The 43,835-nt window shown below is 45.9% G+C and carries 30 protein-coding genes and 1 tRNA gene; 12 read left to right on the forward strand and 19 right to left on the reverse strand.

Features of this window, described 5'->3' with window-relative positions:
• Nucleotides 1-262 precede the first annotated feature (262 nt).
• Entirely contained in the window at nt 263-565 is a 303-nt protein-coding gene (gene rpsN / locus QUA50_RS15840) for a 30S ribosomal protein S14 (RefSeq protein ID WP_333055623.1), read from the forward strand.
• A gap of 118 nt (nt 566-683) precedes the next feature.
• Here rpsN and QUA50_RS15845 read toward each other — a convergent pair whose 3' ends face one another.
• Nucleotides 684-1,013, reverse strand: coding sequence for a hypothetical protein (locus QUA50_RS15845; protein ID WP_333261475.1), 330 nt, complete (start codon nt 1,011-1,013; stop codon nt 684-686).
• Between the two features lie 46 nt (nt 1,014-1,059).
• Here QUA50_RS15845 and aat point away from each other — a divergent pair, with 46 nt between their 5' ends.
• The 4 genes from aat (at nt 1,060) to QUA50_RS15865 (ending at nt 6,500) form a co-directional block, all read left to right on the forward strand.
• Nucleotides 1,060-1,656, forward strand: a complete 597-nt coding sequence (gene aat, locus QUA50_RS15850) for a leucyl/phenylalanyl-tRNA--protein transferase (protein WP_445243166.1) — start codon at nt 1,060-1,062, stop codon at nt 1,654-1,656.
• 220 nt (nt 1,657-1,876) lie between these two features.
• The gene (locus tag QUA50_RS15855; protein ID WP_333261477.1) at nt 1,877-2,557 is read left to right on the forward strand and encodes a Uma2 family endonuclease; all 681 of its coding nucleotides are present in this window, start codon (nt 1,877-1,879) and stop codon (nt 2,555-2,557) included.
• 364 nt (nt 2,558-2,921) lie between these two features.
• Nucleotides 2,922-5,528, forward strand: a complete 2,607-nt coding sequence (gene leuS / locus QUA50_RS15860; protein WP_333261480.1) for a leucine--tRNA ligase — start codon at nt 2,922-2,924, stop codon at nt 5,526-5,528.
• A 108-nt stretch (nt 5,529-5,636) separates the two neighbouring features.
• Nucleotides 5,637-6,500: an alpha/beta hydrolase gene (locus tag QUA50_RS15865; protein WP_333401533.1), complete on the forward strand. Its 864-nt coding sequence runs from the start codon at nt 5,637-5,639 to the stop codon at nt 6,498-6,500.
• 106 nt (nt 6,501-6,606) lie between these two features.
• Here QUA50_RS15865 and QUA50_RS15870 read toward each other — a convergent pair whose 3' ends face one another.
• Complete coding sequence (locus QUA50_RS15870; RefSeq protein WP_333261486.1) at nt 6,607-7,416, reverse strand: SAM-dependent chlorinase/fluorinase; 810 nt, start codon at nt 7,414-7,416, stop codon at nt 6,607-6,609.
• An 18-nt stretch (nt 7,417-7,434) separates the two neighbouring features.
• Here QUA50_RS15870 and QUA50_RS15875 point away from each other — a divergent pair, with 18 nt between their 5' ends.
• Nucleotides 7,435-8,283, forward strand: a complete 849-nt coding sequence (locus tag QUA50_RS15875) for a DUF3598 family protein (RefSeq protein WP_333261488.1) — start codon at nt 7,435-7,437, stop codon at nt 8,281-8,283.
• A gap of 201 nt (nt 8,284-8,484) precedes the next feature.
• Here the strand turns inward: QUA50_RS15875 and QUA50_RS15880 are convergent, their stop codons facing one another.
• The 3 genes from QUA50_RS15880 to QUA50_RS15890 form a co-directional block, all read right to left on the reverse strand.
• On the reverse strand, nt 8,485-9,162 hold the full coding sequence (locus QUA50_RS15880) for a GIY-YIG nuclease family protein (protein ID WP_333261491.1): 678 nt from the start codon (nt 9,160-9,162) through the stop codon (nt 8,485-8,487).
• A 153-nt stretch (nt 9,163-9,315) separates the two neighbouring features.
• The gene (locus QUA50_RS15885) at nt 9,316-10,179 is read right to left on the reverse strand and encodes an aldo/keto reductase (RefSeq protein WP_333261493.1); all 864 of its coding nucleotides are present in this window, start codon (nt 10,177-10,179) and stop codon (nt 9,316-9,318) included.
• A gap of 225 nt (nt 10,180-10,404) precedes the next feature.
• The gene (locus tag QUA50_RS15890) at nt 10,405-11,199 is read right to left on the reverse strand and encodes an ABC transporter permease (protein ID WP_333261496.1); all 795 of its coding nucleotides are present in this window, start codon (nt 11,197-11,199) and stop codon (nt 10,405-10,407) included.
• Between the two features lie 447 nt (nt 11,200-11,646).
• Between QUA50_RS15890 and QUA50_RS15895 the strand changes: the two genes are divergently transcribed.
• Nucleotides 11,647-12,720: a radical SAM protein gene (locus QUA50_RS15895; RefSeq protein ID WP_333261497.1), complete on the forward strand. Its 1,074-nt coding sequence runs from the start codon at nt 11,647-11,649 to the stop codon at nt 12,718-12,720.
• Nucleotides 12,721-13,393: 673 nt separating this feature from the next.
• Here the strand turns inward: QUA50_RS15895 and QUA50_RS15900 are convergent.
• The 4 genes from QUA50_RS15900 to QUA50_RS15915 all read right to left on the reverse strand — a co-directional run bounded on the left by QUA50_RS15900 (nt 13,394) and on the right by QUA50_RS15915 (nt 22,381).
• Nucleotides 13,394-14,983, reverse strand: a complete 1,590-nt coding sequence (locus QUA50_RS15900) for a glycoside hydrolase family 57 protein (RefSeq protein ID WP_333150938.1) — start codon at nt 14,981-14,983, stop codon at nt 13,394-13,396.
• A gap of 103 nt (nt 14,984-15,086) precedes the next feature.
• Nucleotides 15,087-18,263 carry an EAL domain-containing protein gene (locus tag QUA50_RS15905; protein WP_333298579.1) on the reverse strand — a complete coding sequence of 1,059 codons (3,177 nt, stop codon included), beginning with the start codon at nt 18,261-18,263 and terminating at the stop codon, nt 15,087-15,089.
• Nucleotides 18,264-18,692: 429 nt separating this feature from the next.
• The gene (locus QUA50_RS15910; protein ID WP_333261504.1) at nt 18,693-21,947 is read right to left on the reverse strand and encodes a PAS domain S-box protein; all 3,255 of its coding nucleotides are present in this window, start codon (nt 21,945-21,947) and stop codon (nt 18,693-18,695) included.
• Between the two features lie 164 nt (nt 21,948-22,111).
• The gene (locus tag QUA50_RS15915; protein ID WP_333261507.1) at nt 22,112-22,381 is read right to left on the reverse strand and encodes a hypothetical protein; all 270 of its coding nucleotides are present in this window, start codon (nt 22,379-22,381) and stop codon (nt 22,112-22,114) included.
• A gap of 108 nt (nt 22,382-22,489) precedes the next feature.
• Between QUA50_RS15915 and gatB the strand changes: the two genes are divergently transcribed.
• The 5 genes from gatB to QUA50_RS15940 all read left to right on the forward strand — a co-directional run bounded on the left by gatB (nt 22,490) and on the right by QUA50_RS15940 (nt 28,586).
• The gene (gene gatB / locus QUA50_RS15920; protein WP_333261509.1) at nt 22,490-23,992 is read left to right on the forward strand and encodes an Asp-tRNA(Asn)/Glu-tRNA(Gln) amidotransferase subunit GatB; all 1,503 of its coding nucleotides are present in this window, start codon (nt 22,490-22,492) and stop codon (nt 23,990-23,992) included.
• A 544-nt stretch (nt 23,993-24,536) separates the two neighbouring features.
• Nucleotides 24,537-25,703, forward strand: coding sequence for a pentapeptide repeat-containing protein (locus QUA50_RS15925; protein WP_333261512.1), 1,167 nt, complete (start codon nt 24,537-24,539; stop codon nt 25,701-25,703).
• A gap of 43 nt (nt 25,704-25,746) precedes the next feature.
• Nucleotides 25,747-26,334: a Uma2 family endonuclease gene (locus QUA50_RS15930; RefSeq protein ID WP_333261515.1), complete on the forward strand. Its 588-nt coding sequence runs from the start codon at nt 25,747-25,749 to the stop codon at nt 26,332-26,334.
• Between the two features lie 273 nt (nt 26,335-26,607).
• On the forward strand, nt 26,608-27,246 hold the full coding sequence (locus QUA50_RS15935; protein WP_333261517.1) for a Uma2 family endonuclease: 639 nt from the start codon (nt 26,608-26,610) through the stop codon (nt 27,244-27,246).
• A gap of 107 nt (nt 27,247-27,353) precedes the next feature.
• Nucleotides 27,354-28,586 carry a pentapeptide repeat-containing protein gene (locus QUA50_RS15940; protein WP_333261519.1) on the forward strand — a complete coding sequence of 411 codons (1,233 nt, stop codon included), beginning with the start codon at nt 27,354-27,356 and terminating at the stop codon, nt 28,584-28,586.
• Between the two features lie 160 nt (nt 28,587-28,746).
• Here QUA50_RS15940 and QUA50_RS15945 read toward each other — a convergent pair whose 3' ends face one another.
• From QUA50_RS15945 to QUA50_RS15990, 10 genes are all read right to left on the reverse strand, one after another.
• On the reverse strand, nt 28,747-29,127 hold the full coding sequence (locus QUA50_RS15945; RefSeq protein ID WP_333261596.1) for a response regulator: 381 nt from the start codon (nt 29,125-29,127) through the stop codon (nt 28,747-28,749).
• A gap of 101 nt (nt 29,128-29,228) precedes the next feature.
• Nucleotides 29,229-29,687, reverse strand: a complete 459-nt coding sequence (locus QUA50_RS15950; RefSeq protein WP_333261521.1) for a hypothetical protein — start codon at nt 29,685-29,687, stop codon at nt 29,229-29,231.
• Nucleotides 29,688-29,803: 116 nt separating this feature from the next.
• Nucleotides 29,804-30,184: a response regulator gene (locus tag QUA50_RS15955; protein WP_333261524.1), complete on the reverse strand. Its 381-nt coding sequence runs from the start codon at nt 30,182-30,184 to the stop codon at nt 29,804-29,806.
• A 57-nt stretch (nt 30,185-30,241) separates the two neighbouring features.
• The gene (locus tag QUA50_RS15960) at nt 30,242-33,676 is read right to left on the reverse strand and encodes a PAS domain S-box protein (protein WP_333261527.1); all 3,435 of its coding nucleotides are present in this window, start codon (nt 33,674-33,676) and stop codon (nt 30,242-30,244) included.
• Between the two features lie 146 nt (nt 33,677-33,822).
• On the reverse strand, nt 33,823-35,751 hold the full coding sequence (locus tag QUA50_RS15965) for a response regulator (RefSeq protein ID WP_333261529.1): 1,929 nt from the start codon (nt 35,749-35,751) through the stop codon (nt 33,823-33,825).
• Between the two features lie 492 nt (nt 35,752-36,243).
• The gene (dpdE, locus tag QUA50_RS15970) at nt 36,244-39,585 is read right to left on the reverse strand and encodes a protein DpdE (RefSeq protein WP_333261532.1); all 3,342 of its coding nucleotides are present in this window, start codon (nt 39,583-39,585) and stop codon (nt 36,244-36,246) included.
• Nucleotides 39,586-39,941: 356 nt separating this feature from the next.
• Nucleotides 39,942-40,598 (reverse strand): glutathione S-transferase, encoded by a 657-nt coding sequence (locus tag QUA50_RS15975; protein WP_333261535.1) that lies wholly within the window; start codon nt 40,596-40,598, stop codon nt 39,942-39,944.
• A 128-nt stretch (nt 40,599-40,726) separates the two neighbouring features.
• The gene (gene trhO / locus QUA50_RS15980; protein WP_333261538.1) at nt 40,727-41,674 is read right to left on the reverse strand and encodes an oxygen-dependent tRNA uridine(34) hydroxylase TrhO; all 948 of its coding nucleotides are present in this window, start codon (nt 41,672-41,674) and stop codon (nt 40,727-40,729) included.
• Between the two features lie 519 nt (nt 41,675-42,193).
• Nucleotides 42,194-42,265 (reverse strand) — tRNA-Gly (locus tag QUA50_RS15985).
• A 387-nt stretch (nt 42,266-42,652) separates the two neighbouring features.
• Nucleotides 42,653-43,835 (reverse strand): calcium-binding protein (locus QUA50_RS15990; protein ID WP_333261541.1); only part of this gene is annotated, 1,183 nt, incomplete at its 5' end.

A 43,835-nucleotide genomic window follows, 5' to 3' on the forward strand; every position in this document is an offset into this window, starting at 1 on the left:
ATTGTGGAACAGGCATCTTGCCTGTTGTTAAAAATGTTGAGTGATTGTGGAACAGGCATCTTGCCTGTTGCTAAAAAAGTGAATTGATTGTGGAACAGGCATCTTGCCTGTTGTTAAAAATGTTGAGTGATTGTGGAACAGGCATCTTGCCTGTTGCTAAAAATCTTGTTGACAAAAGAAATAATTAAAATAAAAGCGATCCGAAATCACCAAAATATAGTAGAATAGTAGATTGTGATTAATCTAAGGATATCAACAGATTATGGCTAAGAAGAGCATGGTCGAGCGCGAGAAAAAGCGCCAGAGACTCGTAGACAAGTACGCCGACAAGCGGGAAGACCTGAAAGACCAGTTTGACCAAGCTACCAATCAGATGGACAAAATGGCGATTCACCGCCAACTGCAACAGCTACCCCGCAGCAGTTCGCGGACTCGCTTGCGGAACCGCTGCTGGGCAACAGGACGGCCCAGAGGTTACTATCGTGACTTCGGACTGTCTCGCAACATGATGCGAGAAATGGCTCACGAAGGTCTTTTGCCAGGTGTTGTGAAGTCTAGCTGGTAGTACAAAGGAAGAAGGAAGAAGGAAGAAGGAAGAAAAAAACTCACAATTAATCGGCAGGATTAGGTTTGGGGTTGATTTTTGTTTCAGACTTACGAGTTAAATTTTCCTCCTTCTTGCTTCACTGGCCGCAGCATTTATCGATGCCGAGACTTTCGAGTAACAAGTCGCTGACGGCGTTGGCGATCGCAAATTCGCCGTAGAAGCTTTTAGAAAAATCATAAGCCTGCATTTCGGTGACGATCGCAATTACGAGGCTGCCCAAGTCGTTTTCCCCTTCCATGCGCTGGCGGACATAGATTTGGGCAGCTCTTTTAGCTATTTGCTGGTTGGCTGCTTCTGGGATAAACTCGGAATCTAGCCATGCCAGCAGCGTTTCTTGGAGCCATTGGCCTTCTTGTTCGGGGTTTTTGGCGGGCGGTAAGGTAATAGGTTCGATGGTTTCAGACATGATTATTCCTAATTGCTAATGTTGACTTTGAAAAGTCAATTGACAAATGAGAACTGATAAATATATGCAATATGATATACCGACAATTATACAAGGATACGCGCAAGGCTATTTCTTGATGGCAAATGACGGCGAGGAAAGTTTGGGGTGGTATTCCAGCCGTCAGCGGGCGCTGATTCCCCTGGATGAAAGATTTACCTATCCGAAATCCCTGCGCCGCCAAATCAATCAAAATCGGTTTTCGGTGGCTGTGAACCGCGATTTTGGGGCGGTGGTTGAGGGTTGTGCCGATCGCGAAACGACTTGGATTTCTAAGCAGCTCAAGCAGATTTACTGGGGTTTGTATGAGGCCGGTTGGGCTTACAGCTTCGAGACTTGGTGCGGCGACGAATTGGCGGGCGGTATTCTCGGATTGTCGATCGGCGGTGCGTTTATTGGGGAGTCGATGTTTTACCGAATTCCCGAAGGTTCTAAGGTGGCGATGGTGAAGTTGGTGGAGAGGTTGCGCGATCGATCTTATCTGCTATTCGACGCTCAAATGAACAATCCGCACTTGGAAAGATTCGGCGCTTATACTGTTAAGGAAAAACTGTACAACACTCTTTTGCAAGAAGCTTTGAAGCGCCGCTGTTCCCTATTTTAACAAAGACTCAAGTCCTGACTACAAACGGATTATTGAGATTGTTTAAATTAGCTATAGCCTTTCGAGCGAAAGATGAGGTTCTCATGGGCATAGGGCATAGGGCATAGGGCATAGGGCATACCTCACTTTTTTGAGAATCGCTATAATTTTTCAACAACGAAACTGCGACAGTTCAAGAAATAGTATAATTAAGCTTAGATACTTCTCGGAGACAACCACTATGCAAGTCACAACCGCAGAAATCATTTATCCTTCCAGCGACGGTCAACCAATGGCAGAAAGCACCATTCAATACGAATTAATTGTCAAAATTAAAGAAGGTTGCGAATCGCTGTTTAAGAATGACCCAAACGTTTTTGTAGCCGCCGATTTACTCTGGTATCCCGTTGAGGGCCGACCCGATATTTCTCAAGCACCTGATACGATGGTGGTATTTGGCAGACCAAAGGGCGATCGGCCTTCTTACATACAATATCGAGAGGACAATATTGCTCCTCAAGTCGTCTTTGAGATTCGCTCCCATAACGACCGCCAAACCAAAATGAATAAGAAACTTTCATTTTACCAGCGTCATGGAGTTGAGGAATATTACCTTTACGATCCAGAAACAGATGAGTTGCAAGGTTGGCAAAGAATTGAGGGAGATTTAGAAGTTATTGAGCCGATGGAGGGATGGATCAGTCCGAGATTGGGAGTGCGATTTGAGTTGGGAGAAGATGGCTTAGAAATTTATCGACCTGATGGAGAAAAGTTTCTTTCCTATGCAGAAGTAGAAGAACAGGCGTTATTGGATCGCCAGCGTCTACAACAAGAAGCTCAAAGAGCCGAACAAGCAGAGCAAAAGTCTGAACGTTTAGCCGCAAAACTGCGCGAATTGAACATCGATCCTGATAGCATTTAACCTCGAATAAATGCTAAGAAACCCGGTTCCTCAAATAAATCTGGTTTCTGAGGATTGGGGTTATTTATTCTTTTAGGACTTACGCATCAAGACCAAAGAAACCGGGTTTTTTGCGATTTTGCCGACTGTAACGCGTCTTTTGATAAAAACCCGGTTTCTGACCACCCGTGCGTAAGTCTTATTCTTTTAAGGGCGATCGGGGATATTTGGTCGATCGCCCCCAGCTCAAATTGCATATACTACAATATATAATACAGATATTCGAGCCAAAATCCTTGGAGCTCAGAAAAATCCGAATCGAGGCCCCTTGAATGTGCCAAAATGTTCAAGCAAACATTAGTAAATGCTACACGGAGAAATTGTTGTGGATTCCAGATATAACCCCCAATCCATAGAAGAAAAATGGCAGCAGGCATGGGCTGAGCAAAACTTAGACCAGATGCCAGAAGATACGCAAAAGCCTAAATTTTATGCCTTATCCATGTTCCCCTATCCGTCGGGAAACCTGCACATGGGCCACGTCCGCAACTACACAATCATCGATGTAATTGCCAGACTCAAGCGAATGCAAGGTTATCGGGTATTGAATCCGATGGGATGGGATGCTTTTGGTTTGCCCGCAGAAAATGCAGCCATCGAGCGAGGAATTCCCCCCGCACAATGGACTTATCAAAACATCGCCCAAATGAAAGGCTTATTTCGCCGGCTGGGTATTTCTTTCGACTGGACAAAAGAAGTTACAACTTGTTCTCCCGATTATTATCGGTGGACTCAATGGATTTTCTTGCAATTTTTAGAAGCAGGATTAGCATATCAAAAAGAAGCAGCAGTTAATTGGGACCCCATAGACCAAACAGTCTTAGCAAACGAACAAGTAGACAACGAAGGTCGTTCCTGGCGTTCCGGTGCCAAAGTCGAGCGCAAATTATTGCGGCAGTGGTTCCTCAAAATTACCGATTATGCCGAACAGTTATTAAACGACTTAGACAAATTGCCAGATTGGCCTGAAAGAGTCAAATTAATGCAAGCCAACTGGATCGGCAAATCAGTCGGTGCTTACTTAGAATTTCCGATTGTCGGCATGGATGAAAAAATCGCCGTTTTTACCACACGTCCCGATACAGTTTACGGCGTCAGTTACCTTGTTTTAGCGCCGGAACATCCACTAACTCAGCGCGTGACAACCGCAGACAGAAAAGCCGCCGTAGAAACCTTCATCAAAGAAGTGGCCGCCCAAAGCGAGATCGATCGCACAGCCGAAGACAAACCAAAGCGCGGCATCCCCACAGGCGGCAAAGCAATCAATCCTTTCAACGGCGAAGAAATTCCCATTTGGATCGCCGATTATGTGCTGTACGAATACGGCACCGGCGCAGTCATGGGAGTACCCGCCCACGACACGCGAGATTTCAAATTTGCCAATCAATATCAACTGCCAATTAAAGTAGTAATTGTGGATGATGATGAGCTGCCCTTGACCGAAGCTTACACAGAACCCGGAATTATGATTAATTCTGAAAGCTTCAACGGCATGGATTCAATTAAAGGCAAAGCAGCGATTATTCACCATGCCGAAAATGCAGGTTATGGCCAAGCTAGAGTCCAATATCGCTTGAGAGATTGGTTGATTTCCAGACAGCGTTATTGGGGCGCTCCCATTCCCGTAATTCACTGTCCCAACTGCGGAACTGTCCCCGTCCCACAATCGGATTTGCCCGTATTGTTGCCGGAAAATGTAGAATTTACTGGCAAAGGTTCGCCCTTGGCAAAGATGGAAGAATGGGTAAACGTTCCTTGTCCGAGTTGCGGGACTCCGGCGAAGCGGGAAACAGATACGATGGATACTTTTATCGATTCATCGTGGTATTTCTTGCGCTATCCCGATGCTCAAAATCAAGAGCAAGTCTTCGATACGGCGAAAACAAATGATTGGATGCCGGTAGACCAATATGTCGGCGGCATCGAACACGCCATCTTGCACTTACTGTATTCCCGGTTCTTTACCAAGGTTTTGCGCGATCGGGGTTTGATCGATTGCGACGAACCATTTAAACGCCTGTTAACTCAAGGCATGGTGCAAGCAATGGCCTACAAAAATCCCGTTACTGGCAAATACTTTCCCCCATCAGATATAGACTCCGCAAATCCCAAAGATCCTCAAACTGGCGAAACTTTGCAAGTCTTCTACGAGAAGATGTCCAAATCAAAATACAATGGCGTTGACCCCTTGGAAGTTATGGGCAAATATGGGGTAGATACGGCGCGGATGTTTATTTTATTCAAAGCGCCACCAGAGAAGGATTTGGAGTGGGAGGACGCTGATGTGGAAGGGCAATTTCGCTTTTTAAATCGCGTTTGGCGCTTGGTGACAGAGTTTTGTGGGGCAGGAATCTTGCCTGCTACCGAAGTACCGGGGACGGGCGGGACGCCCATCCCACAATTAAATAGTCCCGACAATTTGGAAAGCCAGAATTTGAGTAAAATTGAGAAGGATTTGCGGCGGGCAATTCACACTGCAATTAAGGAAGTGAGCGAAGATTTGGAGGGCGATTATCAGTTCAATACTGCTGTTTCGGAAATGATGAAACTCAGCAATGCTTTGAATGATGCTAAATGTAAAGATTCGCCAATTTATGCAGAAGGAATTAATACTTTGATTCGCTTGTTAGCGCCTTTTGCGCCGCATATTGCTGATGAATTGTGGCACAATACCGGTAACAGTGAATCGGTGCATACGCAAACTTGGCCGAGTGTGGATCGGTCTGCATTAGTTACCGATGAAATTACGCTGGTAATTCAAGTTATGGGCAAGACTCGCGGCACAATTCAAGTGCCTTCTGGTGCTGATAAAGCTGCTTTGGAAAAGTTTGCTCGCGAGTCGGAATTGGCTAAGCGTCACCTGGAAGGTAAGGAGATTAAAAAGGTAATTGTGGTGCCTGGAAAGTTGGTGAATTTCGTGGTAGCTGGATAAAGATGAGAAACCCGGTTTCTTTATTTAATAAACCGGGTTTCTGAGACTTGCAGTTAAGAAGTATCCATGCCAAAAATGAGCAAGCTAAACAAGACAAAAAAAACTTTTTTGATAGGACTATTGTGTTTAGGAAAACTTGGGGCGCTCGCCTACATTGCTTGCTGTATACTGTTGTTTTTTCTGCAAACTCGTTTGATATTTCAGCCAACACCTGCAATCGCCAAAACACCGGATGCTTTTAACATCGCTTACCAAGAAGTTTGGTTGCCAGTTAAAACTCGATCGCCCAAAATTGAAAAACTGCACGGTTGGTGGCTGCCCGCCGCAAATCGAGAATCATTAGGAACTTTATTGTACCTGCACGGCAGGGGTTTGAACATCGGTGCTAATATCACTCAATCTTACCGCTTTCGGCAATTGGGTTTTTCGGTATTGCTGATTGATTACCGGGGTTACGGCCGCAGTCAAGGCAGCTTTCCCAGCGAAGCTCGGATATATGAAGATGCTGAAGTTGCTTATAATTATTTAGTTAAGCAGCGGCAATTGTTGCCTAGCCAAATTTTATTTTACGGTCATTCAATGGGAGGTGCTGTTGCTATTGAGTTAGCAATAAGGCATCCAGAATCTGCTGGTTTGATTGTCCACAATTCGTTTACTTCTATGGTGGACATGGTGGAAAATAATACTTTTATGCGATTTTTTCCGGTGCGGTTGTTGCTGACGCAAAGGTTTGATTCTATTGCTAAGGTTAAATCACTGCGAATGCCGGTTTTGTTTGTTCACGGGATTGCCGATTCTTTTGTTCCTGCTACTATGAGCAAAAAGTTATATGCTAGTTCTCCTGAAGATAAAAAAATTTTGCTAGTTCCTAATGCTAGGCACAATAATGGAGATGCTTTTTTTAATAATCCCGAATATCGCCAAACTATTGTGGATTTTGCAGAAAAAGTAATCGATCGAAAAAAGCTATGACTTACGCACTCCGCAAAAGAAACCGGGTTTTTTAGGGAATCTGCTGATTTTAACCAAGTATTTTCGTAAAAAACCCGGTTTCTGAGCACCCATGCGTAAGTCCTATTTAATTGTTAGTTTCAAAAAGCAATTGCACGATCGCTCCGCATTCCAATTTTAATACTGATTGAGCGCTGCCGCCATTAACGGCAATTTCTACCCAACCGTCAGAACCACTTATGGCAATTAAATCTCCAGGCTTGCTGTCGCTGTAGGTTTTACCGCTGGGGATGCGAATTGCATCAGAACTATTGCTAATTGTCAATGACCAATTGTTACCTATAATGCAATTATTGGGGATATTAGTAATTAGGTTGCCGAAGCGATCGACATATTGAACACAGCCTTCTATACCTGTGGCTGTAACGGCACAATTTGGTATCTCTAACTGTAGTAAACTTGCAGGGTCGATGCACTCCCCCAACTCTTCCAATGCCACCCCGTTGGCTAAGTGAGCGCCCGCTGCAGCGAAAATATCGCGACCGTGAAAAGTGCTGCTGGGTTGAGGTGTGCGCCAGTATAGGGAATTCGTGAGCTCGACAGATGCGATCGCACTTTCCCGACTCAACACCCCGCTAAACAACCCGTTATCGGGCCCAACAAGGAAGCAATTAGCACATTTAATCGCAACAGGGCGTCTCTTGCTTCCCACCCCCGGATCGACGACAGCAATATGTACGGTTTCCGGGGGAAAATAAGCAAAAGCAGTCATCAAACAAAACCTCGCGGCCGCAATATTTTGAGATGGTATTTGGTGCGTAATGTCAATAACTTTTAACTGCGGGTTAATTTGGGCGATCGCACCTTTCATCACTCCCACATAAACATCGCTTAATCCAAAATCTGTAAGTAGAGTTATAATTCTATTTTTAGACATATATGCAAAGGTAAAAATATGGTATCACAATGGGAAAACTTTCTGCAAAACTTGGGAGAATGGCACGGTTCATTCACTCAGCTATCGCCGCGGGGAGAGGTACTTCGAGATACTCCTAGCATTATTTCTCTCGAAGGTCTAAATGACAACAAAACTGTAAGATTGAAACTCCGTCGCTTTTCCCCAAATCCCAGCGGTGTCGGCGAACCGGAAGTGAGCGAACTTGTTCGAGAATATCAGGGTTTGGGACGGGATATCTTGTTTTTTGAGAATGGAGCTTTTTGTCAGGGAACTATTCAACTAGCGCCTTATTCTGAGTGCGGTGCGGAGTTTGGTTTTATCTACAATTATCGCCGGTTGCGCTTCGTTCAGCTCTACAGTATCGACGGCAATTTATCAAATCTTACCTTAATTCGGGAAAAACAGCTCGATAAAAATGTCGCCGAACGTCCGCCTTTAACTGTTGAGGATTTGCTGGGAGAGTGGCAGGGCGAGGCCGTGACAATGTATCCAGATTCGCGTTCTCCTGACTTTTATTCTACCAATTTACAATTGCATTTGGAAAGTAGCGATCGCGTAATTCAAAAAATTACTTTTGGCAGTAATGGTACTGTTATTAGTTCTAGCGCCCGCATTGACGGTTCAGTTCTGCACTTTAACGAAGGTGCTTCCCCCGTGCAAGTTTTGCTGCTTCCTGACGGCGGTTCTTGCACTTTACCTGTCAAAATTGAATCCAGAAAACCTATATTTTTCGAGGCAGGTTGGTTGGTAGAACCTGACTTGCGGTTTCGGATGATTCGCAGTTACAATGAGCGGGGTGAATGGGTAAGTTTGACTTTAATTAAAGAACGAAAAATTCGTCATTAATTTTGTAGGGGCGGGTTCACCAAAAATTTTTAATTCCATCCCAAATATTAATAAACCCGCCCCCAGCCAACCAATAAATTCTGATTGCGGAACAGGTTTGTCGGTATCTGAGATGGGTGGGTGCGGGATTGTTAATTCTGCTATTTGATAATATAAACTTTGGCGAACCCGCCCCTACCAATCTGGGTATTTTCGCGAATGTTATTCGGCGGACTTTGTTTCCTGAGTTTGCGATTGAATCACCGCACTCCAGTCATCATTGTTAACAGCAGCTTCCAAATCCTTAGCCTGTTCGCCATTACTTTTGGCGGCTGTTTCTAACTCTTTGGTAAGAGTGGAATCTGCCATTGCTTTCCGCAATTTTAGCTTTTTTTCTTCATAAGCTTTTTGTTCCTCAGCAGACATAGCAGCGCGCGCTGCTTGGCCTACCGTAGCCGCCCACATTTCGCTGTCAGCAGCGTTGCCGGGGGGAATGCTGCCGAGTTCGGCTATCCAAGCATCCCGCAAACTTTCCATTTCTTCCCGCTTCGGAAATTTGAAAGTTTGCACGCGCAGGAAAGCACAATTTTCAACGCCGTTTTGGGCGATGTGACCGTTGATTGAAAGCAGGATATTTCGCGAATAACCTATATACTGAGTTTGACGGGAAGTGTCCATTACAGCGTAAACACCGGCGACTTTCGCGTTAGTTGCCAAATCGCGCCATGTATCGATCGACATTACTTGCGTGCCGTCATTTTCTAATTCAGAAATAGTCGCTGCTGCGCTGTGTTCTGAGTCGGAACTGTATAAAAAGTTGTGCAGTCCTTCATGGGCGACAGGTACGTTTTGATGTTCAATTGCTAGGTCTCTATCGGCATTCACTTGATTAGCTTCCATACAACCCAATTCCTCAAAAAATGTCAACTTTACTCATTAAATCCCGCTTTCAGAGGCGGGCTATAAGAGCCCAACCCCTACTCCCCACAATAAAGTTCTCTTTGTGGAACAGGCCGGACAGCCTGTTCTACTATTTTTGTGGCCCTTATCTACTTAACTTGCGGCAATTTGTTGCAATTCCTCATCAGTCAATTTAACTTCGAGCGCCCGCACAGAGTCCTCAATACTCGATACTTTGGTCGCACCGGGAATGGGAACGACACAGGGCGATTGTGCCATCAACCAAGCTAATACTATACAGTAAACTGAAACGTTTTTTTCTTCTGCTAATTTTGCGATCGCGGGCATATCTTGCAAGCTTGTGTGGCGGCGGCTTCCTCCCAGAGGACTCCAGGGAAAAAATGTCAGTTTTTCGGTTTCGCAATATTCCAGAACGCCGTCTGATTCTGGCTGTCTGTGCCACGGATTGTATTGATTCTGCACGGAGACAATTTCTACTGTATCGCGGGCGCGTTTGATCTGCTCTACAGAAAAGTTTGACACTCCAATAAATCGAATCATTCCTGCTTCTACTGCTTCTTTTGCGGGTGCTAGGGCTGCTTCGATGGTATAAGCGGGATCGGGCGAGTGATATTGCCAAAGGTCGATCGGTTTCTGGCCGCCCAATGCTTCAAAACTTTCCCGAATTGTCTTGCGTAAATGGTGGGGGTTGCCATTGCGCGTCCACGCACCTTGAGGCCGCATTAAGCCGCCTTTAGTGGCCACAGTAACTGCCCGAGTATCTCCGGTGTACTGTTCCAAAGCTTTGGCAATCAGTTGCTCATTGTGGTGTTTGTCGGATTCATCTTGGCAGTAGGAATCTGCGGTGTCAATTAGGGTGACACCCAAATCGAGGGCGCGGTGAATTACCGCAATTGATTGATCTTCGGGCGGCCTGCCGCTTAAGGACATTGGCATACCTCCAAGACCGATCGCGCTGATAGTAAAATTACTGTTACCCAGTTTTTTTCTTTTCATTGGTTTGCCTTCGCTTGCGTGGTTTATTTCCAGTTTACATTTCCAGGATAGGTTTAAATTTTACATTTATTTAACTATCTAAGTAAATAGAAAAAACTATTTTTTAGATAAGCTGTTTTGCATTGAAAATGTATATTTCAATTCCCTATTCTCCCCGTGTCAAGTTCTCTCCCTCTCAAACATAATAGACAATCTAGATGTGCAGCAGCTTAACTACCGACTTAACTAGCTGGAAGCGCTGGTGTAAAAGCGGAGTGCAAATTGCCAGAAGTAGCGGGAGAACAATAACAGCCCGATCGCCAATATTCCCGCCCCTGCGATCCAAACGATTTCACCTCTCCCCAGCATGGCTTCTGCAGGCACCGTCGTCAAGAAGGCAACGGGTACTACGAAAGTGAAGAAAAATCGATAAGCTGCGGGATAAGCTGCCATCGGAAATCTACCCGCTTCTAACAATCCTTCGAGAACTTCGGTAACATTGTAAATTTTGACAAACCAAATGCTGGTTGCCCCTAACATAAACCATATACTGTAAAGAGTAATAGTTCCGAATAACAGCGGTATGGCTGTTAAAAAATAGTTGCCGATTGCTACTCCCAATTTGTTGGCAGCATACAGCAGCAATACGGTGCCCAAGATTAAATCTGGGATTCCCCAAGGCGAAACTGTGTTTGCAGATAGCCAGAATTGGGAACTGATGGGTTTGAGGAGTACGAAATCGAGAGTACCTTGCTGGACTCGATCGACAATACGGCTGAGATTAGGTGCTAGAAACGTTGACGAAAACCCCTGCAAAATCGTGAAAATGCCGAGTACAACTAAGGCCTCTTCCCATTTCCAACCCGAAAACGTGTAACCGGTACGGTAGAACAAAAATAGCCCAAACAAGCTGCCCGCAAGATTTCCGAGGCTGCTGACGGCCGCGAGGACAAAGTTGATTCGGTATTCTAGTTCCGCGGAGATCGCCGCACCCCAGAACAATTTCACTACGTGCAAATATCGTCCCATGTTTGTCGCCATTTTTTGCCGTGTAAATACTTAAATTCCCATATTGTAAAGCTTGTGTGAAGTTAACTGCTGTACTGGCTGCTCATTTCACTATAACAATAAATTATCAGTACCGCTTACTTAAGTAGTTCTATAGAGAAAAAGTATTAAGTTATTTAACCAATTTTAAACACAAATTACAATTATTAATTAAAGTCAATCTTAAGCTCATATACTTTGGCAATTTTTAAGCCAACTTCATTTTTTCACAGAAAGTATCGCCAATTTGATTAAAAATACTAATATGTTACAACTTTTAATATTATAAATATTTGACAAACATCTAGCCATACCCAAACGGAACACTTAGGATGGGGCATACGTACTCAAAAGGAATACGTAATCAGTAATGCGTAATTATACGCACAAAAAAGGGATTGAGGAATTGACCTAGCTAAAAACACGTAAGGAAAAAAAGACATGGATGCTTTAACATTATCGAGACTGGGCGTCAAGCACACCAAGAGTGCAGTAGCCGAATCGCTGCGGATCAATACAGGATACGACGTGACAAGCCCAGTCACTTTTTACGGGATTGTCAACGAGCGCTGCAATGTAAAATGCCGGCAGTGCGAGTATTGGCGGCTCAAAGAATATAAAGACGAAATGACGATCGAAGAATGGCAAAATGCCCTCTTGAGCGTCAAAGAATTTGTGGGCGAATTTTCAATCAACTTTAGCGGCGGCGAACCTTATATTAAAAAAGGTTTTCTAGACTTGCTGGCCTTTGCGAATAAAAATGGCATTCACGCCGGCGTCACCACCAACGGCTATTGCATGACCAGGGAAAACGCAGCCAAAACTGTGGCTGCTCGTCCTTTTAATGTGAATATGTCCGTTGACGGGCCGAATGCAGAACTGCACGATTATTTGCGGGGTCAACCGGGATTGTTCGATCGGCTGTCTAAAGGAATCGGCTATCTGCGCGAAGAACAAGAAAAACAGAACGTCCTGTTTCCGATCAACATCAAACCGACAATGAACCGACTGAATTTCCGCCACCTCCCGGAAATAGTCACCTGGGCTCAGGGAATTGGGGCGACGACGGTAAACTTCCAACCAGTCAACCGCTGGACGCCAGAAACCTACGAGGAATTGTGGATTGAAAAAGAAGACATGGAGGAATTTGCACAAGTAATCGAGCGCCTAATTGAAATGAAGAAGAACGGCGCTCCAATTATGAACAGCGATGAAGTGTTGCGATTGATGATTCCTCACTTTGCCGAAGAAAAAGCTCCTGATTCTACTCGTCCTTGTCGCGTTGGACTCCGCAATTACTGGATTGATACGCGCGGCGATGTGAAATTGTGCGATGAGTTTCCGGTGATTGGTAATGTGAAAAACGCCAGCGCCCGCGAGATTTGGTACGGCGAAAAAGCTCAGGAAGTCCGCCGCGATACTTTGAATTGCGGCAAGCTTTGTCTGATTACTTGTGTCTCGCAAAAGACGATTTTGGACAAAGTGAAAATGGGGATGAAGTTATTAAAGAATTGAGGTTTGAGCAGTGTTAATATCGCTTGTACTCCTAGTAGCCGGGTTCGCGATCGAACCCGGTTTTTTGTTTGATGAATTGTCTTCCCGTTCGGTTGGGCTAAAGGACAGGGCAATGCCGTTTCTTTACGAATACTATGTTTTGTATCAGTCTTGGCTAAATATATTATTGCCCCTTAAACAATAACCGATTGGTTGACGATACCTTATGTCAAGAATATTATAAATCAATACGCTTGGGTTAAAACTGTTTATTCCGGGCGAGATCCCCTCGCATACCCCCTACTCCCCCTGATTGTTGGGGAGTAGGGGTTGACTTTGAGTAAGGAATGAGAATTAAATAACTTCCACAAGATTGTGGGATGGGCCTGAAAGCCCGTCATGAGTGGACGGGCTTTCAGGCCCATCCCACAATAACAATTAAAATTGTAAGTTATTTAATTCGCGATCCTGATTGTCTAATTGCTTGGTGCATGGTGCGAGGATCACTTGGGACAGTTGCGTAAGTCCTGAATTGGTTTGACGCGCTACTTATCGGGGTAAGGTTCGCACTGCAAACCTGCAATATAGATGTTCTGTACAAGTCTTGAACAACGGTATGAAAAAAAACCCGTGTAGGCGGGTTTTTTTTGTGTCGCAAGTGGTTTTAAACTGTCTGGATTTGCTCGCAGTTTGCTTAAAGCGATCGATAAACGCGATAGTTAATTTCAGGGAAAATATTATCAATCTCCTCAACCTTCTCCAACCAACCCGAATCGACTTTGCCTTCTTTCACTTCATCGTACAGCTTGTGAAAGCGCATTAAGTGCGATCGAGTCCGGCGCACCGCATAGGGCACCATCGTCCCTGTACGCATGATAAACGCCCAGTCAGAAGATTGAGCTAGCAGCACTTCCCGCGCCGCCTGGTTCAAAGCCCGCCACTGCAATTCATCCGCAGGTTCCATGCTTCCCAACTCAATCATCCGTTCCGCAGCTTTGTGCAAGTGCGGGTAAATCCAAGCATTGGTATCGTTGAGCCAATATTCGTGGAAACCCCGGAAACCCCAGCTAGACTGAGACGGGCGGCACACTTGCTGAGTCCGATTTCCCCGCAAATAATCGGCTAAGTGCGTCATCTCGTAGGTATTTTGGTCGTACCAACTCTTGCGGAACAGGTAATCTAAAAACCAAGGCCCTTCGTACCACCAGTGACCGAAAAGTTCGGCGTCGTAAGGCGAAACAATAATCGGTGGACGCTGCATAATGCCGTTGAGGTGTTCGACTTGGCGTTCCCGGTTGAAAGCAAAGTTGCTGGCGTGTTCGGCTGCTTTTTCCCTTGCCCAGTAAGGATCGTACAACTGTTTATCGCCTAAACCCAATCCGCGACCGGTGATTTTGTGATATTTAATCCCGGTATTTTTCCGCTGGCCGTTGGGCATGATGTAGGGCTTAATGTAATCGTAGTCAGCTTCCCAGCCCAAATCTTTGTAGAATTCGCGGTATTCGGCGGCGCCGGGATAGCCGACTTCGGAAGACCAAACCTGCTGCGAGGATTCGTGATCCCGGCCGAAGGCTGCGACTCCGCACTCGGTGAAAATTGGGGCGTAACTGCCGTAGCGGGGACGCGGGCGGGCGTAGAGGATGCCGTGACCGTCTGTGAGAAAGTAGCGGAGGCCGGCGTCGGCTAACATCCGCTCTAAGCCTTCATAGTAGGCGCATTCTGGCAGCCAAATGCCTTTTGGTCGGCGACCGAAGTTTGCTTCGTAGTTGTCGCAAGCTACTTGAATTTGCGCCCAAACTGCTTCGGGGTACATTTTCATCAGCGGTAGGTAGCCGTGGGTGGCACCGCAGGTGATGATTTCGAGGTTGTTGGTATCTTGGTGTTCTTTGAAGGCTTTGACTAAATCTCGATCGTACTTTTCCCAAAAGTTGCGGACTTGAGAGAAGTGGGCGGCGTAATGTTCTGCCAAATAGCGGAGGTGGCCGTTTCCGCTGTTGTGTTCGATTTCGAGATCGGCTAATTCTTCGAGTTTGGCCAAGTGGTCGTCGAAGCGGTCTTGCAGCAAGGGATCGCGCAGCATGGCAACCAAGGGCGGTGTCATGCTCATGGTAATTTTAAAGTCGATGCCGTCGCGCTTGAGCCCTTCAAAGACTTGCAGCAGGGGAATGTAGGTTTCCGCGATCGCCTCAAACAGCCATTCTTCTTCTAAAACGTAGTCGCTTTCGGGGTGGCGGACAAAAGGCAAGTGGGCGTGGAGAACGAGGGCGAGGTAGCCAATAGTCATAGTGATTTGGATGCCGTAGTTATTAACTGACGCCAGTTAGGGACAGCTTTAAAATATTTTAAGATTTTATGCTGAAACGGGACTCACAAAATGCCGTGTTTTTTTAATAGCCTTTCTCTAACAAACTAAATGTCAGCAAATTCTGATTTTCTGCTTGCTGTCGGATTAGGGCTGCTGCTGTTTGAGAGTCTACTGCCTTTGAGAAAAAGAATCCCTGGGCGTACTCACATTTTAACCCTTTTAGTATAGATAGTTGCGAAGCTTCTTCGACTCCTTCGGCGACTACATCCATACCTAAATTGTGGGACAAAGTAACGATCGACCGCACAATTTCTGTCGGGTCAATGCCTCCTTTGGCGAGGTCGAACTCACCTCCCATCCTGCTAACAAAAGAGCGGTCTATTTTTAAGGTATTGGTGGGGAAGCGGTGCAGGTAGGAAAGCGAGGAATAGCCGGTGCCGAAATCGTCAATGCACAAGTCTATGTTTCGGGTTCTGAGCTGCACCAGCATTGCTGTTACGGATTCGGAATTTTCTATGAGTACGCTTTCGGTAATTTCTAGTTTTAAACTGCTGCCGTCGAGGTGAGTTTCTGCGAGGACTCGATCGATGTATTCGATTAAATCTGGCTGAGAAAACTGTTTGACAGAAATGTTGACGCTAACGCTCAACGGGGGGTGGCTGGGAAATAGCTGCTGCCACTGGCGGATTTGGTGGCAAGCTGTGCGGAGTACCCAGCGGCCCAGGGGTACGATCAAGCCGGTTTCTTCGGCGATGGTGATGAATTCGCCGGGGGAAACTAAGCCCCGTTCTGGATGCTGCCAGCGCACTAGGGCCTCAAAACTGGTAATTGTGTTATTGGCGATCGACACGATCGGCTGGTAGTGAATAATAAACTGGGGCGCTGCGGATAAGGGAGGTAAGGCTGATTCGGGGCATGGGGGAAAGTCTTCTTCTGTGGCGGGCTCTCTAATTGATTCGATCGCCCGCCGCAGGTCGTTTTCGAGCTGCAACAGTCGCAAAGCGTGGGCGTGCATGGAACTGTTGAAAACTTCGTGTCGGGCTCTGCCAAGTTCTTTGGCGCGGTACATTGCTGTGTCGGCGTCGCGCAGCAGGGTTGTCGGTTCCAGGTATTCGCCAGAGCTCAAAGCTATGCCGATGCTGGCGGTGATAAATACTTCGTGTCCGTCTAGAAGGAGAGGGGAGGTGATTTTCTTTTGCAGGCGGTTGACAATGCTGCTAGCTTCATTGATGCCCTCGATGTCTTCTAGCAACAGCACAAACTCGTCTCCTCCGATGCGGGCTACTGTATCTCCGGGCCTGAGACAAGCTTCCAGACGCCGCGCGATCGATACTAGCAATTGATCCCCGATGGCGTGGCCGAGGGAATCGTTGACTACTTTAAATCTATCTAAATCGAGAAACAGCACCGCAAACAAGTAGTCTTTGCGCCGTTTTGCCAGCCTCAGAGCGTGTTCGAGCCGATCGGTAAATAGCGATCTGTTTGGCAATCCGGTGAGGGCGTCGTGAAAAGCATCGTGCAGCAGTTGTTCTTCGGCGAGTTTGCGCTGAGTGATGTCGTGACAGTTAATCACGATTCCCTTGACTGCTGGATCGTACAGCAAGTTGGTGGCTACAGCTTCTACATAACACCAGGAACCGTTGCGGTGGCGGACTCGGTACTCAACTGGGCACTGGCTTCTTTTGGGGTTGTCAATGGCTTTGTGGAGGGTTTCGGCGATCGTGGCGCAGTCGTCGGGGTGAACTATTTCTAAGGCGCTGCGCCCGATCGCCTGGTGGGGCGGGTATCCTAAAATTCGCTTGACGGAAGGGCTGATGTAGCGGAAGATTCCTTCGGCGTCGAGAATGATCGTGATGTCTGTGGCGTTTTCAATCAGCGAGCGAAATCGCTGTTCGCTTTGGCGCAGGGCTGATTCTGCTTGTTTGCGATCGCTGATGTCGAGGGCTACTCCGTCTATAATTAGGTCGCCGTTGTCGTTTTTGGAAAATTTAGCGCTGTCTTGCACCCACTTTACCTCCCCTGATTTCAGAATTATGCGGTACTGGCGATCGCACGGCAAAAGACTCGCTCTCGATGCTGCTACGCGGCTGTCAGACGAGCTTTTGTCCTCTGGATGGATGATTTCGGTCAATAGTTCCGGGCGCGAAATCACTTCTTCGGCCCCGAACCCAGTAACTTCGCGCACGCCCGGACTGATGTAGGGCATGGAGATTGTGCCGTCTGGATGCAGCACGGTGCGGTAGACTGAGCCGGGAATGTTGGCTGCCATTGTGGCTAGCTGCTGCTGGATGCCGCAGACTGCTGCTTCGGCGCGCTTGCGTTCTGCGAGTTCGGTTTGGGCTTGTTGGTAGAGTTCGGCTTGGTGGATCGCGATCGCGCACTGATCGGATATGGCTTTGACTAGCGATAGTTCTTCTGTAGTCCAACAGCGGACCCGATCGCACTGGTAGAGGCAAATTCCTCCCAAAAATGATTGCTGGTATAGCAGCGGTGCGATCGCGATCGAGTGAAACCCTAAAAATTGCGCTGATGCTTGCAGTTCCGGGCTCAGAGTCGATAACTCGGCGAGGGCGATCGTTTCTCCGCGGGCGAGGGAGAAGCGATAGTGTTGGGCAAAGTCGCAATTTAGACCGATCGCCCGTTCTCTGTGGGCTGCCTTTAAGCTCATGTAGCGAATCCCGATCCTGCCCTCAGCATCTGGCTGCAATATCGCGCAGCCGCTGATTTCTAGAGCTTCGTGCAGTTGATCTGCGGTGGTTTGCAGCACTTCGTCGAGTACAAGGGTGAAGCGCATGGCTTGAACGATGCGGTTGACTATCGCTTCACGAGTCGCTTGCCGCTGAATTTGGGCGATCGCTTCTTGTTGCTGGCGCCGCATTTTGTATTCTAGGAGCGAGCGTTCTAAGACTGTTGGCAACCTAAACAGCCGCCCTTTTAATACGTAATCGGTCATTCCGGCTTTGATGCACTCAACAGCCGCTTCTTCTCCCAAACTTCCCGTTACTAAAATCAACGGTATGTCTTGCCCTAATTCCTGCATTAATTTCAATACTTCTAAACCGTTGAAGCCGGGGAGGCGATAATCTGATAGTACAGCATCGTACTTGCAATTCTCGAGCAATTTTCTGCACTCTGTTGCTGTTTCTGCCGTGTCGCACTTAAAATTTACCCCTCCCGATTCTAAGGCGAGCACTATTAATTCCATATCTTCTGCCATGTCTTCGATAATCAACAATTTCAATGTTGATTCCGCTACCATTTTTAGTAGATAGTTGGTCTGATTTATATCTAACATAAGGTATTGGGGAGGTTGTCAATTGGTTATTCGTGTTTGTGCTAGTAATTTTTTAGACTGAGTTTGGTTGTTAATTTTATCTCGATATTTTTTGTTATTTTTAGCAAAATCAATTATATACTCTACTCGCAAGACTTTTATTTAGCACCGGCATTCGAGGGCTGACCGAACCCATTGGGGAGCATCCCCATTTTTAAAAGAGCGTTTTTTAGGAGTACGAGCATCTTGCACCGCCAAGCCTAGCTTTTTCGCTTCCATCCCTGACGTGTGAACACTTCTGTCACACCAAAATTCGGATGCTCTCACGGATTCTGACTTATTTAAGTGTATAAGAGTTTTAAATTTTGAATTTAAAACTCTTATACACTTAACTTATGAATCTATATTACCGTTTCAGATTGTTTGCCCTAGTTTAAAGTAAAACGTGGCTCCTTGACTAGGTAGGCTTTCGGCCCAAACCGTGCCGCCGTGGCGGTGAATAATCCGCTGGACGATCGCCAAACCGATGCCGGTACCTTCAAATTCTTTCTGGGAGTGCAGCCGCTGAAAGGCTCCAAACAGGCGATCGGCATATTCCATCGGAAAACCCACCCCGTTATCCTTGACAAAAATCGTTCCATCAGGTAAACCCTCAATAATTATTGTAGCCGGAGTGCGTCCGCGGCTGAACTTGACGGCGTTGCTAATCAAGTTGCTGAACACCTGTTGCAGCAAGGTTGGATCTCCGATTACTGTCGGCAAATCTCCGACGGCAAATTCAACGCTGTGGGGAGTTTGGGTCGGATCTGCGACAGTTGGAGATTTAGTCAATTTAATCGCAGTTTGTACCAAACGGCTCAGATCGATCGGAATTTGCCTCAACTCGGTGCGAGTCACCCGCGACAGGGCGAGCAAACCGTCAATCAACAGGCTCATTTTTTGGCTGCTGTCTTCAATTATTTCCATATAGTGAACTATTTTGCGATCGCGAATCGCCTCAGTTAATTCTAGCCGCTGCTTCAACGCTTCTACAAAACCTGAAATATGTCGCAAAGGTGCGCGCAAGTCGTGGGAAACTGAGTAAGAAAAAGATTCTAATTCTTGGTTGGCAGCTTCTAATTGCTCTGTGCGTTCTGACAAGGCTTGTTTGGTCTCTACCAACTCAGTGATATCGCGAGCAGTGCCAATTAAAGCATAAACCTCGCCGTCGAGATTTCTCAGCGGAATTTTAAACGTATCGCAGTAAACATTGCCCCCCGCTTTCACAAATGTTTCCTGGTAGTGCAGAGTTTTGCCCGATTCAAATACTTGCAAATTTTCCCGGCGAAATCGTTCTGCGAGTTCGCTGGGATAGCACTCAAAAATAGTTTTGCCCAGCATCTGCTGTCTGCTGTCGAAGCCGGAAAAGTCGGCAAGGGGATGGTTGACAAAAGACAAGCGCATCTTGTCCCGTTCTACAACATAAATGTAGTCCGGCAAAGCATCAAAAAAAGTCTCTAATTCTGCTGTCCGCTGGGCGACTTGAGCTTCTAAAGTTTCGTTTAGTTCTTTGAGTTCAGCTTCGGCTCGTTTGCGTTCGGTGATATCTTGACCGATGCCGATAGACCGGCCGTCGGAAAGGCGAACATTTGCCCAAGAAATGTCGATAATTCGCCCATCTCTAACTTTTGTTTTGAAGTCGCTCCACTTCTGATTGGCTGCTTGGATTTCATCCAAAACGTATTGACGGTATTCTGGCTGCGGATAAAATTCCGCCAAGATATCGCGGTCTTTGATTTCCGCCAAACTCCAGCCGAGCACTTGTTCCCAGTGGCGGTTTACCCAGTTTATTTGACCGTTTTTGTCGAAGAATGCGATCGTGACCGGCACGTTGTCGAAGATTGTTTGCAGCAGTTCCTTTTGCTGTTTTAAGGATTCTTCGGCTTTTTTGCGATCGCTGATGTCGAGTACGGAACCGATAACTTGCCTCATTTGTCCCTCTGAGGTTCTTTTGAAGATAGTAGACCGATCGTGCACCCAGCGCCATTCCCCATTTTTGTGTTTGATTCTGTAGTCTATGTCATCGGTTTCGTGGGGATTGCTGCTGTGTGTCAGCCGTTCCATGCCTGTAATTAGCTTTAACAGATCCTCGGGATGAACTAAGTTAGCAATAGCATCTGTACCCAAATCTTGCAATTCTTCGCTCGTGTAACCGAGCATGGCTGTGACCGACTCATTTGCATAAATATTTTTGTTTTCTACTGCATCGTAAATGTAGAGAAAGTTCGGGATGGTTTTCAGAATGCTTTCTAAAAGTTCTTGATGTTTTTGCAGTTCCGATTCTGCCTGCTTGCGCTCGCTTAAGTCCAGCACAAAACTAACGCCTAACTGCTGCGTTCCTTCTAAAAATGTGCTGCCAAGCAGCACCGGAACGCGGCTACCATCGGAGCGAATATATTCTTTTTCAAAGGGTACAACCGTATTTCTAGCCTTCAGTTCTGCAACTTTTTCTGTGTCTAAACGCAGGTATTCTGGCGGTGTCATTTCTTGCCAGTTAATTTTTCCGGCTAGCAAATCTTCTCGCGTATAGTTTACCGTGTTTAAAAAAGCGGCGTTGGCATCTATAATGCGACCGTTAATGTTCCAAAAAATTATGCCGATCATGTTAGAATCAACTATGGCTCTAAATTTTGATTCGCTTTGCCTCAACTGGGATTCGGCTTGTTTTAGTTCTGTAATTTCGCGGGCGATAGCTAAAACTGTTTCTACTGAATTGTCCTTAGCAAATTCGGGAATAATTCGACAGTGGTAATATTTTGTGCCGCTGGGAGTAGGGTATTCAAATTCTATGGTTTCTGGTTGGCCTGTGCTGAAAACTTGAGGACAAGCTTCGTTTAACGGGTCGCACAACTGCGGCGACAGTCCCAATTCTGGAGGGGTTTTATCGATAAATTCGCTCCGAAGTTTTCCGGTTGCTGGTTCCACTGCTTGGTTGACGTAAATGTGGCGCAGGTTTCGATCGAAGCGGGCTATGATATCGGTAGAATTTTCGGCGATCGCACTGAATGCTTGTTCGCGCCGGTGCAGTTCTTCTTGAGCGCGGTGGTGTTCGGTTATGTCTCTGGCAAAAGAGAGAATTGAAACAACGGTTCCCGATTCATCGACGAGTGCAGAATTGTACCATTCGCAGTAAATTACTGCGCCATCTTTGGTATAGTTGCGGTTGCGGGAAACGTTGCGTGTTGCTCTGCTGTGTAACAGTTGATTTGTGACGCCGCACACTTCCTCGAAGTCTTCTTGATGAACTATTGACCATTCGTGCCAGTATTTGCCGATTACTTCTGCTGCACTCCAGCCAAATATTTGTTGGGCCACTGGCGACCACTGCACTACCCGAAATTCTTTGTCCCACTCGACAACGGCCATTGGCGAGTTTTCTAGGTGAAATTCCCGGCGCGAGTTGGCTTTTTTTATTTGAGTTTGAAGTTGCTGGCGGAGTTGCTTGGCGGCTGCGAAGCGATCGCTAATTTCCTGTGTGTTTGCTGAGCCGAGGTTAGCAATGTCAGCAATAGTTTCTGCTATTTGTTTTTCGAGTTCGTTCCAAGCGAGTTCGAGGGCTGATTCCGCCTGCTCTAGCTCAGTGATGCTGTTCTGAAACAGTGTGGCACTTTCAACTGGAATTTCAGGCATAGTTTGGACACTTAGACAAGTGTTACTTTTAGAATGCAAAATTAAAGCTTAAAAATTAAAAATATGTAATTTCCTGTTAAATTATACATTTTTAATTTATAGTCTGTGCGTGGAGCCGATCGTTGGAGACCGACGGCGTTATTCAAAACTGCCAGTAACTGGGTTTAAGGTACAGATCGCTCGGCAATTGTAGTCGATCGATCTAAAGCTCTCCTGGGTAAGGGAAGGGTGCGGACAGGAGCAGGCGCTAAGTGTATTTTTGCACAGAGTTGTTGTTTGGAGGCGATCGAAAGGAGATCGGGGTGGCTGCGGGCGTGGGTCGATCGCCAATCTGTAGCAGGGCGTTGCCTATGCAGATCGCCATTTGTCTCAACTAAACACGCTTGCTCAAAGTCCGTCAGGGGTTTAAACCTGCCGAAATCAGGGTTTGACACGCTTGTTGACACCAATGAAACCGCCCCTACCTACAAATACTCTCCCATCAGTTTGGTCAATAAAAAGCTAAAATAAAATCTAAAGTTATTCAGTCTTTTAAATTGCTTATGACTGCTGCTGCACCCTCTTCGATAAAAAACCAAACTCAGTACGAAGCCATTATCGGTCTCGAAACTCACTGTCAATTGAGTACGAATACTAAAATTTTCTCCAGTTCTTCTACAGAATTTGGCAATGCCCCAAATACTAACATTGACCCAATTTGTATGGGAATGCCGGGAGTTTTGCCAGTATTAAATCAAAAAGTGCTGGAGTATGCGGTGAAAGCTGGGCTGGCTCTCAACTGCTCCATCGCACCTTACAGTAAGTTTGACCGCAAGCAATATTTCTATCCCGATTTGCCGAAAAATTATCAAATTTCTCAGTTCGATTTGCCGATCGCTACTAACGGTTGGCTAGAAATTGAACTCGTAGACGAGACGGGAAATTCTACTAGAAAAAAAATCGGGATCACTCGCTTGCACATGGAGGAAGATGCCGGAAAATTGGTTCACGGCGGCAGCGATCGGCTCAGCGGTTCTACTTATTCAATGGTGGATTACAACCGCGCCGGCGTGCCTCTAATCGAAATTGTTTCGGAACCGGATTTGCGATCGGGCGCGGAAGCTGCCGAATACGGGCAAGAATTGCGCCGGATCGTGCGCTACATCGGTGTTGGCGACGGGAATATGCAGGAAGGTTCGCTCCGGTGCGACGTGAATATTTCGGTGCGCCCCGTTGGTCAAAAAGAGTTCGGCACGAAGGTGGAAATTAAAAATATGAACTCTTTTAATGCGATCGAACGGGCGATCGATTACGAGATCGAGCGGCAAATTCAAGCTGTGGAAAATGGCGAAACCATCGTCCAAGAAACCCGGCTTTGGGATGAAAACAAGCAGTGTACTTTCAGTATGCGGGTTAAGGAAGGTGCGAGCGATTACCGGTATTTCCCGGAACCGGATTTGCCTCCGATCGAAGTTTCGACTGAGCAATTGCAGGATTGGCAAGCTCAACTGCCGGAACTGCCGGCAATGAAGCGCCATCGCTACGAAACTGAACTAGGTCTTTCTCCCTACGACGCGCGGGTGCTGACTGACGACAAAGCGGTGGCGGAGTATTTTGAAAAATCGATCGCCGCCGGTGCTGTGGCTAAACAAGCTGCGAATTGGGTGATGGGCGATATTACTGCTTATCTGAAAAATGAAAAACTGGCGATCGGAGAAATTCCTTTCCAACCGCAGGATTTAGCCGAACTGCTGGGGTTAATTGAGGCCGGTACGATCAGCGGCAAAATCGCTAAGGATATTTTGCCGGAATTGCTGGCAAACGGCGGTTCGCCTCAGAAGTTTGTTGAAAGCAAGGGTTTGATTCAAATTTCGGATACTGGGGCGATCGATCGAGCGATCGATGCCGTGTTGGCAGCCAATCCCAAGGAGCTCGAACAGTACCGAGCCGGTAAAACTAAGCTGCTGGGCTTTTTTGTCGGCAAGGTGATGAAGGAAACGGGCGGCCGGGCCGATCCCAAACTGACCAATGAGCTGCTGGCGGCGAAGCTTAACGCCGCAGGTTAAGCATTCGTTAAGGGGGTCGTGTAGCGGATACAGCGGCGGGCGATCGGTTTTCCCTGAGCTCGCCATTCGCGCGGGATCGTAACTTTATAATTAATCTACATTTCTTTACAACATCTTCACGTTTGGGGGTGACACCCCTCATCCCGTTCGTGTTATATTGTGTTATGTAGATGCACCCTGATGGCAGAGGGAGTTACTTAGGTAGCTCTCTCTTTTTTTTGTCTTTTTTTTGTACGGACGTGAAAATACGGATGGGGGAGAGGGGGATGGGCCATACTGAAATCTTGCACCATTCTCAATCAGCTTTTTATGAACAGGCTTTCCGGCCTGTTCCACAAAGAGTGAATTTTCTCGCTTCACAGGCCGGAAAGCCTGTTAAGCGCAAGATGTCTGTTCCACAAAGAGTGAATTTTCTTGTGGAACGCTTTCCGGCCTGTTCCACAAAGAGTGAATTTTCTTGTGGAACAGGCATCTTGCCTGTTAAGCGAGAATGGTGCAATATCTCAGTTAATATCAGCTTTAGTTATTAACTAATTTGGACATTATGAGCGAACAAGCTAGCGAGCTAATCAAGCAGGGGATTTCGCAATATCAGGCGCGCCAATTTGAGGCGGCCCTGGATTCTTGGCAGGAAGCGCTGGGGCTGTATCGCTCAATGGACGATAAGCGCCGATCGGGTGCGGCGCTGGGTAATATGGGCGTAGCTTACGAAGCGCTCTTGAATTATGCTCGGGCGATCGACTGCTACCAGCAGCATTTGATGTTAGCGCGGGAAATTGGCGATCGCCGGGGCGAGGCCAATGCTTTGGGAAATTTGGGCAATGCTTGCTGTGCTCTTGAGGATTTTTCTAGTGCTATTGATTACCAGCAGCAGCGTTTGGCGATCGCGCGGGATACTGGCGACGGGCGCTCTGAGCTCGAAACTTTGGGCAATTTGGCGCTAGCTTACGATGCTAAGGGAGATTTGCCTGGTGCGATCGAATGTTATCAGGAGCAGTTGTCGATCGCGCGCGCCAGCAAGGACGATCGCATTGAGCGCAATGCTCTCAAGAATTTGAAGATCGGCTACAAGTATTTAGCAGATTACGAGAAGGCTAACCAGTACCGACAGGAGCAATTGGCGATCGTCCGCGAACTGTTTTTAACTGATAAAAATAAGAGTTTTGTACAACTTGCAGAAACAGTGGGTTTAAATCCGATTGAGGATTTTGCTGGGGCTAATTTAAGCGGTTTTGACTTGCACTACACTGATTTTAACGGTGCGGATTTGCGCGAAACCAACCTCCAGGGAGCAGACTTGACTTTGGCCGATCTCAGCGGTGCTTTGCTGAGCGCTGCTATTTTAATTGATGCTAATTTGTGCAATGCTAATTTGCGGGATGCTGAACTGAGCAGCGCCAATTTGAGCGGTGCCGATTTGCGGACAAAGCTGCCCAGGGCGAATTTGAGCGGTGCAAATTTAACCGGCGCCAATTTGAGCAGTGCTTATTTACCGAATGCGATTTTAGTAAATGCAAATTTGACAAATACTGATTTCAAGAATGCAGATTTAAGCGGTGTTAATTTGAGTGGTGCGAATTTAAACGGTGCTGATTTGAGCCGCGCTGATTTGAAAAATACGGTGGTTAAAAATGCGAAGTTTTTGGGTTGTGTCGGAATTTCGGAAGCCCTGAAGGTTGAATTGATGGCACGGGGCGGGATTTTTGAATAGAATTAATTGGAAAGGTTGGTAATGGTCGAGGGTAAGAAAAGCTATGACTGCCGTAACTGCAAAACGATTCTCCATCACCGAATATCACCGTTTGGGAGAACTGGGATTTTTCGCCCCCGATGAGCGAGTTGAATTGATTCGCGGAGAAATTATCATTATGGCTGCTAAAGGTACGTTTCACTCTGTTTGTAATTCGCTATTGCTTAAAAAATTGTACCCACTGCTGGAAGAACGAGCGATCGTGCGCGGTCAAGAGCCCATTATTTTGTCGGCTGATAGCGAACCAGAGCCTGATGTTGTGATTGCCCGCAATCGTTCTGACAATTATTTATCTTCTCACCCGGAGCCTCCTGATATTTTGCTGGTAATTGAGGTTTCCGATTCTACTTTGAAGTACGACAGGAGAACCAAGTTATCTCTCTATGCTGAATCGGGAATTTCTAATTATTGGATATTTAATTTGGTTGATAATCAACTGGAAATGCACAGCGAACCTTACCAGAAACAAAGAGGTGGTTTCGATTATCGAGTCAAACGAGTGGTTTTGCCGAATGAGGTTGTGGTAATTCCAGGTTTCCCAGATTTGTCTCTAGATTTGTCTTCGGTATTTCCCGCGCAGAGTGGTGACTAAACATTCTGGCTCGATAGCACATATTTTAACTCAGTAATTAAAGAGCGATCGAGCTTTTTTCGATGATATAATCTAAAAGTGCAAAGGAATGATATTATGTCAGATCGATTACCCCTAATAGGGTAGGCGCGGGTGCACGAAAAATATCTGCCAATAATTGACAATCTCAAAAACCCGCCCTTTTAATCGCTATCATCCAAAACAATTTGGTTTCTGACCCCGGATTTATTCGCGGGAGAAATCTAAAATCTAAAATCTAAAATCTAAAATCAGATGACTGCTCAAACTCTCGCTCGGCCAGAACAAAGCGTCCAGCTATCGGGTATCAGTTGGCAAACCTACGAAAATTTGCTTGCCGAAATCGGCGATCGGCAAATTCGACTGACATACAATCGCGGCCATCTTGAAATTATGGTATCTTCTCCAGAACACGAACGCTTCAAAGAAGTATTGGGTCGATTTGTGGAAACCTTAGCTGAAGAATTAGATGTGAAAATTGAACCTCTTGGTTCTACCACATTTAAACGTCCTGAACTTAGCGGTAAAGAACCAGATAAATGTTTTTACATTCAGAATCTGAGTGCAGTTAAAGGCAAAAAAAGAATCGACATGAATCAAGATCCGCCACCGGATTTAGTGGTAGAAATTGATATTACCAGTCGTTCCGAAAATAGTTTGCAGGTTTATGCGGATCTGAGAGTGCCGGAAGTTTGGATTTATAATGGATCGCGATTCAGAATCAACAGATTGGAAAATGGAGAATACGTTGAGTGCGAGATCAGTTTAGCATTTCCCAGTGTGGCGGTTTTAGAGATTGTCAGATTTTTGGAACAAGCAGAAACAATGGACTATTTGGAATTAGTAAAAGCATTTCGGAATTGGGTAAAAAGCCAAATTCAGCAAAACCAATGAAAGGCGGGGGAAATTAAACAAAATTTACAATTTTATCCACGATAAAAAGCTGTGTTGTGATAAAATAGAGATGATAAACTAATTTAAATATCAATTACAAACTGGTAGTGCCAGCAATTCTACCCGATATGCGATCGCTAGAGTCTCACAACAAATACCCAGATTGCTTGTGGATGCAATTTGAAGCAATTCCATTTCCATCGGTTGCACCCCAAACCAAGCAGTTCGACATTCACTTAAGCCTGAATTTTAACGAGCATTGGGAACCCCTGCTAGGTGGTCGCGTCAAATTTGGTCTGCAAGGCGGGACGCTCAAACTCTATCTAGAAAACTGCGAAATACCCGTAGCCTCACGTCAGTTAGTCGGTTCTTTCAAGCTTTTGCCAATAGAAGAAACCCTGCCAATTCCAAGCAGTACAGAAAATTTAGCGAGCGAAAGTCAGCGGGAAGTTCAGGGCGGCGAGAATTTGGAAAAAATTAAGGAGACAGAGAGCATATTTTGTCACGTTTCCACGATCGGCGACGATACAACCCCAGCTTGGATTTTTGCAGTGGAACAGGGCAAATCAGTATTAAAAGGTTTGCTAAAAAGCGCTAAGCTGGGAGAAATTACTGCCAAAGAATTTCGGATGGCAGCGGCTTTTGAAGTGGCTAAAGAAGATATTAATCTCACAGATGCGGAGGGTTTGTGGCCGCACGAGATCACGCCAAATCAACATTCGGTTTTAGAAAGAATCCTGACTGTATACCTGCAAGCAAATAAACTCCAACCTGCCCTCAGTTGGGCGCTATTGTCCTACAATTTGCCTCCGGTTGAACCGCGCGAAGTGGAAATTGTCCCGGAAGCTGAATCCCAATTGCAGGAAATGGTCGATCGCATTATCTCCGCTGAAACCGACAACTTTGTAGAGTTGGCAAAAATCGCCAATCTCAATCCAGCACTAGATTTCGCGGGTAGCAGCTTGCGCGGAACGACTTTAAGTGCAGTGGATTTTAGCAGCGCAAATCTCGATCGCACAAATTTCCGGGGTGCAACCTTAAACGATGCCGATTTCAGCGACGCCAACCTGCAAAATGCCAAATTCGGCGGTGCAGATTTGAGTGGGGCTTTCTTAGGAAATGCTGATTTAAGTGGCGCAGATTTGCACAAAGCAAGTCTAGCTTTAGCTAACCTCAGCGGTGCTAATTTGAGCGGCGCAAATCTGCTGGAAGTGAACTTAACAAATACTAATTTCAGCGGTGCGAATGTCGAGTCAGCCAGATTCGGGAACAATTCAGGAATGGATGAGGAAATGCAGGTGAATCTACAGCAGCGAGGCGCGATTTTTGAGGAGGTTTAGTCAGTAAGTGCGAAAGCCCTTTTATTTATCCGCTTCTATTGTGGCACGGGCGTTACGCCTGTGCGATGGAATTTCACCTTTAAACTATCGATTGAAGCAGCAACTCTATGAATTTAGAGGTAAACTCTTAAAAATCCTGCGTCTGCCATACCGGGGAGTGTCAATCATCCCATCCCAACATCTCTGCCACTTTTCCCGGCAGGGTGGTGGGTTCAAATGGTTTGCGAATTACCCCAGCAACGCCCATTTTGGCAAATTCAGCCATATCGCTTGACATCACTCTTGCTGTCAGCAGAATCACTGGAATCGATCGAGTAATCGGATCGGATTGGAGGATCTCGTACACAGCAAACCCATCCATTCCGGGCATTGATATATCCAGCAAAATAGCATTAGGTCGTTCTGTTTGTAGGATTTGTAAACATTCTTCTCCTGATTCTGCCACCAGCGTGTTCCATCCCCCGATGTCTTCCAGGCACAACTGTATCAGTTCGCGGAGGTGTTCTTGGTCGTCAACGATGAGAATTTGCTTCCCTTTCATCTTGTTTTCGGGCAGGAGACTGCCATCATAATTAGCTAATAGCAAAGTGTTCATTTTATTTAGGTTGATTAAAAATCAATCTTTCGGTTGCCAATTGGGTGTCAAATACCCATCTTTAAGCAATCGCTAAAATTTGCAGTTGAGAGTTGAATCCGAACTTCGGATGGCGGAACTCTCAATTCTTTAGCAAGCTGAATTGTTAAACCATCCGAGTGTATTTCAGTCCCATAAATTTCAGGATGTACGCGGTGGGGCAACGGGATGAGACTTTGAAATCCACTAGGAAGGAAATAACCTTCTACTCCAGCCGATTCGGTAGGTTGACCTTGGATTAAAACAGTTTCTGGAGTGATTTGGAGATTCAATTTGACAAGATGAATGTCAGAGATGTGAACTTTAACGATAAGTGTCGCATCCTTTTCTTGAATTTTTATACCTGCGATCGGTATTTCCTCTGTATGAGGAATCCAAAGTGTGGATTGCTGACAACGAGCCGGCAAACCGGAAAATGAACCTGCGAGATCCTGATTTATATCATTCAAAGCCTGAAAAGCATTCATTGAGTCTCCTCCTAATGCAAAGAACTGTTAGCTGCATAACAGGAGACTAAATAGCAACGGTAAGGAATTGGTAAAGATTCCGTTATTGTTACAAAAATTCACAAAAATGGTAAAATTTATTCATTCCATCCCAAAATCTCTGCTACTTCTTCGGTCAAAGTGATGGGTTGGATCGGTTTGGCAATTACCCCAGCTACCGCCATTTGGGCAAATTTAGCTCGATCGCTGGGCAAAACTTTCGCTGTCAGCAGAATCACTGGAATCGATCGAGTAATCGGATCGGATTGAAGGATCTCGTACACAGCAAACCCATCCATTCCCGGCATAGATATATCCAGCAAAATAGCGTTGGGTTGTTCTGTTTGCACGATTTGTAAACATTCTTCTCCCGATGCTGCCCCCACTGTTTTCCATCCGCCTAAATCTTCTAAGCAGGCTTGCACAAGTTCCCGAAGGTGTTCTTCATCGTCAACAACTAGAATTTGTCTGTGTGTCATCGGATTTGGGATTGGAGATTTTGGATTTGGGATTGACGGTACAGATGAATCTAAGCGTTATTCAATGATGGCTAAGGGTAGGGTGAAGCAAAATGTGCTGCCTTCACCTAAGATACTTTCGGCCCAGATTTTGCCACCATGCCGTTCCACTATACTGCGACAGATTGCTAAACCTAAACCTGTGCCTCCTTTTTCACGGGAGTCGGAGGCATCGACTTGCTGAAATCGCCCAAAAATGAGTTCTAGTTTATCGGCAGGAATGCCTCGTCCCCGATCGCTAACTCGGAACAGCACAAAGTCTGTCTGGTTTTCGGCACTCAGATGAATTGTGGAATCGGCAGGTGAGAATTTAATCGCATTACTGAGCAAATTTGTTAAGGTTTGGACGATCGCATCTCCTGTTGCCCAGACTTCTGCATCCGTGGGGGTAACGATTAATGATACCTGCTGTTGAGTAGCGATCGCCTGAGTGCTATCTACCGCTTGCTGCATCAAATCGGCAGCTTTGCAAACGGTTTTTTCCACAATTGCCCGCCCGGAGTCTAGGCGCTCCAAATCTAAAATATCATTAACCAGGTTCACTAAACGATTGGTATCGAGGAGGGCGATTTCAATCATGCGTCTAGATTTTTCCGGCTTTTTATCATAAACCCCACTTTTTATTAGTCCCAAGGACATTTGAATTCCTGTCAAAGGAGTGCGAAGTTCATGGCTGACAATGCCAATGAACTCATTTTTAATGTGTTCGAGCTTTTGCCGTTCGGTAATATCTTCCCCAATGCTGATAGTTCCAATGATGTTTCCCTCTGAATCTTGCAGCATGGTATTGTTCCAAGCAATGAACCGTTCTTCACCAGATTTTGTCAAGATAAAATTTTGATAATAAGGATGAAATTTATGGCCTAAAACTTCCGAAAAAACAATTTTAACTGATTCTTGAAGAGAACCGGGTAAGAAGTTTTCAAACCAATTTTTTCCGATAACTTCTAGGTTAGTATATCCCGTAATTTTTAAGAAGAAAGGATTGACATAATTGACATTTGCCTCTATATCAAGTCCGACAACAATCAACTGCACGTTATCCAAGAGCGATCGCCAGCGTCGTTCGGCTTCTCGGATCGTGGCTTCGGCTTGCTTGCGTTCTTGCAGTTCTAGCTGAAGTTGTCGGTAGAGTTTGGATTGCTGAATGGCGATCGACAATTGGCTGGCAATCTGTTCAAGTAATTCTATTTCCCAAGATTGCCATTGACGAGGTGCTGTATTTTGGTATATAGCTAACAAACCCCAGAGAGTTTCTCTCAAAAATATCGGGAAAACTGCATAACTTTTTGCTTGAAATTGTTCCACTAGCTCGATATGACAGGGTTGAAGTTCAGCGCTGTAAATATTATTAACAACAAAACTTTCATGATTGCGGAATCGACCGCCGTGAGTTTCTTGCAGATAGGTATCTGCACAATTATTTTGAAGCTCGCTTCCTATCAGTTTTACCCAGTCCTCACCAACTGACTCCACAACAAAATCACCACTCCAATCAGGATTAAAGCGGTAAATGGCAGTGCGATCGGTTTGTAATGTCTGCCTGATTTCAGTAACAGCAGTATTGAGAACCGCATTCAGATCCAAAGATTGGCGAATCCCTTGAGTAATCCTCCAGAGCAAATTTTCCTTCCGGGATTTCTGCAGTAAGGCTGCTTCCGCCTCTTGTCGAACTTCTTCGAGGTGCTTCGCTACTGTGATATCTTGATGAACGGCCACCAGAACATCGCCGTAGTCGGAATGATTGAATACACAGCAAGTGGCACTACACCAAAATGGAGTCCCATCTTTCTTGACATTCTGAACTTCATAACTAAATTCACCCTTTTGTAAAACAGCAGACCGAATGGCTTGATTTACCTCTTCAGGGCTGACTGATTCGCTGCCATAGTTGAGAATCGAAACGTGCTGACCGTTGAGTTCGCCAGAGTCATAGCCAAACATCTGCTCAAATTTAGGATTGGCATAGACAATTACTCCATTCTCGGTTCTTACTAAGCAAATGCCTTCCGCCATGTTGCGGGTAATGACAGCCTGAAGCTCCAGCATTTGTTCGGCTTGTTTAAGTTTAGTCAGATCGCGCAGAATAACGATTATCCCTACAATATTTTGGCCTGCATCACGTAAAGGTGTATAAGTAACGCTCAAAAATTGCCTGACTAAATTGGGAGAAGTAAACCAGTTTTCATGCTGAATTTTATCGCCATCCAAACATCTGTCTAACCGAGGTTTTATCATATTATCGAACACATCTCCATCCAGGATGTTCCTAACATGATTTCCGATAACTTCGCTTTCAGATTTGTTGCACCAAGTCAAATAAGCTTGATTGACTATTTGATAAATATAGTTGCGATCCATCAACACAATCCCATCTGTTGTATTGAAGACGATGCGTTCATATTGGCGGAATGCTTCTTCAGTCTGTTTGCGATCGGTGATATCAAATACGCTATAACGACTCATCATGAAGTTACCTGCTTCATCATAAATTGCTGTAGCATTTAAGTTGAACCACATGGAGGTTCCGTTTTTTTTCAACATCTGAAACTCTACATTCTCGATCCAGCCTTGTTTTTTAAATAAGGGAAAGTTTTGATAAAAAATATTTTTACTTTCAAGTGTCATTAAATCGAAATATCTAGTTTTGTATACAATTTCCTCGCGGGTATAGCCTAACCACTTCAGTTCCGTATCATTAATCATAATTATTGTTCCTGCAGCATCTAGGGAATGATAGCCACAGGGAGCATTATTATAGAGGTCTTCAACTTGATTGATATATTGTTGGCAGCTATCGTTGACTTCAGTGAGTTCTGCCGTCCGTTCTATGACTCGTTGTTCGAGTTCAGTATGGAGTTGTTGTAGGGCAATTTCTGCTTGTTGGCGCTCTCTCACTTCCGTTTGTACTTGCTCAAATAAATCAGCTTGCTGAATGGCAATTCCAGCTTGAGTTGCTAGCTGTCCCATGAGTTCAATTTCTGATGCTTGCCATTCGCGAGGTGCTGCACACTGATGGGCAATCAATAATCCCCAAAGTTCTTCTCCCTTAAGGATAGGAATAACCAGGTTAGCTCTAACTTGAAAATTTGCCAATAAGTCCGGGTGACAAGTATCAATTCCGGCAGTATAAATATCGGATTTAGATGTGAATAAGCCTTGTTTGAAGGGTTCGATATAGCTTTCAAGCAAGCAAGGCTCCTGTATCTGAGTGGATAAGATTGGTGTCCATTCTGAACCAACTGACTCTACGACCACTTTTGGGCTCCAGTCAGGAGCAAATTGCAAGATAATTACGCGATCGCATTGCAGAATGTTTCTGATCTCCGTTACCGTAGTGTTGAGAATATCTTCTAGTTTGAGGGATTCGGGGAGAGAAAGTGCTGTTTTAGCCAGGATTTGCTGTGGCTGTTGTTGCCATTTCCCATAATTTTTATCAGTAGGTTCTATCATCGATCTACTTAATTAATTACATTTTTGAGATTGAGGCATCAACCGGGTTTTTAGCCCTCGTGCGTAAGTTCTATTTAAGTATTTGAGGACTTAAGCAATCATCCCAGGTATGGGGGCAACCACGGGGGGTTTGCCCCTACAAAAGACTATATATTCAGGCTGTGCGTAAGTCCTATATTTCTCGGTTTAAGTAAAGGACGACTGCGCCTGATTCGGCTGAGTACCCGCGTGACTAATTCAGGCCCTAGTACCGGCTTGGTAATAAAATCATCGGCTCCCGCTGCAAAGGCTTGTTGCAGAGATTCTGGCTCGGTATGGGCTGTCACCACCAAAATCGGTAAATTTTCCCATTGGATATCTTGTCGAACGACTTGACACAATTCTAAGCCGCTGACGATCGGCATTTCTAGATCCAGCACTATTAAATCGGGCTCTGTGCTAATTAACACATCCCAAAATTGCTGTGGTTCTTTGAGGGTTGTCACCTCAATTCCCCAAGGAGTCAGTAACGCTGATAATGTAACCAGGATCACAGGGTCATCATCTACGATTAAGACTTTGGCTTCAGAAGTTTTGGGAGTGGGTAAAACACGGGAAATCGCTCGAAAAATTTGCTCGGTGGTTGCAGGTTTGTGGAGAAATTGCTTAGCACCTAAGCGCGATACAGCTAAGCGATCGGGAAGACTATCTCGTCCGGTAAAGACAATTATAGGCAGGTTAGGCGATCGCTCGGTCAGTTCTCGCAGTAGCGTCAATCCATCTTCCTCTGTCTCTGCAAAACTTAAATCTAGTAACATCACATCGGGCATTGACAGAGCAAGATGCGATCGGGCTGCAGTAATATTCGGCGCAATTTTCATCCGAAATCCCCAAGCTTCGGATTCTACTTTCAATCGCTCCGTTAATGCAGCATCATCATCAACTACCAAAACCCGATAGTTAAAAATTGAAATAGTAGAAACTGGTGCAGCCGTTGATCTAATAGGTGTTTTGGCTAATTCCTGCTGTAATCCTGCCACCAATTCCGAGAAGCGAGTAATTTCCTCAGCAGTCAAAGAGCGATCGTTTATGAGCAAATTCTCTGCATAGCGTGCAAATTTCGATCCTTCGGGATAACCAAAAGACCCCAGAGAACCGACCAATTTATGAGCTTCATGTTTAGCCACTTGCTGTAATTCAGTCTCTAACTTTCCGGCTAATAAATCCGTTTTTGCCTGCTCCAATACAGCAACTTGTTGGTTGAAGCTTCCCCGAAACCGCTCTAAAACTTTGTCGCTCTCAGACTTATCTACCACGCGAAATTGATGTTTGTGAGTGCGATCGCTCCCAGGATTATTTGAACAAGACGACGCAGATTGGGGGTAAGGTTTCAGTCGATAGCCCATGCCATAAACTGTTTCGATGATTTCTTCAGTTAAACCGCCTGCCTTCAGTTTCTTTCTGACATCCTTAATATGAGTGATAATGGCGCGATCTGTTGGTGCGTCGTCAAATCCCCACAGACGATCCAAAATAGCATGGCGGCTAAAAATGCGATCGGGATTCCGCAGTAATAATTCCAGCAGATTATATTCTGTCGGTGTCAGTGAAATTATTTCTTCGCAAAACGTCACTCTACCAGACTCTAAATCTAAACAAAGCTCTCCCCAAGTCAATGTATTAGCCGCTGAATTCGGAGTAAAACCTCCTGGGGAAAGTGCTTTACTGCGTCGCAACAAAGTTCGGATTCTTGCCAGTAATACTTCCGTAGCAAAAGGCTTGCTGATGTAATCATCGGCTCCCGCATCTAAAAGAGCCACCACCTCAGCATCTGAATCCTTTGCCGTCATTAACAGGATCGGTTTGCAGTAGCCTTGCGATCGAAATTGCCGACATAGACTAATTCCATCGAGTTTGGGAACCTGCACGTCTAACACAATTAGATCGTACTCAATTGCTGCTGCCAACTCTAGGCCCACTTGTCCGTCATTTGCCCGATCGAAGCCGTAATGATTTGCTTCCAACACATTTGCCAGTGTTGCACTCAGCCCTCCATCGTCCTCTACGAGCAGAATTTTTATCGGAGACTTCTTCATTTTGGCTGTGCGGTTAAATTGCCATGCGATCGACGCGCTTTAATGTCAGGCCGAAGCGTGGCTTTTTACTAAATAACTGCTACTTATTACTACTCCTTTTATCTTACCATTTTTGCAGTCCCATCGCCTAAAAATTGCTGTCACTTCTGCAGTTTATACCAATTTAATGTGAAGTTGCACATATCTCGATCCCCCTCGCATACCCCCTACTCCCCCTGATTGTTGGAGAGTAGGGGTTGACTTCGAGAAGAATCTTGTCCCACCCTATGTAGGGGCGGGCACGGGGAGTAGGGGTAGCACCGCCCCTACAAAGGGGGGATCGAGATATGTGCAGACTCATACAAAATTGGTATTAGATAAAACCGATCGCCCCTTCCTTCATCTGCGTCCATCCGCGTTTATCCGCCTGCATCTGCGGTTAAAAAAAAGCGTGAAGCGAAGCTATCCCGTAGGGAATCGCCCTCAAAAAGAGCGATCGCCCTCCCAAACAAATTATCCTTCATCCTCCGACTTTACAGCAGCAGGAGGACGCCCAGAAATCACAATAAAACCCACAGACTCAAGAGTCATGTGCGGGCGGCGAATACCAGCTAAAACCGCTTCACTCAACAAACTTTCCGTTTTGATTTCATCAGCTAAAACCGATGCTAAAAGTTGTTCGGATTTAGAAAGTCGATTCAAGCGCAACTGCAATTGATTCACCCGGTTTTCGAGTTGGATAGCAGCAGTAACAGCGAAACTATTGCACATTTCCACAAAAGCCGATCGCCCGCGCAGCAACTCCTCAGATACCACCCGCCCCTTTTGACAAAAATCATCCCATTCTAGCGGATCGACAAAACTGTCAATCAGCGACGTGCGATTTTTCGACAAATTGTAATCCCGATTCGGCCCGCCTTTTCCCTTATAATCCCGCTGCAAAATCGCTAGATTTTCCGCATCTTCCACCAGAGACATCTGCTCGCTGCGAGCATCTACAAACACAGTTTCAAAAGTTGGGATAAACAGAGCATCAGCGCGGCGCTGCAAAGCTTTCAAATTGTAATTTTCGATATTTTGTGCTTGCAAAACTTGCTCGGCCGGCTGCACATCAGTCTGGATGGAATAATTAAACTGGAAGCCGAACCACTCCTTCCCAGGTGCAGCATCCCAACTTTCATCATGCCGCCACATGGCAAAAGCTTGACCGCGATCGTCCCAGCGAATATAAGAGCCAAGTGCATCGATCAATCCCTCACCAATGCGGTAAAGAGCGACATCCGCATTTTGATGAGCAATACGGCGATTGTAACTGCCATACTGCTGGCAATAAGGAATCAATCTGGTTCTCAAATCGTTTGAGGGAATCAAAGTTTTTTGAGTGGGTTGATAGCGCAGAAGCCCCGATACACTCGGATGTTCGATTTGTTTGAAGTGGAGAGCTTGACACAACCAACCTTCAGTAGCCCGCTGCATTTCTTTATGCTTAGCATCGCAATTGTCCAGAGATTCAAAATACTGAGATGCACTGTCATCAAGAGTATCAATTTCATCGAGAACGTACTGTTCGTCTATTTTGATTTTCTCTTGTTCGAGTTCTGTTTTAATCGCTTCAATTTCGCTGGATAAGCCCTTTGCTCCCTCAGCAAACAAATTTTCTTCCAGTTTGAGAAGTTTTTCCTCAGCATAAAACTGAAGGCTGGCAATAGATTTGTTGAAGATATCAAACCCATCTTTTAAAACTTGAAACCAAGCTTCATGGGGACTCTCTGGCAAATCCGGGCCTGCAAACAAACAAAATTGCACTCCCATTTTGCTGCCAATGCGATCGACTCTGCCGAGTCTTTGTTCTAACTGGTTGGGAAACCACGGCAAATCGAAGTGAATTAACCAATCAACAAATTGCAGGTTTACCCCTACTTCCGCCGATCGATCGCACACTAAGATAAAACAATGGGGTTCAGTCTTAAACCGCTTGAGACTAGCCTCAACATCATCAGCCGATTTGCTCGTGTCATGGCTGGCGATCGCATTTTTACCAAAGATTTTAGCTAAATTTTCCGCAATCTCTTTACAAGTTGCCGTAAAACTGGTAAAAATTACAATTTTTGGGAAACGCTCGCCCGGAATCGGCCGTTTAATTTGCTGTTGAATTCTCGACAGCAAATCGCGAGGTTTGCTGTGATACTCGCGCGGAACCTTCAAAGCAACTGCGAGAAATCGGAGAATGGCGATTCGTAACAAACTCAGTCGATCGAGCCCTTCCTGGGGCTTTTCCAGGGTATTTAGCAAGGTTTCCAGCATTTCCCTTTCTTCGGGAAACAGCTCCGTTTTGGTCAAAATTGCCGTGTCATTTTGTCCGAATTCGCGATCGAGTTCTGGAGTCGATTTTTTCTGCAAGCGAGCTTTGACAACCCGTTCTAAAACATTCAGCCAAGTACCGGAAGCGCGGAAAAACAGCAGAAAAATTCTCTGATATTCACTCGACTTGGGAGCGACTGTGCGCCATTTATCGAGTACGGTTTGAATTTCCGACCACTGTTCGTCATTCAGATCGTACTCAGTTTTGGGGACAGCATCTCTATCGAAAATCACATCTTCAACCGCATCCCGGCGGTTGCGAAGGAGGCGACGATACAGGCGGTAGGTATCTCTAACGTGAGTACGAATAGTTTGCACAAGCCGAGCCTGTTCTGCAGTTTCTTCCGTTTTCAAACAACTTTCTAACTCACTTGCTAATCCGATTAAATAATCATCTTTGGCAAAAATAGTGCGAAGTTGAGCTAGTTTTGTTTGCAAAACTGCTGGCTTAGCATTTTCTCTAAAATCCAGCAAAGCGCGGCCGATTTGTTGACGGTTTTGCACCTGTTCTTTGAAGCTTTCCAGGTCATCAAGACGGTAAGTTGTGGGATCTAGCAAGTGCAGGATCGTTAGAAAATCTTGCTCGCGACCGAGAACTGGCGTTGCAGATAATAACAATAAATTTTTGCTTTTGTGAGCGAGTTTCTGACAGAGTTCAAAAGACTGCTGCTGAGCGCGATCGCTCGAATGTGCCATTGCCGCAACATCATGCGCTTCATCAACAATTAAAAAATCCAGGTTGGCGTTGCGGCTAACTTGATTGATGTCGCTAACAGCAACAAGCTGCACTCGGTCAGCAAAATGAGACAAATAGAATTTATTTTCCAACTCCTGCCGCCACTGTTCGAGCAAGTATTTCGGAACCAGTACCACAGCGCGTCCGGTGGGTTCATCTAGCAGAAATTGGCGGAGAATTGTCCCGGCTTCTACTGTTTTTCCGAGTCCTGGTTCGTCTGCCAATAAATAGCGCACGATTGGGTCTTCTAGGACGCGCCGGACGACTTCAACTTGGTGCGGATAGAGGTCTATGTTAGCAGAAATTAAACCGGTCATGCCGCGGCTGACGGCCCGCTGTTCGATCGCAGATTGAACGAATGCCAATCGGCGATCGTGAAAATACGGCGTTTCTTGACCTTTTACTGCTAAAATGTCGATCGGATCGGCGATCGGGATATTGCAGCGAACGTAAAGTTCGGTTTCAACAGCTTGCAAACTTTGGCTGTCGGGGAGGTCAATTTCGTACTCTAATTTATCTTCATCCCAGTCATAAACTCGCCCAATTATCCATCTTTCCTGAGTTGTACTCCAGAGGTAGCAGCGGGTTTGGCGCTGAAGTCTAGCTTCTTGCAGTAGACTTAAGGGTACATTTTTGCGGAAGCGGTTTTTTACTGAGCAAAAATATTCAACTACGGCATCGGTACGCGATACCTCGACAACTTTTCCGACTCCCAAATCGTTTCTGGGCGATCGCACTAACGAACCAACATCAATCATAGTTTTAGCCTGACAATACTTACTAGAATACACTAACGCCTTTCACGTTAAAAATTTTAGCAAGGTGCGATTTTCGCCTGCGTCACTTTTATAGCCTCTTCTGTAGGTTGGGTTAAGCGTAGCGCCACCCAACAAATCTACGAAAAATGTTGGGCGGACTGAAACGGAGGGTTCGTTCTTAAACCCACCCAACAAATCTACGAAAAATGTTGGGTTTCGTTCCTCAACCCAACCTACAATTTAAGGCAATTCTGGGGAGAGAAAACACGCATTAGGGGGGAGCATTTTTGTACCTCATATAGTTGAGAAATGCTATATAATTCCGATGTCACCGGATTCGATATCAGAATACGTAATTACGATGGCCCAAAAATAACTCCTAGATTACCCGATTCCCATTTCGGATATTTCTGCATAACACTGCTATAAATTTCCGACTCTGTAAACGCTGCTAACCAAGCTTGTAGCGGCGGCCAAGGCTGTTCGTTGAACCAAATTCGATCGGTATGAGCGAATTGACGAACAAAAGGTGCGATCGCCATATCGGCTAATGCTACATTGTTACCAAACAAATATTTAGTAGCGCTTAACTGTGAGTTGAGTTTTTCCAGAAATAAAGAACCTTCATACCGATGTACTTGGGCATCAACACCTGGATAGCGATCCGGGTACTTATAACGGTCAAGATGATATTTAAACCTATCATCAAATAGAGCGATTAGTTCCAGCATTTCTGTAACAGAACCTTGCTGTGGCATCAACCATTTTTCAGAATCGTGTTGTCTCAATGCCCACAACATGATATCGATACTTTGATCTAGTACCCGCCCGTCAACATCAATTAATATTGGTACTGTACCTTTGGCAGATACTTCCAACATTTCTGGTGGTTTGTCTCGCAAAACAACTTCCCGCAACTCGCACACCCGATTGCTAACCATCAAGGCTAAGCGCGCGCGCATAGCATAGGGACAGCGGCGAAAGGAATACAAAATCGGGTATGTTGCTGACATATTATATGTTTAGTCGATCGCGCGATCGGGTTTTTCGGGTCAGAAACCCGGTTTCTTTCGATATTTCTCGTCGTCAAACAAGATTTTTCCGAGAAACCGGGTTTCTTTGAACTTAGTGAATAATACTATTAGTCGATCGCACCATCTACTTTTTCCTTCCCATCGTAGCGCGCGCCTATATGTACTTGGTTGCGACGCTTAGCAAGCTCAATCTGACGTTGACGTTCATATAAAGCTTGTTTTTTGGTTTCAGTTTTGGAGTCATGACAATGAGGACAACTCACACCCTGTACAAATAATTCAGAAGCCTTATCTTCCTGACTAATCGGGTGACGACAACCGCGACAAAGTTCATAGTTACCCGGCTTTAAATCCTGACCAACAGAAACCCGTTCATCAAAGACAAAACATTCACCTTCCCAACGACTTTCTGCTTCCGGCACCGTTTCCAAATATTTTAAAATTCCGCCTTCGAGATGATAGACTTCCTCAAAACCTTGAGTACGCAAAAAAGCAGTCGATTTCTCGCAGCGAATACCACCCGTGCAAAACATTGCCACCTTGGGTTTATTGCGTAAAGCAGTTTCCCGCAGCACCCATTCAGGCAACTCGGAAAAGCTTTTTGTTTTGGGATTAATAGCACCTTCAAAAGTACCCATAGATACCTCAAAATCGTTACGCACATCAACCACGACAACATCGGGATCGTCAAGCAGCTTATTCCACTCATCAGGCTTGACATATTTGCCAGCCATGAGGCGGGGATTAATGTCCGGTACTCCCATCGTGACGATTTCGCGCTTCAAGCGTATTTTCAGGCGGTAAAAAGGTGCTTTTTCCGAGAAAGATTCCTTGTGTACCAGATCCGCAAAACGCGGGTCACTACGCAAGAATGCCAGCACTGCGTGTACGCCCTCAGACGAGCCGGCAATCGTGCCATTAATGCCTTCTTGGGCCAGCAAGATAGTGCCTTTAACGTTGTTGTTGTTGCAACAATCGATTAGCGGTGCTTTCAGGTCAGCAAAATCCGGTAGTTCAACGAACTTATATAAAGCAGCGGTTAAGAAATAAGCCATAGATTGAATTGATAAGAGTAATTAATTTTCATAATTAAATTATATGAAAATTCAGTCAAAGGGGACGGTGGGACTCGAACCCATGAGGTTCAGCGGAAGAGGTAAGCATCACTCATGGAACCCGATACTGGCAAAGGGTTACATCCTCCGATCAGATTTTTGTATCCCGTGTGGTCTCCAAATTGTCTCCAAAGGGCTAACGTTGTCCTGTCGATTTTGAAATTTTACCATGACCCCTACGTCTAGTAGAGGTGCGGAATGGGGGTTAAAAGTACCACCCAAAAAGTCGAGGGCTGATTTGGCGGATATGGAAACTGTGTTGGACGTATTGGCAAGTCTAGGCACTTGATTGTCTCCAATTTTGTCTCCAAATTGTCTCCAAGCAGCCATCAACAACCCTGTATTTGTCTCCAAAAACTCTGTATTTATCTCCAAAAACATCCTGTGCAACCACAGAGAACAAGCCCTAGAAACGCCAAAACCCTTGATTTATCAAGGGTTTTAAATACTGTTCGCGCAAGCGGACGGTGGGACTCGAACCCACGACGTTCAGCATGGGAAGCTGACATTCTACCACTGAATTACGCCCGCGCTTAGTGTTTTTTAGCTGCTTTTACTTTGTAGCAATTACGCTTAAAAACGACTATAAAACATTATACACCTATTTTATGATTTGGATCAGGCGATTTTGAGTGTAACAGGACTTACGCACTCCGACCAAAGAAACCGGGTTTTTTACCGAATCTAGCGGTCTCAACAAAGTATTTTCGTAAAAAACCCGGTTTCTGAGCCCCATGCGTAAGTCCTGTGTCCATTGTGCGTGGGCCCGATCGCCCATCCACCGCACAAAAAAAGTCCTGCACAGCAGGCAGGACTTAATCTAACTTAAATTTCTCAGTCTCAAGCGAGAGGGACTTCGTTTGACAAGAAGCGGTTTCAACCGCCGATCGATCGATCCAGGGGAATCGAACTTTGCCGTTAGACGAAGCGCAAAGAGTTGCTGTCAATAGCCAGGAAAGAAACTGATTGGACGATCGCAATCAATTCATCCGCGCCATTCGTCTTCTTAAAGATAGCGGTTCCAGCAGGCAATCCTTCGGGTGAAGCACCTAACTGATAAGTGCTAGGAGCACCTTGAAGTTGGAGGATATCTTCAGTCGGGTTGAAACCGACAATCAAAGCGTAGTCGCCTGCGCCAGTGCCGCTATCGACACCATCGTTGTAGTAGAACTTGGTGGCATCTCCCAGCAAGAAAGTATCGTTGCCTTCAGCGCCAATCAGCGTATCGATTTCGCCCAGCCCAAGATTAGCAGCAGTGCCGTCAACGCCACTCAGGATGTCGTTGCCTTCTTTGCCGAAGAGGAAATCGTTGCCGCTACCGCCGAGCAAAACATCATTATTTTCGCCGCCGTAAAGGCTGTCGTTTCCAGCGTCGCCGGCTAAAGTATTGTTGCCTCGATCGCCGCTGATGGCATCGTTACCGTCGCCGCCATACAATAAGTCGTCACCTTTTCCTCCTAACTCGCTATCGTTACCCTCGCCTCCAATCACGGTGTCATTGCCGTCGTTGCCAAATAGGAGATCGTTACCGTTGTTGCCAAATAGGATGTCGTCTTCTTTGCCTCCGAAGAGCAAGTCCTCGCCACCGTTGCCTACCAAGATGTCATTTCCCTTGAGGCCATACAGGATATCGTTAGCGTCGCTGCCAACGATCGCATCATTGCCGTTGCTGCCGATCGTCTGGAGCGTTGAACCACTTGGTGCGGGCGGGTTTGTGAATGTGGGTGCGATCGGAAGTGCGATCGTTTGAGCGGGCGCGGGAGTGAAAACGGGCGTAGGTGTTGTAGCCGGTGTGGGCGTCGTAACCGGTGTGGGTGTCGGTGTGGGTGGCCGCGGTGGGAGTGCAACCGGTGTTGGCGCGGTGGGTGTTGGCGCGGTGGGTGTTGGCGCGGTGGGTGTTGGCGCTGTGGGAGTTGGCGCTGTGGGTGTTGGCGCTGTGGGTGTTGGCGCTGTGGGTGAGTCTGGTAAATTAGCAGCCAGAATCTCGCTACCAGTGAGGTTGCCCACAGTTTCGATGAAGCCAACACCTTCGACAGTCGCCGATGCACCGAAGAAGTCGGAAATTACAATGTCATCTGTAGCCCTGACGATTCCGTCTTTG

Origin of the sequence: Microcoleus sp. M2_D5 (assembly GCF_036701935.1) — a bacterium.
In the GTDB taxonomy this organism is placed as follows: Bacteria; Cyanobacteriota; Cyanobacteriia; order Cyanobacteriales; family Microcoleaceae; genus Microcoleus.

Excerpts from the sequence above, each read along its gene's own strand:
- QUA50_RS15885 (WP_333261493.1), bottom strand. The coding sequence starts at position 10,179 with ATGAAAAGAAAAAAACTGGGTAACAGTAATTTTACTATCAGCGCGATC.
- dpdE (WP_333261532.1), bottom strand. The coding sequence starts at position 39,585 with ATGATTGATGTTGGTTCGTTAGTGCGATCGCCCAGAAACGATTTGGGA.
- QUA50_RS15880 (WP_333261491.1), bottom strand. The coding sequence starts at position 9,162 with ATGGAAGCTAATCAAGTGAATGCCGATAGAGACCTAGCAATTGAACAT.
- trhO (WP_333261538.1), bottom strand. The coding sequence starts at position 41,674 with ATGGCTTATTTCTTAACCGCTGCTTTATATAAGTTCGTTGAACTACCG.
- aat (WP_445243166.1), top strand. The coding sequence starts at position 1,060 with ATGAGAACTGATAAATATATGCAATATGATATACCGACAATTATACAA.
- QUA50_RS15905 (WP_333298579.1), bottom strand. The coding sequence starts at position 18,263 with ATGGTAGCGGAATCAACATTGAAATTGTTGATTATCGAAGACATGGCA.
- gatB (WP_333261509.1), top strand. The coding sequence starts at position 22,490 with ATGACTGCTGCTGCACCCTCTTCGATAAAAAACCAAACTCAGTACGAA.
- QUA50_RS15955 (WP_333261524.1), bottom strand. The coding sequence starts at position 30,184 with ATGACACACAGACAAATTCTAGTTGTTGACGATGAAGAACACCTTCGG.
- QUA50_RS15960 (WP_333261527.1), bottom strand. The coding sequence starts at position 33,676 with ATGATAGAACCTACTGATAAAAATTATGGGAAATGGCAACAACAGCCA.
- QUA50_RS15855 (WP_333261477.1), top strand. The coding sequence starts at position 1,877 with ATGCAAGTCACAACCGCAGAAATCATTTATCCTTCCAGCGACGGTCAA.
- QUA50_RS15965 (WP_333261529.1), bottom strand. The coding sequence starts at position 35,751 with ATGAAGAAGTCTCCGATAAAAATTCTGCTCGTAGAGGACGATGGAGGG.
- QUA50_RS15930 (WP_333261515.1), top strand. The coding sequence starts at position 25,747 with ATGACTGCCGTAACTGCAAAACGATTCTCCATCACCGAATATCACCGT.
- QUA50_RS15950 (WP_333261521.1), bottom strand. The coding sequence starts at position 29,687 with ATGAATGCTTTTCAGGCTTTGAATGATATAAATCAGGATCTCGCAGGT.
- QUA50_RS15890 (WP_333261496.1), bottom strand. The coding sequence starts at position 11,199 with ATGGCGACAAACATGGGACGATATTTGCACGTAGTGAAATTGTTCTGG.
- QUA50_RS15925 (WP_333261512.1), top strand. The coding sequence starts at position 24,537 with ATGAGCGAACAAGCTAGCGAGCTAATCAAGCAGGGGATTTCGCAATAT.
- QUA50_RS15900 (WP_333150938.1), bottom strand. The coding sequence starts at position 14,983 with ATGACTATTGGCTACCTCGCCCTCGTTCTCCACGCCCACTTGCCTTTT.
- QUA50_RS15910 (WP_333261504.1), bottom strand. The coding sequence starts at position 21,947 with ATGCCTGAAATTCCAGTTGAAAGTGCCACACTGTTTCAGAACAGCATC.
- QUA50_RS15870 (WP_333261486.1), bottom strand. The coding sequence starts at position 7,416 with ATGTCTAAAAATAGAATTATAACTCTACTTACAGATTTTGGATTAAGC.
- QUA50_RS15895 (WP_333261497.1), top strand. The coding sequence starts at position 11,647 with ATGGATGCTTTAACATTATCGAGACTGGGCGTCAAGCACACCAAGAGT.
- QUA50_RS15945 (WP_333261596.1), bottom strand. The coding sequence starts at position 29,127 with ATGAAAGGGAAGCAAATTCTCATCGTTGACGACCAAGAACACCTCCGC.
- QUA50_RS15875 (WP_333261488.1), top strand. The coding sequence starts at position 7,435 with ATGGTATCACAATGGGAAAACTTTCTGCAAAACTTGGGAGAATGGCAC.
- QUA50_RS15845 (WP_333261475.1), bottom strand. The coding sequence starts at position 1,013 with ATGTCTGAAACCATCGAACCTATTACCTTACCGCCCGCCAAAAACCCC.
- QUA50_RS15935 (WP_333261517.1), top strand. The coding sequence starts at position 26,608 with ATGACTGCTCAAACTCTCGCTCGGCCAGAACAAAGCGTCCAGCTATCG.
- QUA50_RS15975 (WP_333261535.1), bottom strand. The coding sequence starts at position 40,598 with ATGTCAGCAACATACCCGATTTTGTATTCCTTTCGCCGCTGTCCCTAT.
- rpsN (WP_333055623.1), top strand. The coding sequence starts at position 263 with ATGGCTAAGAAGAGCATGGTCGAGCGCGAGAAAAAGCGCCAGAGACTC.